At 71.9% G+C, this 57,671-nt stretch carries 39 protein-coding genes and 2 rRNA genes (2 of these 41 only partly in view); 25 read left to right on the top strand and 16 right to left on the bottom strand.

Going from position 1 to position 57,671, the window contains the following annotated elements; genetic code table 11:
- The 9 genes from ACSU6L_RS22690 to ACSU6L_RS22650 all read left to right on the top strand — a co-directional run.
- On the top strand, window positions 1–2,385 hold the 3' portion of the coding sequence (locus ACSU6L_RS22690; protein ID WP_437059501.1) for an FHA domain-containing protein. Its footprint begins 1,629 nt before the window's first position; 2,385 of the gene's 4,014 nt are visible here — the last part of the coding sequence; its start codon lies off the left edge, out of view; it ends in the stop codon at window positions 2,383–2,385.
- A gap of 141 nt (window positions 2,386–2,526) precedes the next feature.
- Window positions 2,527–3,915: an ABC transporter substrate-binding protein gene (locus ACSU6L_RS22685; protein ID WP_437065013.1), complete on the top strand. Its 1,389-nt coding sequence runs from the start codon at window positions 2,527–2,529 to the stop codon at window positions 3,913–3,915.
- A 73-nt stretch (window positions 3,916–3,988) separates the two neighbouring features.
- Window positions 3,989–5,272 carry a carbohydrate ABC transporter permease gene (locus tag ACSU6L_RS22680; RefSeq protein WP_437059499.1) on the top strand — a complete coding sequence of 428 codons (1,284 nt, stop codon included), beginning with the start codon at window positions 3,989–3,991 and terminating at the stop codon, window positions 5,270–5,272.
- Window positions 5,269–6,126 (top strand): carbohydrate ABC transporter permease, encoded by an 858-nt coding sequence (locus ACSU6L_RS22675; protein ID WP_437059497.1) that lies wholly within the window; start codon window positions 5,269–5,271, stop codon window positions 6,124–6,126. Before ACSU6L_RS22680 ends, ACSU6L_RS22675 begins: the two co-directional genes overlap by 4 nt.
- Before the next feature lie 164 nt (window positions 6,127–6,290).
- The gene (locus ACSU6L_RS22670; RefSeq protein WP_437059495.1) at window positions 6,291–8,561 is read left to right on the top strand and encodes a bifunctional glycosyltransferase/CDP-glycerol:glycerophosphate glycerophosphotransferase; all 2,271 of its coding nucleotides are present in this window, start codon (window positions 6,291–6,293) and stop codon (window positions 8,559–8,561) included.
- Window positions 8,562–8,721: 160 nt separating this feature from the next.
- Entirely contained in the window at window positions 8,722–10,920 is a 2,199-nt protein-coding gene (locus ACSU6L_RS22665; RefSeq protein ID WP_437059493.1) for a CDP-glycerol glycerophosphotransferase family protein, read from the top strand.
- A gap of 1 nt (window position 10,921) precedes the next feature.
- Window positions 10,922–13,147, top strand: a complete 2,226-nt coding sequence (locus tag ACSU6L_RS22660) for a bifunctional glycosyltransferase/CDP-glycerol:glycerophosphate glycerophosphotransferase (protein WP_437059491.1) — start codon at window positions 10,922–10,924, stop codon at window positions 13,145–13,147.
- 2 nt (window positions 13,148–13,149) lie between these two features.
- A complete protein-coding gene (locus ACSU6L_RS22655) occupies window positions 13,150–14,430 on the top strand; it encodes a hypothetical protein (protein ID WP_437059489.1) in 1,281 nt (426 codons plus the stop codon).
- Between the two features lie 73 nt (window positions 14,431–14,503).
- Window positions 14,504–16,060, top strand: coding sequence for a hypothetical protein (locus ACSU6L_RS22650; protein WP_437059487.1), 1,557 nt, complete (start codon window positions 14,504–14,506; stop codon window positions 16,058–16,060).
- A 31-nt stretch (window positions 16,061–16,091) separates the two neighbouring features.
- Here the strand turns inward: ACSU6L_RS22650 and ACSU6L_RS22645 are convergent, their stop codons facing one another.
- The gene (locus ACSU6L_RS22645) at window positions 16,092–16,505 is read right to left on the bottom strand and encodes an organic hydroperoxide resistance protein (RefSeq protein ID WP_437059485.1); all 414 of its coding nucleotides are present in this window, start codon (window positions 16,503–16,505) and stop codon (window positions 16,092–16,094) included.
- A gap of 121 nt (window positions 16,506–16,626) precedes the next feature.
- Here ACSU6L_RS22645 and ACSU6L_RS22640 point away from each other — a divergent pair, with 121 nt between their 5' ends.
- Entirely contained in the window at window positions 16,627–17,106 is a 480-nt protein-coding gene (locus ACSU6L_RS22640; RefSeq protein ID WP_437059483.1) for a MarR family winged helix-turn-helix transcriptional regulator, read from the top strand.
- Here ACSU6L_RS22640 and ACSU6L_RS22635 read toward each other — a convergent pair.
- A complete protein-coding gene (locus ACSU6L_RS22635) occupies window positions 17,048–18,577 on the bottom strand; it encodes a glycosyltransferase family 39 protein (RefSeq protein ID WP_437059481.1) in 1,530 nt (509 codons plus the stop codon). The genes ACSU6L_RS22640 and ACSU6L_RS22635 overlap by 59 nt on opposite strands.
- A gap of 267 nt (window positions 18,578–18,844) precedes the next feature.
- Between ACSU6L_RS22635 and galE the strand changes: the two genes are divergently transcribed.
- Window positions 18,845–19,825 (top strand): UDP-glucose 4-epimerase GalE, encoded by a 981-nt coding sequence (gene galE / locus ACSU6L_RS22630; protein ID WP_437059479.1) that lies wholly within the window; start codon window positions 18,845–18,847, stop codon window positions 19,823–19,825.
- A gap of 10 nt (window positions 19,826–19,835) precedes the next feature.
- The gene (locus ACSU6L_RS22625; protein WP_437059477.1) at window positions 19,836–20,780 is read left to right on the top strand and encodes an ADP-ribosylglycohydrolase family protein; all 945 of its coding nucleotides are present in this window, start codon (window positions 19,836–19,838) and stop codon (window positions 20,778–20,780) included.
- Window positions 20,781–20,790: 10 nt separating this feature from the next.
- Here ACSU6L_RS22625 and ACSU6L_RS22620 read toward each other — a convergent pair whose 3' ends face one another.
- A complete protein-coding gene (locus tag ACSU6L_RS22620) occupies window positions 20,791–21,417 on the bottom strand; it encodes a TetR/AcrR family transcriptional regulator (RefSeq protein WP_073938195.1) in 627 nt (208 codons plus the stop codon).
- Window positions 21,418–21,584: 167 nt separating this feature from the next.
- Here ACSU6L_RS22620 and ACSU6L_RS22615 point away from each other — a divergent pair, with 167 nt between their 5' ends.
- From ACSU6L_RS22615 to ACSU6L_RS22600, 4 genes are all read left to right on the top strand, one after another.
- Window positions 21,585–22,520, top strand: coding sequence for an ABC transporter permease (locus ACSU6L_RS22615; protein ID WP_437059474.1), 936 nt, complete (start codon window positions 21,585–21,587; stop codon window positions 22,518–22,520).
- Complete coding sequence (locus ACSU6L_RS22610; RefSeq protein ID WP_437059472.1) at window positions 22,513–23,427, top strand: ABC transporter ATP-binding protein; 915 nt, start codon at window positions 22,513–22,515, stop codon at window positions 23,425–23,427. Before ACSU6L_RS22615 ends, ACSU6L_RS22610 begins: the two co-directional genes overlap by 8 nt.
- A gap of 124 nt (window positions 23,428–23,551) precedes the next feature.
- The gene (locus ACSU6L_RS22605) at window positions 23,552–25,753 is read left to right on the top strand and encodes a CDP-glycerol glycerophosphotransferase family protein (protein ID WP_437059470.1); all 2,202 of its coding nucleotides are present in this window, start codon (window positions 23,552–23,554) and stop codon (window positions 25,751–25,753) included.
- Window positions 25,750–27,429, top strand: a complete 1,680-nt coding sequence (locus ACSU6L_RS22600) for a glycosyltransferase family 2 protein (RefSeq protein ID WP_437059469.1) — start codon at window positions 25,750–25,752, stop codon at window positions 27,427–27,429. The genes ACSU6L_RS22605 and ACSU6L_RS22600 overlap by 4 nt, the downstream gene beginning before the upstream one ends.
- 91 nt (window positions 27,430–27,520) lie before the next feature.
- Here ACSU6L_RS22600 and ACSU6L_RS22595 read toward each other — a convergent pair whose 3' ends face one another.
- Complete coding sequence (locus ACSU6L_RS22595; RefSeq protein ID WP_437059467.1) at window positions 27,521–32,458, bottom strand: NAD-glutamate dehydrogenase; 4,938 nt, start codon at window positions 32,456–32,458, stop codon at window positions 27,521–27,523.
- Between the two features lie 541 nt (window positions 32,459–32,999).
- Between ACSU6L_RS22595 and ACSU6L_RS22590 the strand changes: the two genes are divergently transcribed.
- Window positions 33,000–33,566, top strand: a complete 567-nt coding sequence (locus tag ACSU6L_RS22590) for a DJ-1/PfpI family protein (RefSeq protein WP_437059465.1) — start codon at window positions 33,000–33,002, stop codon at window positions 33,564–33,566.
- A gap of 88 nt (window positions 33,567–33,654) precedes the next feature.
- Here the strand turns inward: ACSU6L_RS22590 and ACSU6L_RS22585 are convergent, their stop codons facing one another.
- Both ACSU6L_RS22585 and ACSU6L_RS22580 read right to left on the bottom strand, forming a co-directional pair.
- Window positions 33,655–34,323 carry an HAD family hydrolase gene (locus tag ACSU6L_RS22585; RefSeq protein ID WP_437059463.1) on the bottom strand — a complete coding sequence of 223 codons (669 nt, stop codon included), beginning with the start codon at window positions 34,321–34,323 and terminating at the stop codon, window positions 33,655–33,657.
- 58 nt (window positions 34,324–34,381) lie between these two features.
- Entirely contained in the window at window positions 34,382–34,897 is a 516-nt protein-coding gene (locus ACSU6L_RS22580) for a DUF6912 family protein (protein ID WP_437059461.1), read from the bottom strand.
- A 304-nt stretch (window positions 34,898–35,201) separates the two neighbouring features.
- Here ACSU6L_RS22580 and ACSU6L_RS22575 point away from each other — a divergent pair, with 304 nt between their 5' ends.
- Window positions 35,202–35,882 carry an Rv3235 family protein gene (locus ACSU6L_RS22575; protein ID WP_437059459.1) on the top strand — a complete coding sequence of 227 codons (681 nt, stop codon included), beginning with the start codon at window positions 35,202–35,204 and terminating at the stop codon, window positions 35,880–35,882.
- 71 nt (window positions 35,883–35,953) lie between these two features.
- Here ACSU6L_RS22575 and secA read toward each other — a convergent pair whose 3' ends face one another.
- Window positions 35,954–38,797: a preprotein translocase subunit SecA gene (gene secA / locus ACSU6L_RS22570; RefSeq protein ID WP_437059457.1), complete on the bottom strand. Its 2,844-nt coding sequence runs from the start codon at window positions 38,795–38,797 to the stop codon at window positions 35,954–35,956.
- Window positions 38,798–39,065: 268 nt separating this feature from the next.
- Here secA and ACSU6L_RS22565 point away from each other — a divergent pair, with 268 nt between their 5' ends.
- Both ACSU6L_RS22565 and ACSU6L_RS22560 read left to right on the top strand, forming a co-directional pair.
- Entirely contained in the window at window positions 39,066–39,644 is a 579-nt protein-coding gene (locus ACSU6L_RS22565) for a GNAT family N-acetyltransferase (RefSeq protein ID WP_437059455.1), read from the top strand.
- Window positions 39,645–39,697: 53 nt separating this feature from the next.
- Window positions 39,698–40,885, top strand: a complete 1,188-nt coding sequence (locus ACSU6L_RS22560; RefSeq protein ID WP_437059453.1) for a winged helix-turn-helix domain-containing protein — start codon at window positions 39,698–39,700, stop codon at window positions 40,883–40,885.
- 6 nt (window positions 40,886–40,891) lie between these two features.
- On the opposite strand, the gene ACSU6L_RS22555 is transcribed toward ACSU6L_RS22560, so the two are convergent.
- The 7 genes from ACSU6L_RS22555 to mtnA form a co-directional block, all read right to left on the bottom strand.
- Window positions 40,892–41,662: a response regulator gene (locus ACSU6L_RS22555; RefSeq protein WP_437059451.1), complete on the bottom strand. Its 771-nt coding sequence runs from the start codon at window positions 41,660–41,662 to the stop codon at window positions 40,892–40,894.
- A 205-nt stretch (window positions 41,663–41,867) separates the two neighbouring features.
- Window positions 41,868–42,560: a ribosome hibernation-promoting factor, HPF/YfiA family gene (gene hpf / locus ACSU6L_RS22550; protein ID WP_385310421.1), complete on the bottom strand. Its 693-nt coding sequence runs from the start codon at window positions 42,558–42,560 to the stop codon at window positions 41,868–41,870.
- Between the two features lie 313 nt (window positions 42,561–42,873).
- Window positions 42,874–43,797 (bottom strand): ComF family protein, encoded by a 924-nt coding sequence (locus ACSU6L_RS22545; protein WP_437059449.1) that lies wholly within the window; start codon window positions 43,795–43,797, stop codon window positions 42,874–42,876.
- Between the two features lie 154 nt (window positions 43,798–43,951).
- A complete protein-coding gene (locus ACSU6L_RS22540; RefSeq protein WP_437059447.1) occupies window positions 43,952–45,784 on the bottom strand; it encodes an LpqB family beta-propeller domain-containing protein in 1,833 nt (610 codons plus the stop codon).
- On the bottom strand, window positions 45,774–47,831 hold the full coding sequence (gene mtrB, locus ACSU6L_RS22535; protein WP_437059445.1) for an MtrAB system histidine kinase MtrB: 2,058 nt from the start codon (window positions 47,829–47,831) through the stop codon (window positions 45,774–45,776). The genes ACSU6L_RS22540 and mtrB overlap by 11 nt, the downstream gene beginning before the upstream one ends.
- A 1-nt stretch (window position 47,832) precedes the next feature.
- Complete coding sequence (mtrA, locus tag ACSU6L_RS22530) at window positions 47,833–48,522, bottom strand: two-component system response regulator MtrA (RefSeq protein ID WP_198948386.1); 690 nt, start codon at window positions 48,520–48,522, stop codon at window positions 47,833–47,835.
- A gap of 305 nt (window positions 48,523–48,827) precedes the next feature.
- A complete protein-coding gene (mtnA, locus tag ACSU6L_RS22525) occupies window positions 48,828–49,958 on the bottom strand; it encodes an S-methyl-5-thioribose-1-phosphate isomerase (RefSeq protein WP_437059442.1) in 1,131 nt (376 codons plus the stop codon).
- 140 nt (window positions 49,959–50,098) lie between these two features.
- Here mtnA and ACSU6L_RS22520 point away from each other — a divergent pair, with 140 nt between their 5' ends.
- From ACSU6L_RS22520 to ACSU6L_RS22500, 5 genes are read left to right on the top strand one after another with little or no spacing between them, the layout of a single operon-like run.
- Complete coding sequence (locus tag ACSU6L_RS22520; RefSeq protein ID WP_437059440.1) at window positions 50,099–51,442, top strand: glycerophosphoryl diester phosphodiesterase membrane domain-containing protein; 1,344 nt, start codon at window positions 50,099–50,101, stop codon at window positions 51,440–51,442.
- Window positions 51,443–51,446: 4 nt separating this feature from the next.
- On the top strand, window positions 51,447–52,214 hold the full coding sequence (locus tag ACSU6L_RS22515) for a DUF4129 domain-containing protein (protein WP_437059438.1): 768 nt from the start codon (window positions 51,447–51,449) through the stop codon (window positions 52,212–52,214).
- Complete coding sequence (locus ACSU6L_RS22510; protein ID WP_437059436.1) at window positions 52,211–53,407, top strand: DUF4350 domain-containing protein; 1,197 nt, start codon at window positions 52,211–52,213, stop codon at window positions 53,405–53,407. The genes ACSU6L_RS22515 and ACSU6L_RS22510 overlap by 4 nt, the downstream gene beginning before the upstream one ends.
- Entirely contained in the window at window positions 53,407–54,396 is a 990-nt protein-coding gene (locus ACSU6L_RS22505; protein WP_437065012.1) for an AAA family ATPase, read from the top strand. The genes ACSU6L_RS22510 and ACSU6L_RS22505 overlap by 1 nt, the downstream gene beginning before the upstream one ends.
- The gene (locus ACSU6L_RS22500; RefSeq protein WP_437059434.1) at window positions 54,396–55,706 is read left to right on the top strand and encodes a DUF58 domain-containing protein; all 1,311 of its coding nucleotides are present in this window, start codon (window positions 54,396–54,398) and stop codon (window positions 55,704–55,706) included. The genes ACSU6L_RS22505 and ACSU6L_RS22500 overlap by 1 nt, the downstream gene beginning before the upstream one ends.
- Before the next feature lie 106 nt (window positions 55,707–55,812).
- Here the strand turns inward: ACSU6L_RS22500 and rrf are convergent.
- Together rrf and ACSU6L_RS22490 are read right to left on the bottom strand one after the other, a co-directional pair.
- Window positions 55,813–55,929, bottom strand: a 5S ribosomal RNA gene (gene rrf / locus ACSU6L_RS22495).
- A gap of 89 nt (window positions 55,930–56,018) precedes the next feature.
- A 23S ribosomal RNA gene (locus ACSU6L_RS22490) occupies window positions 56,019–57,671 on the bottom strand (it continues 1,468 nt past the right edge of the window).

Genomic DNA, 57,671 nt, shown 5'->3' with positions numbered 1-57,671 from the left:
GAACTGCTCCGCCGCCTGGACGACCACCTCACGGACCGCACGAGCGGCCCCCGAACGACGGCGCAGACAGCACCGGCCGCGCAGCCGAGCGAACCCACGACCGCGACCACGACGACCGCCGCCACGGCTCCGGCCGAGGCGGCCGGGCGGGATACGGCGGGCGGCGCGACGGCCCACGGCCAGGCGGGCGGCGCGGGTTCCGGCTCGGGGGCGCATGCCCGCCCGGGTGGCGCGGGTTACAGCGCGGCGGCGCAGGGCCGACCTGGCGACTCGGGCTCCGCCCCGGCGGCTCAGGGACGGCCCGGCGACTCAGGTTCCGGTCCGGCGGCTCAGGGACGGCCCAGCGATTCAGGTTCCGGTCCGGCAGCACAGGGTCGACCGGGCTACACCGGCGCCGGCGCGGCGGCGCAGGGCCGACCGGGCGGCACGGCGTCCGACCCGGCAGCACAGGGCCGGCCGAGCGCCCCCGGCACAGGCTCCGGCGCCGACTTCCGGTCCCCGGCGCCCGCCCACGGGACCGCGCCCCAGCCCACGACGGGCCCCACCGGCATCACGACCGGCACCGGCGGGCCCGGCGCGGGTTACGGCGCCCAGCCCACACCCGCCGCCAGCGGCTCGCACCCGGGTTCCGGTACCGCCGCGGGCAACGCCACCGAGCCTGCCGCAGCACACGGCAACACCCCAGCCTCGCCCGCACCCGGCACCGGCACCCCTGCCTCCCCCGCCCCCGGCGCCGACCGCCGGCCCCCAGCGGTGCCCGGCAGCACCCCGCCCCACCGCCCCTCCTGGGCCCTGCAGGACGACCCCGAGCCTGGTTTTACCGGCCCGTACACGGTGGTCGTCGTCGACGGTGACCCCGGTGGTGCCGGGCTGCGGGACGCGATCGCGCGGCTGGCCGGGGAGGGGGCGCGGGCCGGGATCCACGTGGTGTGCCTCGCCGAGACGGACCCGGCCTCCCCCGCCTCGCCGGTGACGGACACGTACGAGGCGGCCTGCGCGGTGGCGCCGACGTTCCGGGAGTGCGGGGCGGTGGCGCTGCTCAGCGGCGATGTGGCGACGGCACTGCGGTTGCTGCGGGTGGCCCCCGCGGAGCGGACGGCCGCGCGCGGGCCCGTGGGCCACGGCACGATAGCCACCGTCGACGCGGTGTCCCCCGCGTGGGCGGAGCGCTTCGCGCGGGCGCTCGCCCCGCTCCGGCCGGACGGCTCCGGCGTCGGCGCCGAGCGGCAGGCGCGGGTGTCCGCGCCGCTGCCGCAGTCGGCCCGGCTGCTGGACGAGCTGGGGCTGGCCCGGGCCACCCCCGCGTCGCTGATGGCCCGCTGGGCGGACGCGGCCGACGACACCCGCTCGCTGGGCGGCCGGGCGTGGGCGGTGCTCGGCGCGGGACCGCGCGGGCCGGTCGTCGCGGACCTCGTGGCCGACGGCCCGCATCTGCTGGTGGAGGGCCCGGCGGGCAGCGGGCGTACGGAGCTGCTGCGCGCGGTCGTCGCCTCGCTGGCGTCCGCCGAGCGTCCGGACCGGCTCGGCATCGTGCTGATGGACGGCCGGGACAGCGTGGGCGCGGGCGCCGGACACGGCGACGGACTGCGGGTCTGCACGGACGTTCCCCACGTGACCACCCACCTGACCGCCAACGACCCGGTGCGGATGCGGGAGTTCGCGCAGTCGCTGAGTGCCGAGCTGAAGCGGCGGGCGGAGCTGCTGGGCCGTTCGGACTTCGCGGAATGGCACACGGGGCGGGAGCTGAGCGACCGGATGGTCACGCAGCGCTCCGCGCCGGGGCAGGGCGCCGCGGGCGATCTGGAGGCTCCGCCGAGTTCGACGCTGCGGCTGCGGCCGGGCGGGGCGCGCCGCCCGGCGGAGGCGGCGCCGCCGCTGCCGCGGCTGGTGGTGGTCGTGGACGATCTGGACGCGCTGTTCCAGCCCGCCCTGGGCTCGCCCGGCCGGCCCGCGGCCGGGTCGGTCGTGCGGGCGCTGGAGGCGGTGGCGCGGGAGGGCGAGCGGCTGGGGGTTCATCTGGTCGCGGCGGCCTGGCCGGGCGGTCGTACGGCCGAGTCGGAGGCGGCGCGGCGGGCCCGGCTGCGGATCGTGCTGGACGCCCCGGCGGCCGGCCCGGACGAGCCGGCGCCCGGGCGGGGCGGTCTGACGGGGCCGAACGGGCGGGTCACGCCGTTCCAGGGCGGGCGGGTCACGGGACGTATCCCGCGCACCGCGACGCTGCGGCCGACGGTCGTGCCGCTGGAGTGGCACCGCATGGGTGATCCGCCGGCCCGGCGTCCGGTGCGGGAGCTGGGCAACGGGCCGACGGATCTCGCCCTGCTGGCGAGCGCGTTGGAGCGGGCGGCGCGGGAGGTGTCGGCGTCCCGGGTGCCGTCGCTGCTGTAGTGGCGGGCCGCGCGAGTCACAGCGCGGTCACGATCACCCCCTTGACACGGTTCGCGCCCTTGCCGACCCTCGTCACCCGGCGTAGACCAGTGCTCACGGAGCAGCGCTGGACGTTCGACGAGGACGAAGAACGGGGCCGTGATGCACAGCAGGAGCAGCACCAGCCGGACGACGACAAGCAGGGCCGCGAGGGCCGCCGCGGCTCTCCTCGCGGGGGCGTTGACGCTCTCGCTCACCGCCTGCGGAGGCGACGACGACAAGGACAGCGAGACCGAGGGCGGCGGTGGCGGTACCGAGACCACCGCCACCGTGCGACTCCCCGAGCTGGACGGCGAGTCCCTGGAGGTGGCCGCCGTCTGGACCGGCCCGGAGCAGGCCAACTTCAAGAAGGTGCTCGCGGAGTTCGAGAAGCGGACGGGCGCGAAGGTCACGTTCGTGCCCGCGCAGGATCCGATCATCAACTTCCTCGGCTCGAAGATCGCCGGTGGCCAGCCGCCGGACGTCGCGATGCTGCCGCAGCCCGGCGCCATCAAGCAGGCCGTCGACAAGGGCTGGGCGAAGCCGCTGGGCGCTCAGGCGCAGGCGGAGCTGGCCAAGAACTTCTCGCAGGGCTGGCAGGACATCGGCAAGGTCGGCGGCAAGCAGTACGGCGTCTACTACAAGGCCGCCAACAAGTCGCTGATCTGGTACAACACGCAGGTCTTCGAGAACGCGGGCGCCGAGGAGCCCAAGACCTGGGAGGACCTGCTCACCACCGCGCAGACGGTCTACGACTCGGGGGTCACGCCCTTCTCGGTCGGCGGCGCGGACGGCTGGACCCTCACCGACTGGTTCGAGAACGTCTATCTCTCCCAGGCGGGCCCGGAGAAGTACGACCAGCTGGCCAAGCACGAGATCAAGTGGACGGACCCCTCCGTGAAGGAGGCGCTGACCACGCTCGCGCAGATCTGGGGCAAGCAGGACTACCTCGCGGGCGGCGCGAGCGGCGCGCTGCAGACCGAGTTCCCGGCGTCCGTCACCCAGACCTTCACGGGCGGCGACCAGCCGAAGGCGGGCATGGTCTACGAGGGCGACTTCGTGCAGGTCAACATCGCCGAGACGGACGCGAAGGTGGGCACGGACGCGAAGGTGTTCGCGTTCCCGGCGGTCGGTGACACCGCGCCGGTGGTCTCGGGCGGTGACGCGGCGGTGATCCTGGAGGACTCGAAGGCGGCGCAGGCCCTGGCGACGTTCCTGGCGTCCCCGGACGCGGCGGCGATCCAGGCGAAGCTCGGCGGCTATCTCTCGCCGAACAAGAACGTGGACCCGAAGGCGTATCCGAACGCGGTGCAGCAGGAGATGGCGAAGTCGCTGATCGCGGCCGGTGACGACTTCCGCTTCGACATGTCCGACCAGGCCCCGCAGGCGTTCGGCGGCACGCCCGGCAAGGGCGAGTGGAAGGCGTTGCAGGACTTCCTGAAGAACCCGAAGGACATCGCGGGCACCCAGCGCAAGCTGGAGGCCGACGCGGCCGCGGCCTACGGGGACTGAGCCGGCGATGAAGTCGTCGGCACCCTCGGCGGGGGTCCCCGGGGCCCCCGCCGGGCCATCCAGGCGCAAGAGCGTGACCGGCACCCGCACCACCATGGCGGCGCTGTTCCTGCTGCCCGCGCTGGTGCTGCTCGGCGCGCTCGTGGTCTACCCGATCGGGTACTCGGTCGTCCGCAGTCTCTACGACCAGTCCGGCGACGGCTTGGCCGGATTCGACAACTACCAGGCCCTGTTCACCGACGACGGCATCCGCACCGCGCTGAAGAACAACATCGTCTGGGTGGTGTTCGCGCCGACGGTCGCGACCGCGCTCGGGCTGATCTTCGCGGTGCTGACCGAACGGGTGCGCTGGGGCACCGCGTTCAAGCTGGTCGTCTTCATGCCGATGGCGATCTCGATGCTCGCCGCGGGCATCATCTTCCGGCTGGTGTACGACCAGGACCCGGACAAGGGTGTCGCGAACGCGGTCTGGGTGGGTGTGCACGACACGTTCGCCCAGTCGTCGGCGTTCCCGAAGGCGCATCCGGGCCGTCAGTCGCCGCTGGAGGCGGCCGGCGGGGGCGCGTTCGTCACGAAGGAGCCGGTCCGTCCGGGCGATCCGGTGACACTGCCGCTGGTGGGGGTGGCGCCGGACCTGATGCCGGACGACGCCGAGCCCGCCGGGCAGCCGCCCTCCGACCCGGAGAAGATCACCGGCACCACCTGGCAGGACTTCACCCGGGGCAAGGGCGTGGGCACGCTCGGCGAGCCCGATCCGGCCGAGCTGGGTTATGCCGGGATGAAGATCGAGGCGGTGAAGGACGGCGATGTGGTCGCCTCCACGACGGCCGCCGGCGACGGCACCTTCACGCTGCCCGCCTCCGCCGAGGGGGCGCTGCTGCGGCTGCCCGCGGACAACTTCCAGGAGCCGTACAACGGGCTGGACTGGCTGGGCCCGTCGCTGGTCACGCCGGCCATCATCGGGTCGTACATCTGGATGTGGGCGGGTTTCGCGATGGTGCTGATCGCGGCCGGTCTGGCCGGGGTGCCGCGGGAGCTGCTGGAGGCGGCGCGGGTGGACGGCGCGAACGAGTGGCAGGTGTTCCGCAGGGTCACCGTGCCGCTGCTGGCGCCGGTCCTCGCGGTCGTCACGGTCACCTTGATGATCAACGTCCTGAAGGTGTTCGACCTGGTGTTCATCATCGCGCCGGGCTCCTCGCAGGACGACGCGAACGTGCTCGCCCTGGAGCTGTACCGCAAGGGCTTCGCCGAGGACCAGCCGGGCGTGGCCAGCGCCATCGCGGTGTTCCTGCTGCTGCTGGTGATCCCGGTGATGTGGTTCAACGTCCGGCGGCTCAGGCGGGAGGTGCGGCGATGAACCGGCGGTCTCTCGGGGCGCGGCTGGTCGAGAGGCTGAGCGGCGGCGCGGTGCGGGTCTTCCTGGTCGTCGTGGGCCTGTTCTGGCTGGTGCCGACCATAGGTCTGCTGCTGTCGTCGCTGCGCAGCACGGAGGACATGAACGAGAGCGGCTGGTGGACGGTGTTCACCGAGCCCGCACAGCTCACCGTGGACAGCTACGAGAAGCTGCTGGAGAACGGCGACATCACCGACTCCCTGGTCAACACGGTGCTGATCACGGTCCCGGCGACGGTGCTGGTGGTGGTGATCGGCGCGCTGGCCGGCTACGCGTTCGCGTGGATGGAGTTCCCGGGCCGGGACTGGTGGTTCCTGGCGGTGGTCGGGCTGCTGGTGGTGCCGGTGCAGGTGGCGCTGATCCCGATCGCCGAACTGTTCGGCAACATCGGTCTGTTCGGTTCCATCCTGGGTGTGATCCTGTTCCACGTCGGGTTCGGGCTGCCGTTCGCGGTGTTCCTGCTGCGGAACTTCTTCGCGGAGATCCCCCGCGAGCTGCTGGAGGCGGCCCGCCTGGACGGGGCCGGTGAACTGCGGCTGTTCGCACGGGTCGTGATGCCGCTGGGCGGGCCCGCGATCGCCAGCCTCGGCATCTTCCAGTTCCTGTGGGTGTGGAACGACATGCTGGTGGCGCTGGTGTTCACGGACGCCGGCAGCCAGCCGATCACGGTGGCGCTGCAGACGCAGGTACGGCAGTTCGGCAACAACATCGACGTGCTGGCGCCGGGCGCGTTCATCTCGATGGTGGTTCCGCTGGCGGTGTTCTTCGCCTTCCAGCGGCAGTTCGTGTCGGGGGTGATGGCGGGCGCGGTGAAGTAGCGCGTCTAGCAAGTCAGTTCGTCGGGGCGGGCCGGGACACACCGGTCCGCCCCTCGGCGTTCACCCTGATTCCCCCACATGCCGTACGGACCGTAACCCATCCGCCTCATCGGCCGTTCCCGGGCAGAACGCCCGAGCAGACCCGCCGACCCTTGGATGTCCCCTTGCCCAGGTTCAGTGTCATCGTCCCCGTGTACCAGGTTCAGGCGTACCTGCACGAGTGCCTGGAATCGGTGCTCACGCAGTCGTATCCCGATCTCGAACTGATCGCGGTGGACGACTGCTCGCCGGACGCCTGTGGCGAGATCATCGACGAGTTCGCGGCCCGCGACCCGCGCGTGAAGGCCGTCCACCTGCCGGGCAACACCGGCCTGGGCCCCGCCCGCAACGCGGGGATGGCGCAGGCGACCGGCGACTACCTGGTCTTCCTCGACTCCGACGACACCCTCACCCCGGACGCCCTGCTCGCCGTCGCCGACCGGCTGAAGGAGACCGGCGAACCGGACGTCCTGGTCTACGACTACGCCCGCACGTACTGGACCGGCGAGACGGTCCGCAACAAGCTCGCCGGGCAGCTCGCCGAGGAGGGCCCGGCGCCGTTCCGGCTGGAGGACCGGCCGGGTGTGCTGCGGCTGCTGATGGTGGCGTGGAACAAGGCGTACCGGCGGGAGTTCGTCGAGCGGGAGGGCTTCGCGTTCCCGCCCGGCTACTACGAGGACACGCCCTGGACGTATCCGGTGATGCTGAGCGCGGAGACGATCGCCACCCTGGACCGGGTCTGTGTGCACTACCGGCAGCGCCGGCAGGGCAACATCCTGTCCACCACCAGCGACAGGCACTTCGACGTCTTCGAGCAGTACGACCGGGTGTTCGCGTATCTCGACGCGCGTCCCGGACTCGCCCGCTGGCGCCCGCTGTTGTTCCGCCGCATGGTCGACCACCTGACGACCGTGTACCGCAAGCCCGACCGGCTGCCGCCGCGCAGCCGCGCCGCGTTCCTGCGCCGCGCCCGCGCCCACTACCGCCGCTACCGGGTCCCGGGCGCTCCGGTCCCGGCCCGCACCCGCCTGCGGCACGCGCTGGTGCGCGTCGGCGCACACCGCGTCTTCCGCGCCCTGCACCTCGCCCTGGCCGCCCGCCGCCGTGCCGCGGGGGCCGCCCGGGGCCTGGCCCGGGCCGTCCGCGCCGCCGGGCTCCGGCTGCACTACCGGATCCAGCTGCGGCTGCCCGTGCGCGCCGACCGGGCCGTGTTCGCCGCCTCCTGGGGCCGTGGCCACGGCTGCAACCCGGGCGCGCTGGAGGCCGCGTTCCGCGCGCACGCCCCGCACATCCGCACGGCGTGGATCGCCCGGCCCGAGCACCACGACACGGTCCCGGCCGGCACCCGGCGCCTGACCCCGGGAACGGCCGCGTACTGGACGGCGCTGGCCCGTTCCAAGTACCTGGTCAACAACGTCAACTTCGACCACCGGCTGGTCAAGCGCCCCGGCCAGGTCTTCGTGCAGACCCAGCACGGCACCCCGCTCAAGCACATGGGCCTGGACCTGCGGGAGCACCCGGCGGCGGCCGGGGACATGGACTTCGGGCGGCTCCTGGACGGCGTCGACAAGTGGGACTACGTGCTGTCCGCGAACCGCCACACCACCCTGACCTGGGAGCGCGTCTACCCGGGCCGCTACACCACGCTCGAGTACGGCTACCCGCGCAACGACGTCTTCCAGCGGACGACCTCGGCGGAGGTGGCCCGGCTGCGCGAGTCGCTGGGCATCCCCGAGGGCAGCGTGGCGATCCTGTACGCGCCGACGCACCGCGACTACCGCCGCACCCAGCGCACCACCCTCGGCCTGGAGCGCGTGGTGCGCCGCCTGGGCCCGCGCTTCGTCGTCCTGGCCCGCGCGCACGCCTGGCACGGCGGTCCGCTCGCCACGACGAACGGCCGGGTCGTCGACGTCACCGGCCACCCGAGCGTGGAGGCGCTCTGCCTGGCCTCGGACGCGCTGGTCACGGACTACTCGTCGATCATGTTCGACTACGCCAACCTGGACCGGCCGATCGTCGTCCACACCGACGACTGGGAGGCGTACGAGGCGGCCCGCGGCACCTACTTCGACGTGCGGTCCTTCCCGCCGGGCGCGGTCGCCCGCAGCGAGGACGAGCTGATCGACATCTTCGCCACCGGCCACTGGCGCGGCTCCCGCTCCACCCAGTTGCGCACCGCGTTCCGGGAGCGTTTCTGCGCGTACGACGACGGCCGCGCCGCCGAGCGGGTCGTGCGGCACGTGGTGCTCGGGGAGCCGCCGGAGGCGATCCCGCCGGTCGTCCCGCTCGCCGAGCGCCACCCGGTGCCGTCGGTCGCGGCGGCGTCGCCGCGCAGCCCGCTGGCCACCGTGCCGCAACCTTCCGGTCCCCTCACCGTCACCGACGGCCGCCGGTGACCGTTTCACCTTCCGGGAGTCCGTATGCCCCGCAGTTCGTCGCGGCCGACTCCGTCGCGGCCGTCCACATGGCGGCCGTCGGGGCGGCCCGGCCGTACCTCGCACGGTCCGAGGCGCGCACCTCCCGCCCGATCCGGACCAGAACGACAGAAAGAGCAGAATGCCCCGCTTCAGCATCATCGTCCCGTCCCATGGGGTCGCGGGCCGGCTGGCCCAGGCGCTTGACTCGGTCCTCACACAGTCCTTCGGCGACTTCGAGCTGATCCCGGTGTGCGACGGGCCCGACTCCGCCGCGGCCGGCGTCGCCGCCGCACACGCCGAGCGGGACTCGCGGGTGGCCCCCGTCCACTCGCCGCCGTCGGCAGGTCTCGCCGGGGCGCGCGACACCGGGACGCGGGCGGCGACCGGTGCGTATCTGCTGTTCCTCGACGGCGACGACCTCCTGCTGCCGGGCGCGCTGACCGCGCTGGACGCGCGGCTGGGCGAGACCGGCGACGTCGACGTGCTGCTCTTCGGGTACGAGAAGACGCCCTGGTGGGAGGGCGAGCCGACGCAGCCCGCGAAGCCGCTGCTGGACCGGACCCCGGCGGGTGCCTTCCACCCCGACCGGGCCCCGCAGCTGACCGGCGTCCTGCTGCCCGCGTGGGCGGCGGCCTACCGGCGGACCTTCCTCGCCGAGCACGGCATCGCCTTCCCCGCGGGCCACTTCACGGACCTCGCCTTCGGCGCGGAGGTCATGGCGCGGGCCGAGCGGGTCGCCGTACGGCCCGATCCGGTCGTACGGCATCACGTGCGGCGGCAGGGCAACCGGCTCTCCCTGCCCGGTGAGCACCACGCGGAGCTGCTGGACCAGGCCGAGCGCGCCCTGGCGCTGGCGCCGGAGCTGTCCGCTCAGCGGGCGCACGCGCTGTTCGACCAGCTCTTCGCGACCGTCCTGAAGACGGCGGGCCATCCGCGCCGGGTGCCCGCCCACGGCCGGCGGGCCTTCTTCCGCCGGGCGGGCAGGCTGTACCGCCGGCACCGTCCGGCCGGTCACCGCACCCCGGGCGGCAGCCTGGGCGTGCAGCACCGGCTGCTGGCGACCGGCACGTACACGGCGTTCCGGGTGCTGCGCGGCGCCAACCAGACGGCGGCGAAGGCGCTGGAGCGGCTGCCGCGCCCGCGCGGGCTGCGCACCCGGATCATGTACTGGCGCCGGCTGCGCCGCCCGCTCGACCCCAACCTTGCGGTGTACTGCGCGTACTGGGGCCGCGGCTACGCGTGCAGCCCGGCGGCGATCCACGCCAAGGCCCGTGAACTCGCCCCGCACATCCGGTCGGTGTTCCTGGTGGAACCCGACCAGGCGCACACCGTGCCGAAGGGCGTCGACCACGCGGTGATCGGCAGCCGCCGCTACTGGGACGTGCTGGCCCGCGCCAAGTACCTGGTGAACAACGCCAACTTCGCCGAGGGCGTGGTGAAGCGGCCCGGCAGCGTGCACGTCCAGACCCAGCACGGCACGCCGCTGAAGAAGATGGGCGTCGACCAGTCGACGTACCCGGTGGTGGCCGCGCAGTCCGGCAGCTTCGCCAAGCTGCTGGGCCGGGTCGACCGCTGGGACTACAACCTGTCCTCCAACCGCCACTCCACCCAGATGTGGGAGCGCGCCTTCCCGGGGTCGTACGAGCAGCTGGAGTACGGCTATCCGCGCAACGACGTGTACTACACGGCGACCGCCGCCGACGTGGCCCGGATCCGCGCGGAGCTGGGCGTGCCCGAGGGCAGGACGGCCGTGCTGTACGCGCCCACACACCGCGACTGGCACACCGGCTTCGAGACCGGTCTGGACCTGGAGGCGTTCTGCGAGGCGGCCGGGGAGGACGTCGTCGTACTGCTGCGCGCCCACTACTTCTACGACCGGGGGCACTCGCAGGCCTCGGGCCGGATCATCGACGTCACCTCGCACCGCTCCTCCGAGGACGTCTGCCTGGCCGCCGACGCGCTGGTCACCGACTACTCGTCGATCATGTTCGACTACGCCAACCTGGACCGGCCGATCGTCGTGTACGCCGACGACTGGGACGTCTACCGGGAGACCCGGGGCGTCTACTTCGACCTGATGGCGGCGCCGCCCGGCCCGGTCGCGCACAGCCCGCAGGAGCTGGCGCGGGTGTTCCGGGACGGGTCCTGGGCGGGCGAGGAGTCCCGGGCGCTGCGGGCCGCCTTCCGCGAGCGGTTCTGCGAGTTCGACGACGGACGGGCCGCCGAGCGGGTCGTCCGCCGGGTGTTCCTCGGTGAACCGCCGGAGGCGATCCCGCCGGTGATCCCCCTCGCCGAGCGCATCCCCGCACCCGCCGCGACGACCCTCGTAAGGAACTGACGTGCCCCGCTTCAGCCTCATCATCCCCTGCTTCAAGGTGCAGGGTTACCTGCGCGAATGCCTCGACTCGGTCCTGGAGCAGTCGTACGGCGACATCGAGGTGATCGCCGTCGACGACTGCTCGCCGGACGGCTGCGGGGCGATCCTCGACGAGTACGCGGCCCGCGACACGCGCGTGACGGCGCTGCACCTGCCGGAGAACGTGGGCCTCGGCCGGGCCCGCAACGCCGGGATGCCGCACGCCACCGGCGACTACCTGTTCTTCCTCGACAGCGACGACACCCTCACGCCGGGCGCGCTGCGCGCGATGGCCGACCGGCTGGCGGAGACCGGCGACCCGGACGTGCTGGTCTTCGACTACGTGCGCACCTACTGGTGGGGCGGCACCCGGCGCAACGTGCTGGCGCACGTGCTGGGCGAGGCGGCGGACGCGGGCACGTTCAGCGCCGCCGAGCGACCGGAGATCCTCGACCTGCTGATGGTCGTGTGGAACAAGGTCTACCGCCGGGACTTCGTCGAGCGGCACGGCTTCGCGTTCCCGCCCGGCTACTACGAGGACACGCCGTGGACGTTCCCGGTCATGCTCAGCGCCGGGCGGATGGCCGCGCTGGACCGGGTCTGCCTGGAGTACCGGCAGCGCCGCCAGGGCAACATCCTGTCCACCACCAGCCGCAAGCACTTCGACATCCACGACCAGTACGAGCGGGTCTTCGCGTTCGTCGACGCCCACCCGGAGCTGCACGGCTGGCGGGGCTATCTGCACGCCAAGATGGGCGAGCACTGCCTGGACATCCTCGCCAAGCCGGACCGGCTGCCGCCCGCCGACAAGCGCGAGTTCTTCCGCCGTACGGCCGAGATGTTCCGCGCGCACAAGCCGGAGGGCACCACGGTCGCCGAGGAGCACCGGGTGCTGGAGGGCGGCTACGCCGCCTACGTGGCGCGGCGGCAGGCGGGGCGGGCCGGGCGGGCGCTGGAGCGGCGGGCGCTGCGGGTGCGGACGGCGGCGGCCGTGCGGGCACGCCGGGCCCGCACCACCCCGCTGGTGAGGCGTTCCCCGGACCCGGACCTCGCCGTCTACTCGGCGTTCTCGCACCGGGGCGTGCTCGGCGATCCGGGGGCGATCCACCGCGCGGCCCGCGAGATCGCCCCGCACCTGCGGGGCGTGTGGGTGGTCAAGGACGAGGAGGCGGCCGCGCTGCTGCCGCCGGACGTGGAGCACGTGCTGCTCGGCTCGGCCGCCTACGAGCGGGTCACCGCGCGGGCCAAGTACTTCGTCAACAACGTCAACTGGCCCGGCGCGCTCGTCAAACGCCCCGGCACCGTCCACATCCACACCCACCAGGGCACCCCGCTGAAGTACATGGCGGCCGACCTGCTGGCCAAGCCCGGCGCCCGGCACGGCCTGGACGTGCCGCAGATGCTGCGCCGCGCCGACCGCTGGGACTACAGCCTGGTCGCCAACCGGCACTCGGAGCTGGTGTGGGAGCGGGCGTTCCCCTGCCACTTCACGTCGGCGCGCACCGGCAGCCCGCGCAACGACGTGCTGGTGAACGCCGGCCCGCGGGCGGGCGCGCGGGTGCGGGAGCGGCTGGGCGTCCCGGCGGGGGACACGGTCGTGCTGTACGCGCCGACCCGCCGCGAGTACCGGCGGGGCGGACACGTCGACCGGATCGACCTGGCCCGGTTCGCGGAGGACCTGGGCGAGGGCCACACCCTCGTGGTCCGGCTGCACCCGTCCCTCGCGACCGGCCACGCGCGCGGGATGGGCCTGTCGGATCTGCACCGGCGGGGCGTGCTGATCGACGCCACCGACGAACCGCACGTCGAGGACCTGATGCTCGCCTCGGACGTCCTGGTCACCGACTACTCGGCCCTGATGTTCGACTACGCCAACCTGGACCGGCCGATCGTGGTCCACGCCGACGACTGGCCGGCGTACGCGGCGAGCCGGGGCGCCTACTTCGACATCACCGCCGATCCGCCGGGCCACGTCTCGCGCTCCTACCGGGAACTGACCTGGCTGTTCGCCTCGGGGACCTGGCGGGACGCGGAGGCGAAGCGGCTGCGGGCCGGGTTCCGGGAGCGGTTCTGCGAGTACGACGACGGGCACGCCGCCGAGCGGGTCGTACGGACGCTGATGCTGGGCGAGGAGGCGTGGACGCCGCGGCGGGTCACGCTGCCGTCGCCGGCCTCCGCCTCCGGCCGTGACGTGCTCACCGCTTCGTGACCATGCGCCCGCGACCGCGCACCTGCGTGCTGCTCCTGGCCGCGCTGTTCGCCCTCCTGCAGTTGGCGAACGTCAGCGGCCGGGACACACCCGACACGAAGAACTACCTGTCGTACGCGCTCAGTCTGCGCGGTGACTCCAAGCGGGAGGCGGCCGCCGCCACCATCGACTACGTGTGCGGCGGTCGGGCGTCGCTCGCCCACCGCGCGCAGAACGTGCACGTGGTGCACTTCCACGGCCCCGACCCGGCCCCGCGGGTGACGCGGGACTGCCGGGCGGCCGAGTGGCGGGTCGTGGAGCGGCGGCTGAGGGCCGGGCAGACCGGCGGGCACACCCTGCCGTACATGCCGGAGCGGTTCATGCGGATCTTCGAGGTCCGGCCGGGCTACCCGGTGTTCCTGCTGCCGTTCGTGACCGTGTTCGGGGTGCTGTGGGGGGTGTGGGCGGCGAGTGTGGTGATCGCGGCCGCGGGCGGTGTGCTGGTCTTCCTGATCCTGCGGACGCTGCGCGTGCCGTTCCCGCTGTGTCTGACCGGGCAGGGCCTGTACTACGTCCTGCCGGTCGGGACGACCGCCATGCGGCCCATGACGGAGGGGCTGCTGCTGGCGCTGACCCTGGCGGCGGTGTGGGGGTGCGCGCTGGTCCTGGAGGGGCGGCGGGAGCGGGCCGGGCTGGCGCTGGCCGGCGGCTCGCTGGTGGCCCTGTTCACCGTCAAGCACTCGCAGGCCCTGTTCCTCGGGGTGTGCCTGGCGACGGCGGGCGCGGTGATCGCCGTACGGCGGTGGCGGAGCGGCCGGCCGCCGGGGCGCGGGGTGCTCGCACTGGCCGGGACGGGTCTGGGCGCGGCCCTGCTGACCCTGCTCATGGCGCGTCTGCTGGGCTATCCGTCCACCACGGACAGCGTGCAGGACCTGCTCACCGGCCATTTCGCGCGGCCCGACCGCGACGCTCCCTGGCCGGAGTTCCTGCAGCTCCAGGGGAACTTCTGGACGGAGTGGGCGCGCCGGCAGCTGTGGGAGCCGCTGTTCCTGGCGGCGCTCGCCGCCGGCGCGTGGGGTGCGGCGAAGCGGCGGGCGTTCGGGGTGTTCCTGGCCGCGGCGGCGTTCACCGGGATCCTCACCCAGGCCGGGCATCCGGACATCAACATCTGGGGTGAGCGGCTGATCGTGCTGGCGTGGCTGCTGCCGGTGGTGGGGCTGCCGCTGCTGCTGGAGTCGGTGGTGCGGCGGCCGGTGTCGCTGCCGGCGCAGGGGCACGCCGATCGGGCTCACTCGATGCGGTGAGCCGAGGTCATGCGGTTGACCTTCACGGGAACATACGACAAATGTCCCGAATGCTTACTCCTCACCCGGCTCGATGAGCGCCGGAGTCCTCCTCCGGCGGCGCCCGCGCGGTGCGACGGCGCTGCGCGGCCGGCTCTGGCGGCCCACCCCGTACCAGGTCTTCGGCTTTCTGTTCTGGCTGGTGATGTCGCTGGCGTACTGGCGGGTGCCGCTGTGCTGTGACGCCGGACAGCACGCGGCCGTCGTCGAACGCCTCAAGGCGGACCTGCTCGACCCGCGCCACCCCACGGCGGACCTGCCGGGCGCGGGCAGCCCGTACTACTCCCCCTACGCCGTCCTCCAGGGCGCCTTCGCCCGCCTGACCGGGATGAGCGGCTGGGAGGTGGTGAAGCTCTCCGGCCCGCTGAACCTGCTGGTGGTGCTGACCGGCCTGAACCGCTTCGTGCGGGTGCTGACGCCCCGGCCGTGGGCGCCGGTGCTGGCGCTGGCCGCGATGGCACTGCTGTGGGGCGTCGAGCGGGCCTGGTGGAGCGGCTATCTGGCTCTGATGTCGATGACCGGCACGCTCGGCTACCCCTCGGCGTTCGCGATCGGGCTCGCCTTCTGGGCCTGGGCCTGGACCGGCGCGCGGGCCCGGGACGGGCGGCCGGTGCGGTTCGTCGGGCCCGGCGGCCTGCCGAGCCTGACCGGGTACGCGGGGCTGGGCGCGCTGTACGGGCTGATCCTGCTGGTGCACCCGATCACGTCGGTGGCGGCGGTGCTGGGCGGGCTCGCGCTCGTGGCGGGGTGGCAGCGGGGATGGCGGCGCGCGGTGGCGGGGCGCTGGGCCCTGACCTGCGTCACGGCCCTGCTGGTCGGCGTGGCCTGGCCGTACTTCGACGTGCTCGCGCTGACCGGCGACACCAGCGTCGACGCCATGCACCGGCGGCTGTACCTGGACCTCGGCGGCCAGTTCGGCCTGGCCCTGGTCGGACTGCCCGCGCTGCTGCTGCGGGCGCGCCGCGAGTCCTGGCGGGACCCGCTGGTGCTGATGTTCGCGCTGGAGGTGGCGGTGGTGGCGTACGGCTGGATCAGCGGCCACTACACCTACGGGCGGATCCTCGGCCTCACCCTGGTGCCGCTGCAGTTCGCGCTCGCCGTCGAGCTCGCGGCGCCCCGGCCCTGGCCGGTGTGGCGGCGGTTCCTCGCGGCGGTCACGGCGGCCGCCGCCTGCGTCGGGTTCCTCACCGTGCACGCGGGGGCGGTCGTGCCGCGCTCGCTCGACCCGGTCGGCTTCCGGCAGCCGCCGCGCTGGCCGTCGTACGACTGGGCCGCGCGGCACATCCGGCCGGGCGAGGTGGTGATCACCGACGGGTACTGGGCCGTGCACGCGATCGCCGGGTACGGCCCGAACCTCGCCGCGCCGGCGTGGCCCGACGCGGCGCTGGACGAGTCCGAGCGCCGGCGACGGGTCGCCGACGTGGCGGCCTACCTCGCCCCGGACTCGACCCGCGCCGAGCGCACCGCCGTCGCCCGCCGCTACCACGTGCGCTGGCTGCTGCTGACGCGCTGGCGCGAGGTGCCCGAGGAGGCGGTCGTGGTGGCGTGGAGCCGGCGGACGGGGGAGGTGCTGGCGCGGATCACGGGGTGAGGCGGCGGCTTCCCTGGGGGCTGCTCCGCGACTACTCGACGACGATGTCGACCGGGATGTTGCCGCGGGTCGCGTTGGAGTACGGGCAGACCTGGTGGGCCTGCTCGACCAGCTTGCGGCCGGTCGCCTCGTCGACGGTGTCGGGCAGCTCGACACGCAGGGTGACGGCGAGCGCGAAGCCCTCGCCCTGCTTGCCGATGCCGACCTCGGCGGTCACCGCGGCGTCACTGACGTCGACCTTGGCCGCTCGGCCGACGAGGCCGAGGGCGCTGCCGAAACAGGCGGCGTACCCGGCGGCGAAGAGCTGCTCGGGGTTCGTGCCCTTGCCGTTGCCGCCGAGCTGCACCGGCATGGCCAGCGGCAGGTCCAGCGTGCCGTCGGAGGAGACGGCGCGGCCCTCGCGGCCGTGGGTGGCGGTGGCGACGGCGGTGTAGAGCGCGTCCATGGATGAACCATCCCTCTCGGATCGGGTGGCGGCGGTTCGGTCCGGCCGCCGCACGACCACGAGTAGAGCACACAATTAAGTTGTACACAACCAAATGGCTCACCAGAGCTACCCTGGGAGCATGACCAGCACGCCCGCGGACGACTGGCTCCGCCTGGACCGCCAGATCTGCTTCTCCCTGAACGCCGCCTCGCGCGCCTTCAACGGCGTCTACCGGGTGATCCTCAAGGACCTCGGGCTGACCTACCCGCAGTACCTGGTGATGCTGGTGCTCTGGGAACACGGCCACCTGCCCGTCAAGCGCCTCGGCGAGCATCTGCGGCTCGACTCCGGCACGCTGTCCCCGCTGCTCAAGCGCCTGGAGGCGGCCGGGCTCGTGCACCGCGAGCGCAGCACCCGCGACGAGCGCTCCGTCGAGGTCCGGCTCACCGCGGAAGGCGCCGCCCTGCGCGAGCGGGCGGCGGAGGTACCGCGGCGGATCGCCACCGCGACCGGCTTCGACATCGAGGAGATCGGCGCCCTGCGGGCCCGCCTCGACCAGCTCACCGAGGCGCTGGACGCGGCGGCGGAGACGGAGGCCAGGGCGGCGGCGGCACGGTAGGGGGTGTAGGGGGTGTCTCGGCGCCGGCGTTCCGCCTGACGTACAGACGGAACGTCACCCCGCCGCACACCTCGCGCGTGCGCGGCACGAACTGCTCGCCGACGACCGCCAGCTTCGCGCGCTCGACCGGGTCGCGCGGACGCCAGCGCGCGCCGAGGGCGTACGACTCCGCCACCACCCAGACCCGGTCCACCCCCGCCAGCCTGCGCCGCAGCTCCGGCGCGGTCAGCTCACGGCCGTACAGCGTCCCCGACTGCGGCCCGGGCACCGCGAGCGCCACGTCCCACGCCCGCCGGAACCCCTTCGGATAGGCCAGCGCCGCCCGCCGCCCGATCGACGGCAGGAACAGCACCGGATCGCCGGGGCGCAGGGAACGGGAGGCGAGCGCGGAGACCGCCGCCAGGTCGTCGGCGCGCTGGGCGAGCGTGCGGTGCTGACGGTGCAGGGGGAGCTGGTGGGCGAAGACGAGGGTGACGGCGAGGACTCCGGCGAGCGCCACGGCCGGGCCGGGGTCACGCGAAGGGCGGCACAGGGCCCGCACGACGCGGTCCGCGCCCGCCGCCGCCAGCAGCGGCGCCCCCGCGAGGGCGTACAGCACGTACCGGTCGTCGTACATCGGCCGCACCTGCGACACGCCCATCAGCACGGCCGGCGCCACCACCGCCAGCGGCAGCGCCACCCGTACCAGCGGCGACCGGCGGATCCCCGTCAGCGCGACGGTGACGAGCGCCAGGTACGTCCACAGGACGGGGCCCGACGACCCGGCGAACTCCCGCAGCAGCCGCTCGGCGCTCCCCCACCGGGGCGCCGTCAGCCACCCCACCTGCGCCGCCTGCCCCTGCGCGAGCAGCGCCAGCGGGGCGAGCACGAGCAGCGCGCCGCCCGCCGCCGCGCCCCATCCGCGCCACACCCGGCCCGGCACCCGCGCGAGCGCCAGCGTCACCGCGTGGGCGATGAGCAGCAGCGCGGCGAGCATGTGCAGCAGACAGGTGACGGCGACGACGGCCCCGTACGCCGCCCAGGCCCGTCGCCACGGCCCGGCGGCACCCCGCTCCATGCCCCGCGCCAGCAGCAGCGTCGCCCCGGCGGCCCCGGCCGCGACCAGGGCGTAGGAGCGGCCCTCCTGCGCGTAGTGGCCGGCCAGGGGGGTGGCCGCGTACAGCAGTCCCGCCCACAGTCCGACCCGGGGCCGGGCCAGCCGCACCCCGAGGGCGGCGACCAGGCCGGCGGTCGCGGCGGCCGCGCAGACGGACGGCAGACGCAGGACGACCTCGCCGGGGTGGAGGGCGAGGACGGGGCGCACGAGCAGGTAGTACAGGCCGTGCACCGCGTCCACGCTCTGCACCAGCCGCCAGATCTGCGGCACCGACCGCCGCGCGACCTGAAAGGTGACGGCCTCGTCCCGCCACATCCCGCCGCGGTCGAGCCCCCACAGGCCGACGGCGAGCATGGCGGCGACGGGGAGGGCCACCGCCAGGAGGCGAGTGGAAAGGCGGGTCGAAAGTCGGATGGGCACTTGGGTGGAAAAGGATGGTTTGCTGCTTTTCTCCACGCGCAACACAGAACCGATTTTGTAATATTAACCACCTTTTCAAGGTGATTGACGGCTGATTGGCGACGACCCGCCGCTACGGGGCGTCACATCCACGTCACACCACGGCCATTCGCCTGCTTCACTGTGTCCGGAGCACACCCACCGGGCACCAGCAGGGGCCAACTGACGAGGGGACAGCCGCATATGACCTGGCTGATCACCGGCGGCGCCGGATACATCGGGGCGCACGTCGTACGGGCGATGACCGAGGCGGGCGAGCGGACCGTGGTCTACGACGACCTGTCCACCGGCATCGCCGAACGGGTCCCGGACGGCGTACCGCTGGAGGTCGGCTCCACGCTGGACCGGGAGCGGCTGAGCCGGGTGCTCGCCGGGCACGGCATCACCGGCGTGGTGCACCTCGCGGCGAAGAAGCAGGTCGGGGAGTCGGTGGACCTGCCGCTGCACTACTACCGGGAGAACGTGGAGGGCCTGCGCGTCCTGCTGGAGGCGGTCACCGCGGCCGGGGTGCCGTCCTTCGTGTTCTCCTCCTCGGCGGCCGTGTACGGCATGCCGGACGTGGAGCTGGTCACCGAGGAGACGCCGTGCGCGCCGATGTCACCGTACGGCGAGACGAAGCTGGCCGGCGAGTGGCTGGTCCGGGCGACGGGCCGGGCGACCGGCCTCTCCACCGCCTCCCTGCGCTACTTCAACGTGGCGGGCGCGGCGGCCCCCGAACTGGCCGACACGGGCGTCTTCAACCTCATCCCCATGGTCTTCGAGAAGCTGACCGAGGGCGCGCCCCCGCGCGTCTTCGGCGACGACTACCCGACGCCGGACGGCACCTGCGTACGGGACTACATCCACGTCGTCGACCTGGCGGAGGCCCACGTGGCGGCGGCCCGCGCGCTGGAGGAGTCCCCCGGCCGCGACCTCACCCTCAACATCGGGCGGGGCGAGGGCGTCTCCGTCCGCGAGATGATCGACCGCATCAACGCGATCACCGGCTACGGCCGTCCTCCGACCGTCACCCCCCGCCGCCCCGGCGACCCGGCCCGCGTCGTCGCCTCCGCCGAGCGCGTCGCCACCGAGCTGGGCTGGAAGGCCAAGCACGACGTCCAGGACATGATCACGTCCGCGTGGGAGGGCTGGGTGCGGCTGCACCCGGAGGCCGCGCGGGACTGACGTGCGCGAGATGACCGGTCTCCTGCCCGAGCGTGCCGTGGGTGCCGTCGTCGGCTCCGCCGTCGGTGACGCCCTCGGCGCCCCCTTCGAGTTCGGCCCCGAGGGGGCCTTCACCGCCCGCTTCCCGCACCCGGGAGGGGGCGGTGAGATGTGCGGAGGCGGCGGCTGGGACCCGGGTGAGGCGACCGACGACACCCAGATGGCCGTGCTCGTCGGGGAGTCCCTGGTGGAGTGCGGCGGGCTCGACCTGCCGGACGTGTTCCGGCGGTTCCAGCGCTGGGCGGCGGCCGAGCCGAAGGACATCGGGCTCCAGACGGAGGCGGTGCTCGGCAGCGGCGACCCCTGGGACACGGCCGCCGCACTCCACTTCCAGACGAATCGGCGCGCGGCGGGGAACGGTGCGCTGATGCGGGCCGCCACCTCCGGCGTGCACTTCGCCGGCCGGGGCCGCGACGCCACCATGGACGCCGCCCGCCGGCTGGCCGCCCTCACCCACGGCGACCGGGCCGCCTGGGAGGGCACGGCGATCTTCCACGAGCTGCTGCGGGTCGCGCTGACCGGGGGCGACCCGCTGGCCGCCCTGCCCGGCACCCTGGCGGCCGTGCACCCCGGGCACCGCGAGCGCTACGCCGTCGTCCTCGACCCCGACTGGCACCCCGACCTGGCGACCGAGTTCAACGGCGCCGTCTGGCCCTGCCTGGGCTCCGCCGTGTGGGCCGTGCGCACCACGTCCTCCTACGAGGACGCCGTCCGCGCGGCCGTCGACCTCGGCGGCGACACGGACACCGTCGCCGCGGTCACCGGCGGGCTCGCCGGAGCGGTGTACGGGGCCGGCGCGATACCCGAGCGGTGGACCGAGCCCCTGCATGTGCCGCTGCCCGGCTTCGGGGAACGGGTGCTGCGGGCGGCCGGGCTGAGCGAGCTGGCGCTCCGGCTGGCCGGCCGACCGGCCTGACCGGGCGGCGTCAGAGCGCCTTCAGGGCCTCGGCGGTCGCGTGCGACAGCGCCGCCAGGTAGCCCCTCGGCAGCTTCGGACTGCGGATCACCACCGAACGCCAGTACAGCGGGCCCGAGATCAGGTCCAGCGCCAGCTCCCCGTCGACGCCCTTGCGGACCTCGCCGCGCTCCTCCGCCGCCGCGACGATCCGCAGCGCGACGCCTTCCTGACCGTCCCGCAGCGCCTTCTGCATCGCCTCGGCGATCTCCGGGTTGCGGGCCGCCTCCGCCTGGAGGTCGGGGATGATCTGCGAGGCGACGGGGTGGCGCAGGGCCCGGGACGTCACCTCGTACAGCAGCCGCAGGTCCGACTCCAGGGAGCCGGTGTCCGGCGCGGGCAGGCCCTGCACGGCGATCGCCGAGACGATGTCGAGCACCAGGTGCAGCTTGGAGCGCCAGCGGCGGTACACGGCGGTCTTGCCGACGCCCGCGCGGCGCGCGATCCCCTCGATCGACATCCGCGCGTAGCCGACGGACGCCAGTTCCTCGAAGACGGCCGCGCGGATGGCTTCCGTCACGTCCTCGCGGAGCACCGCCGCGCCTGCGGGGGCCCGGCGGCGCGGACGCGGCTGGGGGGCGTCGGCGTTCGTCGTCATGCGGACAGCATAGGGCGTCACGACGAAACGGTTGCGTTCCGACGCTCCGACGACTTACGCTCCCGTTGCGACGATACGGTCCCGTCCCGACGTAGAGACGCACCGAGCACCGAAGCCTGTAGCGGGAAACCCCTCCGCGCCCTTCCCCCCGACCGAAAGCAGCGGATGTGAGCCAGGTCCTCGACACACCGCCCCCCACACCGGCCCGGACCACCACCCCGGCTCCGGCCGGCGACGACCTCGCGGCCCTCGCCGCGCGCCACGGCCTGACGGTCAGCGGCGCCCGCCCCGCCCTGCCCCAGTACGTCCGCCGGCTGTGGGCACGCCGCCACTTCATCGCCGCGTTCTCCACGGCGAAGCTCACCGCGCAGTACAGCCAGGCGAAGCTCGGCCAGGTCTGGCAGGTCATGACCCCGCTGCTGAACGCGGCGGTCTACTACCTGATCTTCGGTGTGCTGCTGCAGACCAAGAAGGGCGTGCCGGACTACGTGCCGTTCCTGGTCACCGGCGTGTTCATCTGGACGTTCACCCAGAGCTCGATCCTGGCCGGCACCCGCGCCATCTCCGGCAACCTCGGCCTGGTCCGCGCCCTGCACTTCCCGCGGGCCGCGCTGCCGATCTCCTTCTGCCTCCAGCAGCTCCAGCAGCTCATGTTCTCGATGGCGGCACTGATCGCCATCCTGCTGATCTTCGGCGTGCCGCCCACCGCGTCCTGGCTGCTGGCCTTCCCGGTGCTGGTCCTGCAGTTCACCTTCAACGCGGGCGTCTCGATGATCCTGGCCCGGGTCGGCGCCAAGACCCCGGACATCGCGCAGCTGATGCCGTTCGTGCTGCGGACGTGGATGTACGTGTCGGGCGTGATGTGGAGCATCGACCACGTCCTGAGCGCGCACACCGACCTGCCGTCGTGGGTGACCCCCGTCCTCCAGGCGAACCCGGCCGCCGTCTACATCGACCTGATGCGCTTCGCGCTCATCGACAGCTTCCAGGCGGGCCAGCTGCCGCCCCACGTGTGGCTGCTCGCGACGAGCTGGGCCCTGCTCGCCGGGCTCGGCGGTTTCATCTACTTCTGGAAGGCTGAGGAGACGTACGGCCGTGGCTGACAACGTGAGCGAGAAGATCCCCACCGTCATCGCCGACCACGTGGACATCGTGTACCGCGTCAACGGCACCGGAGCCGGCCGCGGCACCGCGACCGCCGCCCTCAACCGCATCCTGCGCCGCAAGCAGAGCGAGAAGGCGGCCGGCGTGCGCCGGGTGCACGCGGTGCGGAACGTGTCGTTCGTGGCGTACAAGGGCGAGGCGATCGGCCTGATCGGCACCAACGGCTCCGGCAAGTCGACCCTGCTGAAGGCGGTCGCCGGACTGCTCCCGGTGGAGAACGGCCGTATCTACACCAATGGCCAGCCCTCCCTCCTCGGTGTCAACGCGGCCCTGATGAACGACCTGACCGGCGAGCGCAACGTCCACCTCGGCGGACTGGCGATGGGCATGTCGCGGGAGCAGGTCAGGGAGCGCTACCAGGAGATCGTCGACTTCTCCGGGATCAACGAGAAGGGCGACTTCATCACCCTGCCGATGCGCACGTACTCCTCCGGCATGGCCGCCCGGCTGCGGTTCTCCATCGCCGCCGCGAAGGACCACGACGTGCTGCTCATCGACGAGGCGCTGGCCACCGGCGACCGCTCCTTCCAGAAGCGCTCCGAGGCCCGTATCCGCGAGCTGCGCAAGCACGCCGGAACGGTCTTCCTCGTCAGCCACAACAACAAGTCGATCCGCGACACCTGCGAGCGGGTGCTGTGGCTGGAGCGCGGCGAGCTGCGGATGGACGGGCCGACGGAGGAGGTCATGAAGGAGTACGAGGCCTTCACCGGGGACAAGACCGCCAAGCCGAAGCCCAAGCCGAAGCCGAAGCCGGTCGCGGCTCCCGCGGGGGCGAAGGCCGCCGAGGAAGCGAAAGCCCCCGCGGGGGCGAAGGCCGCCGAGGGAGCGAAGGCCGTCGCCTCCTGAGCCCGTTCCGGCCCTCCCCGCACCGACCGGATCAACCCCGTTTAACCCTTTCATCGTTTTAGTGCCACGATGACCGATAAGGTCATCACCGTGTGAGGCCCCGAACGCGTGAAGGGAGTCCGCCGTGCCACCCGAGCTCAGCGTCGTCGTACACGGCCCGAACACTCAAGGCCATCTGACCGGCCTTCTCGACTCCCTGACCGCCGACCCGGCTCCCGGGGCCGAGGTGATCGTGGTCGCGGTCGGCGACTGGGCCCGGGAGACGGCCCGGGAACACGCCCCCGGCGCGGTGGTCGTCCCGCTGCCCGACGGCACCGGCGACGCCGCGGCCAGAGCGGCGGGCGCCGCGCGGGCGGCCGGACGGTGGCTGCACTTCGTCCCCGCGAGGGACGGCCTCCCCGCGGGCGCCGCCGCCCTGCTCGCCGCCCGCGCCGCCGAACTCCCCGACACGGTGGACGTGCTGCTCTTCGACCACGTCCGCACCACCTGGCGGACCTCCGGCAGGCCGTCCGCCGACAGCCGCCTGCTGGCCCGCGCGGGCCGCGCCGAGACCGCCCTCGACGACCTGCCCGACCTGCTGCGGCTGGCCCCGCTCCTCGGCAACCGCCTCGTACGCGCGGACCACTGGCGCGCCCACGCCGACGACCTCGCCGCCGACGACGAGGCGTACGCCGCCCACACCGCCCTCCTCACGGCCACGCGGATCGCCTGCCTCAACCAGCCCGCGCTCGAACACCGCGAGCTGCGCCCGGAGAGCCTCCCGCCACGCACCCTCGACGACCACCTGGCCGCCCTGGAGCGCTACGAGGCCCTGCTGGACCGCGCCCGCTCCCGTACGGCGCCCCACGGGGTGCTGTACCACCTGATGGTCCGCGACAGCCTGCGCACCTTCGTCCGCGCGGGCATGCCGGAGCAGGACGCCCGCGCCTACTTCCACCGCGCCTCCCAGGCGGCCGTCCGCCACCGCCCCGAGGGCCTGCGCCACCCGGCCGGCCCCGAGGGCCTGCGCCGCAGCCTCCTGGAGACGGACGGCTACGCCCGCTACCGAGCCCTCCAGACCGCCAACCACGCCCGCCGCGCCGGCCGCAACGCCCTCCGCGCGGGCAAACGGCAGCTCGGCACGCGGGTCCGCGCCCACCAGTACCGCAGGGCGCTCGCCCGCCCGGTCGACCCCGGCCTGGCGGTGTTCGCCGCGTACTGGCACCGCGGTGTCGCCTGCAATCCCGCCGCCATCGCCGCCAAGCTCGCCGAGCTGGCCCCGCAGATCCACCCGGTGTGGGTGGTCGCCGCCGACCGCGTGGGCCTGCTGCCGCCCGGCACCGACCACGTCGTCGTCGGCAGCAGCCGCTACTGGGAGGTGCTGGCACGCGCGAAGTTCCTGGTCAACAACGTCAACTTCGCCAACGCGGTGGTGAAGCGACCGGACGCCGTCCACCTCCAGACCCATCACGGCACCCCGCTGAAACGTATGGGCATCGACCAGATGAGCTACCCGGCCACCGCCCACGGCATGGACTTCAACGCCCTGCTGGCCCGGATCGACAAGTGGGACTACAGCCTCTCCGCCAACAGCCACACCACCCGCATGTGGGAGCGCGCCTACCCGTCCCGATTCGTCTCCCTCGACCACGGCTACCCGCGCAACGACGTCTACTACGGCGCGACCGCCGCCGACATCGCCGCGATCCGCGCCCGCCTGGGCATCGCCCCCGGCCGCCGGGCGATCCTCTACGCCCCCACCCACCGCGACTACGAGGCCGGCTGGACCCCGCGTCTGGACCTCGCCAGGCTCGCCGAGCAGCTCGGCGAGGACACGGTGCTGCTGGTGCGCGCCCACTACTTCCACGACGGCGCGGTGTCCCCGCTCACCGGCCTGCGCCGCGCGGGCCGCGTCCTCGACGTCTCCGCCTACGACCCGGTCGAGGACCTGTGCCTGGCCGCCGACGCGCTCGTCACGGACTACTCGTCGATCATGTTCGACTACGCCAACCTGGACCGCCCGATCGTCATCCACGCCGACGACTGGGAGACGTACGTGGCGACCCGCGGCGTCTACTTCGACCTGATGGCCGAGGCCCCCGGCCCGGTGACCCGCACCCAGGCCGAGCTGACCGCCGTCCTCACCTCGGACGCCTGGCGCGACCAGGACGCGGCCAAGGCCCGGTCGGTGTTCCGGCGCCGGTTCTGCGAATTCGACGACGGACACGCCGCCGAGCGGGTCGTACGCCGGGTCTTCCTCGGTGAGCCCGAGGAGGCGCTGCCGCCGGTCGCCCCCGTCGACGAGCGCACCCCCGCCCCGAATCCGCAGGAGGCGACCGCGTCATGAGCCAGGCAGTCCCGAAGGCCCCCGACGTCACGGTGACCGTCATCGTCTACAACGACGCCGCACGCCTCCCCCGCGCGGTGGCCTCCGTGCGCCGCCAGACCCACGCCAACATCGAGATCGTCATCAGCGACGACCACTCCACGGACGCCACCCCGGAGGTGGCGCGGCGGCTGGCCGCGGAGGACCCGCGCGTCCTGCATCTGCGCCTCGACCAGAACAGCGGCGGATGCGGTGTGCCGCGCAACCGGGCCCTGGAGATCGCCCGCGCGCCGTACGTGATGTTCCTCGACAGCGACGACGAGCTGCCGCCGGACGCGGTGGAGCTGCTGCTCGCCGCCCACCGGGAACGGGACGTCGACTTCGTGATGGGCGCGGTGGAACGGGTCCGCGCGGACACCGGGAACCGCTCTCGGTGGATGCCGCACCTGGTGGCCGAGCGCCGCACCGTGCCCGGCATCGCCGCCGAACCCCGGCTGTTCTTCGAGCACCTGGCGACCAGCAAGATGTACGCCCGCTCCTTCCTCGACCGCCACGAGCTGCGCTTCCCCGAGGGCGTCCACTACGAGGACCAGCTGTTCTCCGCGCAGGCCTACTGCCTGGCCCGCGCCTTCACCGTCATCCCGCAGCCGGTCTACCGCTGGTACATCGCCCCGCTCGCGTCCGCCGACACCGCCTCCATCTCCAACCAGCGGCACAAACTCGACAACGTCCGCGACCGCGTCCACGTCCAGCGGCTCGTCGACGACTTCCTGGCCCGCAGCGGGCATGCCTCGCTGTACGAGGAGAAGGACTACAAGTTCCTCAAGCACGACTTCCGGATGTACGCCGGTGACCTGCCCTACCGCGACGAGGAGTGGCTGGCGGGGTTCGCGGAGATCGTCAACCCGTATCTCGCGACGCTCACGCCGGGCGCGTACGCCCGTCTCCCGCGCCCCGAGCGTGTCGTGCTCCAGCTGGTGCGCGACCTGCGCCTGCCGGAGGCCCGGCTGGCGGCACGCGGCCTGGGACACGCGGTCGGCCCGCGCGACCTGGTCACGGACGAGGAGGGCCGTACGTACTGGGGCGACCGCCTCCCGGAGAACGCCTGGGGCCGCCGCGAACTCGACCTGACCGACCTGGCCCCGGACACCTGCCCCTTCCCCTTCGCGCTGCTCCGGCACGAGGTCGTCGAGGTCGCGCCCGGCCCCGGCGCCTCCGTGGACCTCACGGTCCGCACCTACGACCCCGCCCTGCGCCTCCCCATGGGCCCGCAGGCCGCCACCCTGTTCCTGTCCCCGGGCCGGCGGCGCATGAGCGTGCCGTTCCGCCTGTCCCCGGTCGGCCCGGGCGTCTACGAGGGTCATGTCCACCTGGACCTGGCGGCCGCCCCGATCCCGCTGCACGGCTTCGACGGCGCCCGCCACCCCGTGCTCCGCCTGACGCACCAAGGGCTCCAGCACAAGGGCGTCCTGCTGGCCCCCGAGACCTTCACCCCGATCACCGCCCGCGTCGAATACCACTCCGGTGCCGCCCCGCACCGGATCAGGGTCGAACCGGAGGAACGCGGCACGGGCCGCCTCCAGGTCCGCTGGCGCCCGGTGGGCATGACTGCGCGGGTGGTGCGCCCGGTGGTGCGGCGCATGGCCCGGCCGCGGGTGCGGCGGGCGGCCCGCCTGCTGGCGAGCGCGCTGCGCTGAGCGCTGGGCAACGAGAGGGCGCCCCGGACCTGTGAGGCCCGGGGCGCCCTCTCCCGTCGTACGCCTACGACGTCGTAGACACCTCGTACGCCTACGCGTGCGACCGCAGCAGCGTGCGCATCGTCCGCATCGCCACCGACAGGTTGGCGAGGTCGAAGGCGTCCGAGCCCTGGATCTCCTCCAGGGTGGTGCGGGCGCGGCCGAGGATCGCCGCGTTCCGCTCCTGCCAGCCCTCGAACCGCTGCTCCGGCGTGGACGTGCCGTTGCCCACCGTCAGCACGTCGGCCGTGAGGGCGGCGTGCGCGGCGAACAGGTCCTCGCGGATGGCCGCGCGGGCCATGGACTGCCAGCGGTCCGCGCGGGGCAGCTCGATGATGCGGTCCATGAGCTGGGTGATGCCGAGGCGGTCGGCGAGGTCGTAGTAGACCTCGGCGACGTCCAGCGGCTCCTTGCCCATGCGGTCGGCCACCGAGACGATGTCCAGCGTCGGGAACGCGGAGGAGAACCCGGCCACCCGCGTGGCCAGCTCGTCCGGCACCCCGGCGTCGGTCAGCTCGTCGTGGATCTTCTGCCACCACTCCAGGTCCGCGCCGCGCAGCAGCTTCGGCAGCTCGTTCCAGACCTGCTCGACCCGCTCCGCGAAGAACGAGACGGTCTCGGCGAGCTGGAGCGGCTGCGGCCGGTTGTTGAGCAGCCAGCGCGTGCCGCGCTCCACCAGCCGGCGGGAGTGCAGCCGGATCCGGGTCTGGACCTCGGCCTCGACCTTGTTGTCCAGCGCCTCGACCGCGTCCCACACCGGCGCCGAGCGGAAGATCGCGCGGGCCGCGGTCTGCGCCCGGACGATCTCCTCCAGCGACGCGCCGGTCTCCTCGCGCATCCGGTGCAGATACGTCGTACCGCCGGTGTTGACCGTGTCGTTGACCAGCACCGTCGTGGTGATCTCTCGGCGCAGCGGGTGGCTGTCGATGTACTGCGGGAACTGCTCACGCAGCGCCGTCGGGAAGTACGCGTACAGCAGGCTGCGCAGGTACGGGTCGTCCGGCAGCGAGGTGTGCAGCAGCTCCTCGGCGACCGTGATCTTCGTGTACGCCAGCAGGACGGCCGTCTCCGGGCCGGTCAGGCCGTGGCCGCTGCTGAGGCGCTCGCGGATCTGGCGGTCGGTCGGCAGGAACTCCAGGGCCCGGTCCAGGTGGCCCTCGCGCACCAGGTGGCGCAGGAAGCGCTGCTGGGCGTGGAGCATGTCCTTGGACTGGGCGAGCGCGTTGGCGATCGCCGTGTTCTGCGCGTAGTTGTTGCGCAGCACCAGCCGGCCGACCTCGTCGGTCATCTCGGCGAGCAGGCGGTTGCGCTGCTTGACGGTCATGTCGCCGTCCGTGACCAGGCCGTTCAGCAGGATCTTGATGTTCACCTCGTGGTCGGAGGTGTCCACGCCCGCGCTGTTGTCGATGGCGTCGGTGTTGATCCGGCCGCCGTGCCGCGCGAACTCGATCCGGCCGAGCTGGGTCAGCCCCAGGTTGCCGCCCTCGCCGACCACCTTGACGCGCAGGTCCTGGCCGTCGACGCGGATGGCGTCGTTGGCCTTGTCGCCGACGTCCGCGTGGGACTCGGTGCTGGACTTCACGTAGGTGCCGATGCCGCCGTTCCACAGCAGGTCCACCGGCGCCTGGAGGACCGCCTTCATCAGGTCGGCCGGGGTCATCTTCGTGACCTTGCCCTCGATGCCCAGCGCCTCGCGGATGTGCGCGTTGACCGGGATCGCCTTGGCGGTGCGGGGGAAGACGCCACCGCCCGCGGAGATCAGGTCGGTGTTGTAGTCGGCCCAGCTGGAGCGGGGCAGCTCGAAGACGCGGCGGCGCTCGGCGTAGGAGACGGCCGCGTCCGGGTCGGGGTCGATGAAGATGTGCCGGTGGTCGAAGGCGGCGACCAGGCGGATGTGCTCGCTGAGCAGCATGCCGTTGCCGAACACGTCACCGGACATGTCGCCGATGCCGACGACCGTGAAGTCCTCGGTCTGCGTGTCCACGCCCAGCTCGCGGAAGTGCCGCTTGACGGACTCCCAGGCGCCGCGCGCGGTGATGCCCATGCCCTTGTGGTCGTAGCCCGCGCTGCCGCCGGAGGCGAAGGCGTCGCCGAGCCAGAAGCTGTACTTCTCGGCGACCTCGTTGGCGATGTCGGAGAAGGTCGCGGTGCCCTTGTCGGCGGCGACGACGAGGTAGGTGTCGTCCTCGTCGTGCCGGACGACGTCGGCGGGCGGCACGACCTCTCCGGCCACCATGTTGTCGGTGATGTCGAGCAGCGCCGAGATGAACGTCTTGTAGCTGGCGATGCCCTCGGCCAGCCACGCGTCGCGGTCGACGGCCGGGTCCGGCAGCTGCTTGGCGACGAAGCCGCCCTTGGCGCCGACCGGCACGATCACCGTGTTCTTCACCATCTGCGCCTTGACCAGGCCCAGGATCTCGGTGCGGAAGTCCTCGCGCCGGTCCGACCAGCGCAGACCGCCGCGCGCGACCTTGCCGAAGCGCAGGTGCACGCCCTCGACGCGCGGCGAGTACACCCAGATCTCGAACGCCGGGCGGGGCGCCGGCAGGTCCGGGATGGCCTGCGGGTCGAACTTCATCGACACGTAGTCGTGCGGCGTGCCGTCCTCGGTCCTCTGGAAGAAGTTGGTCCGCAGGGTCGCCTTGATGACGGTCAGGAACGACCGCAGGATGCGGTCCTCGTCGAGGCTCGCCACCTGGTCGAGCGCCGCGTCCAGCTCCTCCAGCAGGGCGTCGACGATCTCGCGCCCGGCGCGCTGCCGCTCCGGCGACATCCGCGCCTCGAACAGGGAGACCAGCAGCCGCGTGGTGTGGACGTTGTCTCGGAGGGTGTCCTCCATGTAGTCCTGGCTGAACGTGGACCCCGCCTGCCGCAGGTACTTCGCGTACGCCCGCAGCACCATGGCCTGCCGCCAGTTCAGCCCGGCACTCAGCACCAGCGCGTTGAAGCCGTCGTTCTCCGCCTGGCCGTTCCAGGTGGCGGCGAACGCGTCCTGGAACCGCTCACGGGCGTCGTCACCGGCGTAGGCGCCGTCCGCGCCGCCGCTCTGCGGCTTCGGCATGCGCAGGCCGAAGTCGTAGATCCAGGCGACCCGGCGGTCCGCGCCGCGCAGCTCGTAGGGCCGCTCGTCCATCACCTCGACGCCGAGCCGGTTGAGGACCGGCAGCACCGCGGACAGGGAGACGGCGTCGCCCTTGCGGTAGATCTTGAAACGGCGCTCGTCCGGGCCGGCGCCGACCGGCTCGTACAGGCTGAGCGCGAAGTTCTGGTCCTCGCCGAGACGTTCCAGCTGGGCGAGGTCGGCGACCGCGCTGCGCGGGCTGTGGTCGGCCTTGTAGCCCTCGGTGAAGGCGTTGCCGTAGCGGCGCAGCAGCTCCGCCGCGCGCTCCTCGCCGAACTCGGCGTTCAGCGCCTCCGCGAAGCCGTCGGCCCAGGAGCGGGTGGCCTCGACCAGGCGGGCCTCGATGCGCTCCTTGTCGGCGTCGGACAGCTGCGGCAACTCGGTGCCCTGCGGCACGCGGACCACGAAGTGCAGCCGGGACAGGATCGACTCGGTGTTCCAGGCGGTGAAGTCGACGCTGGTGCCGCCCAGTTCCTCCTTGAGGATGTCGATGATCCGCAGCCGCACGCCGGTGGTGTAGCGGTCGCGCGGAAGGTAGACGAGGGCGGAGTAGTAGCGGCCGTACTCGTCCTGGCGCAGGTAGAGCCGCAGACGCCGGCGCTCCTGGAGGTACAGCACGGAGGTGACGATGGCCTGGAGCTCGTCGACCGGCGTCTGGAACAGCTCGTCGCGCGGGTACGTCTCCAGGATCTGCAGCAGGTCACGCCCGTCGTGGCTGTGGGGCGAGAAACCGGCGCCCTTCAGCACCGCGTCGACCTTGCGGCGGATCACCGGCACCCGGCGCACGGACTCCGTGTAGGCGGCGGAGGAGAACAGTCCGAGGAAGCGCCGCTCGCCGACGACGTTCCCGTCCGCGTCGAACTTCTTGACGCCGATGTAGTCCAGGTACGACGGCCGGTGCACGGTGGCCCGGCTGTTCGCCTTGGTCAGGACCAGCAGCTTGTGCTCGCGCGCCTTGGCGCGGGCGTCGGCGGGCAGCCGTTCGAACGACGGGCTGACCGGGTGCTGGTCGTCTCCGGCGTGGTGCGGGTCGGAGCGCAGAATACCGAGGCCGGTTCCGGGGACGGCGGCGAGGGAATCGTCGTCGCGCAGCTGATACTCGCGGTAGCCGAGGAACGTGAAGTGGTCGTCGGCCAGCCAGCGCAGCAGCTCGCGGGCCTCCTCGATCTCCTGCCCGGGCAGGTCGCCGGCGATCGGCTCGTCCGGCAGGCCCTCGGCGATGCGCACGGCGGCGTCGCGCATCTTGCCCCAGTCCTCGACGGCCTCACGCACGTCGGACAGCACCCGCAGCAGATCGACGGTGATCTGCTTCAGGTCCGCGCGGTCGGTCTCGCGGTCGATCTCGACGTGGATCCAGGACTCGATGTGCGCGTCGTGCGGCAGGTCACCGGTGGGACGGGTGGGCAGCACCTCGATCAGCCGGCCGGTGAGGTCGCGGCGCACGACGATCTGGGGGTGGATGACGACATGGATGCCGCGCCCCTGCCGGGTCAGCTCGTTGGTGACGGAGTCGACCAGGAAAGGCATGTCGTCGGTGACGACCTCGACCACGGAGTGGCTGCAGGTCCAGCCGTTCTCCTCGACGGTCGGGGTGTGGACGCGCACGTTGGCCGTGCCCTGGGGGCGGTTCTCGGCCAGTCGGTAGTGGGAGTAGGCGGCTCCGAAGACGTCGACCGGGTCACGGTCGGCGAGGTCCTCCGGGGCGGTGTGCAGGTAGTAGCGCTGGAGGAACGCGAGCACGGCCTCCCGGTCGGGGGTGCCGTGTTCCGTCGTCCCAGTCGGTAGGTGCCCCCCGACCGGGCTGTTCTCAGCTACCCGGGCGGCCCTGTCGAGCAGCTCGGCCTTGGCTTCGTCCAGCTTGGTCTGCATTGTCCTCTGGCTCCTGTCGCGCGCCGTTGCGTGACGTAGAAGGAAGTACGGTCTCTGCCCTTCCGGCGTGGCGCCGAGACGCGGGGTGTCCGGTCTGGTTCGACGCTATGCCGCGAGGTGAGATGAGCGGGGGGTAATCGGCCATTTCCGACGCGTACGACGCCTTGGCGGGGGCCTCGAACGCCCCGTCCCGCCCGTGAAGACCAGCGACCACCGCCCGGTCACGGATGTCGTCCGTGCGTCCCGGGCGCAGGGCAGGGGCGACGATGCCCCCGCGAACTATCGCGCTGATCACGCCACCAAGGCTATCGCTCCTCACCGGGGGCCCGTCATGAGCCGTATGTGTACAAAACCAGGCCGGGAACTTTGACAGTCTGCACAGTCCCGGGCGCGCGACCGCGGGCAGCCGTGCCGTGCCGCGCGGCGCCGGGACCCCGGTCCCGGCGCTTGGGGTGCCTCAAAACCGGCGCGTCCTCTTGGCAAGACCGCACCCGCGAGTGCACGTTGCCCCTGACGCCAACCCGGACGGGAGCCGCCCGACATGCCCGCCAAAGTCCTCATCCTCACCGGCGACGCCGCAGAGTCCCTCGAAGTCCTGTACCCGTACCAACGCCTCCTCGAAGAGGGCTACGAGGTCCACATCGCCGCCCCCACCCGCAAGAAGCTCCGGTTCGTGGTCCACGACTTCGAACCCGGCTTCGACACGTACACCGAGAAACCCGGCTACACCTGGCCCGCCGATCTCGCCTTCTCGGAGGTCGACCCGGGCCAGTACGCCGCCGTGGTCATCCCCGGCGGCCGAGCCCCCGAATACCTCCGCAACGACCCTGAACTCCGCAAGATCCTCAAGTCCTTCTTCGATTCCGACAAGCCCGTGGCCCAGATCTGCCACGGTCCCCTGATCACCGCAGCGGTGGACGGCCTCCGCGGCCGCCGCGTCACCGCGTACCCCGCGCTGGAGCTGGACATGCAGTCCGCCGGCGCCACCTTCCAGGACGCCGAGGCCGTGGTCGACGGCACCCTCGTCTCGTCCCGCGCCTGGCCGGACCACCCCACCTGGATGCGCGAGTTCCTGACGGTCCTGCGCGCGAAGGCGCCGGTGACCTGACCGCGGCGGTCACCAGACCGGGGGCTCGGCCGCACCCCGGTCACCGATCCGGGGCGCGGCCGCACCCCGGCCGCACCCCGGCCGCGCCTCAGGCCGCCGCCAGCCGCTCCGCCTCCGCGACCGCCTCCTGAAGGGAGTCCACCACCGGCACGCCCGCCGACTCAAGGCTGCCCCGGCCGTGCGACCCCCCGGTGTACAGCACGGCCCGCGCTCCGACATGCAGCGCGGCCACAGCGTCGTCCGCGGCGTCGCCGATGACCACCGTCCGCTCGGGGTTCACCCCGGCCAGCGCCGCGAGATGCCGCACCATGTGCTCGGCCTTGCTGCCCCCGGAGGGCCCGGTGCGCCCGTCGACGCGTATGAAGTGGCTCTCGATCCCGAAGCCGCGCACCAGCGGCACGAGGTCGTCGTGCCCGTACATGCTGAGGATCGACTGGCTCCGCCCCGCCGACCGCCACCCCGCCAGCAGCTCCACCGCGCCCTCGGTGAGCCCGCACCGCACCCGGTGCTCGGCGTAGTACCGGTGGAAGGTCCCGTCCATGACCTCCCACTCCGCGTCCGTCGGCAGCCGCCCCATCAGCCGCTCGTAGAACTTCGGCACCGGCACGCAGTACAGCGCCCGGTACTGCTCCAGCGTGATCGGCTTCAGTCCCAGCTCGGCGAACGCCGCGTTCGTCGCCCCGATGATCGCGTCATTGTCGTGGAACAGCGTGCCGTTCCAGTCCCACACGATGTGCGCGGCTTCCAGCTTCCCCATGCCGAAAACCGTACCCGCCGGCACTGACAATCAAGAGAAGCCCAGGTGGATACGGGTCTCAGTCGCCCTGCGCGACCAGGTTCGGGATCTCCTGCGTCGCGAACCACAGCAGCTCGTGGTCATCGGCCCCGTCCACCACGAACTGCGCGTCGTCGTCCCCGCCGTCCGCCGCCCCTAGCGCCTGCACGGCCGCGGCCACGTCCGCCTCCGCGTCCTCCGCGTCGACGTGCACGGAGGCCGCCTTGGCCAGCGGCACCGCGCCGGCCACCCGCACCTCGCCGAGTGCCGCCGGGTCGAGGCCCCGGTCGGGGTCGGCTGCGGCCGCGCCGTCCGGTACGTCGACGGCGACGACCACCCGTCGGCGCGGCGCCGCGGCATCCTCCGCGAGCCGCCGCAGCGAGGCGAGCGCGGCCCGGCCGAGCGCCGCGTACTCCAGTTCCTCGATGTCGTCGGACAGGTACCACTCGCGCAGCGCGGGCGTGACGGCGTAGGCGAGGAGCGGTCCCGCCCCGAGCTCTCCCGTCTTGTACGCCTCGGCGAGACCAGGGAGGGTCAGGGGGACGTAGACGCGCATGGCTGGCCGCCTCTTTCGTGGTCGGAGGGCCCCGCAAGGCTTCGAAGGGCCTTCAGGATACGTGCGGGCGTCCCCTTTCGGGTCTCTGCCCGGGCCTTGGAAGCCGTCCACCCGAGGCCCGCGAATTCACCCGCCGCACCTCGCCCACCAGGCCTTTCCCCCTTGAGATCACCCAGATAAGTGAACGTTCCCGGACCCCGACCCCGACTTGCGGAGTCCTTGCCGCCGGGTCCGCCGCCCCGTACAAGATCACCACCAGCAAGTTACCGCCCGGTATCTCCGGGCCCAGCGAAACGGGGATCCCATGAACAAGGTCATGACCAGGGCCCAGCACACCCCCGCCGACCGCCCCGGCACCCGTCCTCCGAACCGCCGCGACTCCCGCCGGGACACCCGCCGCCCCGGCGCCACCCCACCCCGCGCCTGGCGCCCGGACCCTGCCGACGCCGGCGCACCGGCACGTACGGCGGCGCCCCTTACGGTGGCGCCCGGCATCCGCCCCCAGACGCCCCGCACTGCGCCGCCCGGCACCCTTCCGCCAGTGCCTCACGCGCACCCCGCGGACGGCCTCCGCACAGCCGCACCGCACACGCCGCACGCGCCCCTCAGGGTCCCCCCGCAGACCCCGCGCCGCCCGGTCCCGCAGCCCCGCCCCACCGACCTCTTCGCCGAACGTCTACTGCTCGTCCTCAGCGGCCGGCGCCCCGTCCACTCGATGCTCGGGTACACGCTCGGACACGCCTACGACGACCTCACCCGGCTCGCCGAGACCGGCCCCCTGCGCTCCCCCGGCCCCCGCCCCGTGCTCCGCGACATCGGCTACTACGAGCCCCGTCCAGGCGCCTTCGAGGCCTTCGCCCGCATCCGCACCGGCGACCGCCTGCGTGCCATGGCCTTCCGCCTGGAACTGGGCCGGGACCGCCGCTGGCGCTGCACGGCCGTGGAACTGGACGGCCCCCGCCGCCCCCGCGCGGACGACGACTGACCGGCATGCCGAAGGGCCGGGCACCCGTGGGTGACCCGGCCCTTCGGCCCTACGACGACGCTACGGCGCCGTCACTTCTTGCGGCGCCGCCCGCCCTTGGCCTGCTTGCGCCGCTCCGCGCGGGTGAGGCCGTCGGCGGAGGAGCGCACCGGCTCGTCCTCGGCGAAGTCGCCCTCGATGGTGCCGCCCTCGCCGTCCACGGTCGGCGCGGTGAAGTGCAGGTTCCGCCGCTGCGGGGCCTCCAGGCCCTTGGCGCGGATCTCGGGGCGCGCACCCGTCTGCGCAGGCACCACGTCCTGCTTCTCCAGGTCGGCCACCGGCTTGGCGTCCTCGACCGGGACCTCCTCGACCTGCTGCTCGACCTGGACCTCCAGGTTGAACAGGTAGCCGACGGACTCCTCCTTGATGCCCTCCATCATCGCGGTGAACATGTCGAAGCCCTCGCGCTGGTACTCGACCAACGGGTCCTTCTGCGCCATCGCGCGCAGGCCGATGCCCTCCTGGAGGTAGTCCATCTCGTAGAGGTGCTCGCGCCACTTGCGGTCGAGGACCGACAGCACGACCCGGCGCTCCAGCTCACGCATGATCTCGGAGCCGAGCTGCGCCTCACGCGCCTCGTACTGCTCGAGGATGTCGTCCTTGATGGACTCGGCGATGAACTCGGCGGTCAGGCCCGCGCGGTCACCGGCCGCCTCCTCCAGCTCCTCGATGGTGACCTTGACCGGGTAGAGCTGCTTGAAAGCGCCCCACAGCCGGTCCAGGTCCCACTCCTCGGCGAAGCCCTCGGCGGTCTCCGCGGCGACGTACGCGTCGATCGTGTCGTTCATGAAGTGCTGGATCTGCTCGTGCAGGTCCTCGCCCTCCAGGACACGGCGGCGCTCGCCGTAGATGACCTCGCGCTGCCGGTTCAGGACCTCGTCGTACTTCAGGACGTTCTTACGGGTCTCGAAGTTCTGCTGCTCGACCTGCGACTGGGCGGACGCGATCGCGCGGGTGACCATCTTGTTCTCGATCGGCACGTCGTCCGGCACGTTCGCCATGGACATCACGCGCTCGACCATCTGGGCCTTGAACAGCCGCATCAGGTCGTCGCCGAGCGACAGGTAGAAGCGGGACTCGCCCGGGTCGCCCTGACGGCCGGAACGACCGCGCAGCTGGTTGTCGATACGGCGCGACTCGTGCCGCTCGGTGCCCAGGACGTAGAGGCCGCCGAGCGCCTCGACCTCTTCCTTCTCGGCCTTGACCGCGTGCTCGGCGCGCTCCAGGGCGGCGGGCAGGGCCGCGGCCCACTCCTCGATGTGCTCCTCGGGGTCGAGGCCGCGCTGGCGCAGCTCCGCCTCGGCGAGGTCCTCGGGGTTGCCGCCGAGCTTGATGTCCGTACCACGGCCGGCCATGTTGGTCGCCACGGTCACGGCGCCCTTGCGGCCGGCCTGGGCGACGATGATCGCCTCGCGGTCGTGCTGCTTGGCGTTGAGCACCTCGTGCTGGACCCCGCGCTTGGACAGCTGCTGCGACAGGTACTCGGACTTCTCGACCGACGTCGTACCGACGAGGATCGGCTGGCCCTTCTCGTGCTTCTCGACGATGTCGTCGACGACCGCCTCGAACTTCGCGACCTCGGTGCGGTAGATCAGGTCCGACTGGTCCTTGCGGATCATCGGCTTGTTCGTCGGGATCGGGACGACGCCGAGCTTGTAGATCTGGTGGAACTCCGCGGCCTCGGTCATGGCCGTACCGGTCATGCCGGAGAGGCCGGGGATCTCCTTGCCGTTGTGGTCGCGGCGCTTGTAGAGGCGGAAGAAGTTCTGGAGGGTGATCGTGGCGAGCGTCTGGTTCTCGTCCTTGATCGGCACCCCTTCCTTCGCCTCGATCGCCTGGTGCATGCCCTCGTTGTAACGGCGGCCGGCGAGGATACGGCCGGTGTGCTCGTCGACAATCATGACTTCGCCGTCGATGACGACGTAGTCCTTGTCCTTCTTGAACAGTTCCTTGGCCTTGATGGCGTTGTTCAGGTAACCGACGAGCGGCGTGTTCACCGACTCGTACAGGTTGTCGATGCCCAGCCAGTCCTCGACCTTGCTGACGCCGGACTCGTGGATGGCGACCGTGCGCTTCTTCTCGTCGACGTCGTAGTCGCCGGTCTCCTCGATGCCCTTGAGGGGCTGGCCGGCCTCGCCGCGCTTGAGGCGGGTGACCAGCTTGGCGAAGTCGCCGTACCACTTGGTGGCCTGGTCCGCCGGGCCGGAGATGATCAGCGGCGTACGGGCCTCGTCGACCAGGATGGAGTCGACCTCGTCGACGATGGCGAAGTTGTGGCCTCGCTGGACGAGCTCGTCCTTCGACCAAGCCATGTTGTCGCGGAGGTAGTCGAAGCCGAACTCGTTGTTCGTGCCGTAGGTGATGTCGCAGGCGTACTGCTCGCGACGCTGAGCCGGCGTCATGTTGGCGAGGATGCAGCCGACGCTCAGGCCCAGGAACTTGTGGACGCGGCCCATCAACTCCGAGTCGCGCTCGGCCAGGTAGTCGTTCACCGTGATCAGGTGGACGCCCTTCCCGGAGAGGGCGTTCAGGTAGGCCGGGAGCGTGCCGACGAGGGTCTTGCCCTCACCGGTCTTCATCTCGGCGACGTAGCCGAGGTGCAGGGCGGCACCGCCCATGATCTGCACGTCGTAGTGCCGCTGGCCGAGGACGCGCTTGGCGGCCTCCCGGACGGTGGCGAAGGCCTCGGGGAGCAGGTCGTCCAGGCTCTCGCCGTCGGCGTACCGCTGCTTGTACTCGTCAGTGAGGGCGCGCAGCTCGGCGTCGGAGAGGTCGACGAAGTCCTCTTCGATGGAGTTGACCTGGTCCGCGATGCGGTGCAGCTTGCGCAGGATCTTGCCTTCGCCTGCACGCATGATCTTCGAGAGGACGGACACGGGGGTTGGTCTCCTTGCCGGTCGGGCCTGGGACGGTCGGTTTTCCTTCTGACTACTGAGCAACGGCCATCGTATGCGAGGACCCGGCCGCGCCGGGAGGCCTGCCGCGACGACGGCCTTCACAAGGGACAACGTCCGCGCGTCGCGGATGGTGCCGCGCCCCGCAGACGAATTGCACGATTCGTGATCGCCCGCTCACCCATAGGGCGGCCTTCTCCATAGGGCGGCCCCCTCCTGCCGGGAAGCACGGATGGAGCAGAATCGGCCGATGGACCCCGTCACGATCCCCACCGCCCGCCTGCTGCTGCGCACGGTCGGCCCGGACGACACGGACGCGGTGTACGCGGCCTGTCAGGACCCCGACATCCAGCGCTGGACCACGATCCCCTCCCCCTACCTCCCCGAGCACGCCCAGGCCTTCGTCGAGCAGCAGGTCCCCGACGGCTGGGCGACCTCCTCGATGTTCACCTTCGGCGCCTTCCTCCCCGACGGGGACCTCGTCGGCATGCTCGGTGTCACCATGCGCTCCTTGGGCACGGCCGAACTGGGGTTCTGGGCGGTCGACCGCCACCGCGGCAACGGCTACATCACCGAGGCCACCGTGGCCGTCTCCCACTGGGCCTTCACCCGCATCCCCGTCGACCGCCTCGAATGGCGCGCGGAGGTCGGCAACTCGGCCTCCCGCGCGGTGGCCCGACGAGCCGGATTCACCCTCGAAGGCACCCTCCGCGCGGCCCTCAACAACAACGGCGTCCGCCGCGACTGCTGGGTGGGCTCCCTGCTCCCCTCCGACCTCTCGCTGCCCTCGACGGCCCCCTATCTCCCGGCCCCTCCGCGCAGTTCCTGAGGAATCCGCAGCTCAGCCCCCGCTGTCAGTGCCACCGCCTATCGTTCGAGGGCATGACGACCCCGCGCCCCTCCACCACCCTCTCCGCCGACGAGGCCCGCCGTATCGCCCTGCGGGCCCAGGGCCTCCTCGGCTCCCCCGACCGCCGCGCCGGTGTCCGCGGCGTCCTCCGTCACCTCGGCGCGGTGCAGCTCGACACGATCTCGGTCCTCGCCCGCTCCCACGAGCTGGTCCCCTACGCCCGCCTCGGCGCCGTGGGCCGCAAGACGGTGGAGAGCGCCTACTGGCACCCCGGGGGCACGGCACAGCCGCACGCCTTCGAGTACTGGTCCCACGCCGCCTGCATCCTCCCCATCGAGGAGTGGCCCCACTTCGCCTTCCGCCGCCGCGCCTACCGCGACCGCCCGCACTGGAACCACACGCTCCCGGACGGCACCTACGACCAGGTGATCAAGCAGCTCCGCGCGGACGGCCCGCTCACCGCCACGGAGTTGGGCGGCGCGAAGAAGACCAGCGAGTGGTGGGACTGGTCCGGCACGAAGGTGGCCGTGGAGCGCGCGCTGATGTACGGCGAGGTGGTCTGTGTGGAGCGCCGCGGCTGGAAGCGGGTCTACGACCTCGCCGAACGAGCGATCCCGCCGGCCCTCCTGCACGACGACCTGGACGACCGGGAGTGCCTGCGCCGCCTCGTCCGACTCGCCGGCGAGGCCCTGGGCGTCGGCACCCGCGCGGACATCGCCGATTACCACCGGCTCAGGGGCGACCAGGTCGACGCGGTGCTCGCCGACTCCGGCCTGGTCCCGGTCACGGTCGAGGGCTGGGCCAAGCCGGCCTGGGCGGATCCGGCGGCGCTGGAGACGCCCCCGCGCGGCCGCCACCGCACGACCCTGCTGTCCCCGTTCGACTCCCTGATCTGGGAGCGCGCCCGGACGGAGCGGATCTTCGGCTTCTCTCACCGCCTGGAGGCCTATGTCCCGAAGCCGAAGCGGGTGCACGGCTATTTCGCGATGCCGGTGCTGGCCGGCGGCCGGCTGGTCGGCCGTGTCGACCCGGCCCGCGAGGGCCGCACCCTGGTAGCCAAGCAGGTCACCCTCGACGGCCCGAAGGCGGTCCCGGCCGTGGCGCGGGCCCTGCTGGAAGCGGCGACATGGGTGGACTGCACGAACGTACGGGTGGAACGGGTGGACGCCCCGGACGTGCGCGACCCTCTCACCAGGGAACTCGCCCGGGCCCTGGACTGACCGCGCTCACCGGATCTCGAGGATCTTCTCCCGCATCGCGTAGACGACGGCCTCCATCCTGGAGTGCAGCTGAAGCTTCTCCAGGATGTTGCGCACGTGGTTCTTCACGGTGTTCTCGGAGATGAACAGCTCCTTGGCGATGTCCCGGTTGTTCATGCCGGTGGCCACGAGCTTGAGCACTTCCAGTTCCCGGTCGGTGAGCCTCGGCGCGGGCACCAGCCGGCGCTCGTCCGTCCGCTGGATCATCGACTTGAACTCGGTGAGCAGCTTCGACGCCATGGACGGGCTGATCTGCGACTGCCCGTCGGCCACCGCGCGAATGGCGGTGGCCACCTCGTCGGTCGAGATCTCCTTGAGGAGGTATCCGGTGGCGCCCGCCTTGATGGCGTCGTAGAGGTCGGCTTCCTCGTCGCTGATCGTCAACATGATGATCTTGGCGCTGGGGGCCACCTCCTTGATGGAGGTGCACGCCTCGATGCCGCCCCGCTTGGGCATCCGTACGTCCATCAGGATGATGTCGGGCAGCAGGTCGGCGGCCTTCTCGACCGCCTCGGCCCCGTCTCCCGCCTCGCCGACGACCTGGATGTCCTCCTCGGCCGCGAGCACGATCTCCAGGCCCCGACGGAAGAGGGCGTGGTCGTCCACGACCAGGACACGGATCGGCTCCTGACGTGAAGAGCCCACGTCCGGCCCCGCTCCCGGCCGCGCTCCCGGCCCCATGCCGTCCGCGCCGTCGCCGGCGTTCTCGGCCTGCATCGGTCCGAAGCTGTCCGCCATCGTTCCTCCCCCTGAAGGCTTAGGCCCGTGGTCCTGTGCCATCGCCAACCCAAGGCAACGGCCCACCCGTTGGGCCGTACGGCCATGATTTCATGCCCGGACGACACCGCGGTGACGAAGCGGTGGGCGAAGTGGGCGCACACCGGTGCCCCTGGGGGCGCACGCGCGCTCCAGGGGCACCGGGATCAGCTGTCGTCCGGAATGGTCAGCCGCCCAGTGAACCGCCCGCCTCGGGTGAGGGCGGCTCGGTGATCATCGTGTCCGTCCGGAGATGGATCACGCCGTAGTCGTATGCGTGCCGCCGGTAGACGACACTCGGTTCCTTGGTCTCGGAGTCGACGAAGAGGTAGAAGTCGTGCCCGACCAGCTCCATCTCGTTGAGAGCCTGGTCGAGGGTCATCGGGGCGGCTACGTGCGTCTTCTCTCGGACGACGAGAGGGCCCTCGCCCTGCACCTCGAGCGAGCCGATCTTCTTGGTCGGCACCCCTTCCGGCTCGTCCGCCGCAAGGCCGCCGCCATTGCCGTTGAGCGTCGCCGCGCCCGGTACGTGGTTGGGTACCTCGGCTGCGGTGAGCCGACGGACCCCGCGGCGTGTGTGCCGCTTGTCGTGCTGCCTGCGGAGCCGGGCTTCCAGCTTCTCCGCTGCCAGGTCGAGTGCCGCGTACGGATCGTTGGCCGCCGCCTCCGCCCTGATCACCGGACCGCGGGAGCGGAGCGTGATCTCCACTCGGTCGCAACGGTCGGCCTGTCGGGGGTTGGGCTCCTTGGACACCTCGACGTCGAGGCTGATCACCTTGGCATCGAGCTTCTGGATCTTCTCCAGCTTCAGCTTCTCGGCCACGTGCTTGCGGAACCGCTCGGGCACCTCGGTCTTGCGGCCCTTGACGACGATGTCCACGCAGAACTCCGTTCCCGGATCGCTCCGCATCAATGGCGGAGCATCTCCCTTGTGCACCAGGTCCCGGTGAGCCCCGGAACCTCGGACTCGGTGACGTCCACCTCCTCCTCCCCCATGGGCGAGATCTGCACCCCGGCCGGCCTGGTGATTCAAAATCACGCGGCACGGCATTCGGATATGAGAGGTGTGGCCTGCGGCTTTCCCTCACAACCGAACATATCTCGCCTGGACGGATGTCGTCACCCTCTACCGCGGCGTACCTCCGTTCAGGTGAATTGAGCCTCTCACTAGCTGCAACGATGCAAGTTCGCAGTCAGTTCCGGTTTATTTCGAAAGAATCCGGCGTTGCCGCGATCACCGCCGCGCAGGTCACTTCCCCGGCTCTGTTCAGCCCCGTCATTCCGGGGCCGACCCGCTTCCGGCCCGCACTCCCTTCCTTTGCTCCAGCCGTCCGTGCCCCAGTCCTTTCCCGAGTTCCTCTCCCGTACACAACCGATGCCTCTTCTTCGTGTGCCACATCCAGCGGCCCCCCATGTCCGCCGGATCCGGCCACCGAGGCCGCCCGCACCGCGCGCGCCGCCTCCGTCAGGGACGCGCCCGTCGTCATCAGGTCGTCGACGAGGACCACCGGCCCCTCCCGCAGCAGCCCGGCCCCGCCCGGCACCAGGCCCAGTGCGCCCGCCAGGTTGTCCAGCCGCTCCCGGGAGTTGAGCCCCGACTGGTCGGCGACCGCCCGCCGCTGCCGCAGCACCGCCAGCACCCGGGCCTGCGTCCCGGTCCGCCGCAGCTCCCCCGCCGCCGCGAGCGCGATCCGCCGCGCCGGATCATGCCCGCGCGCCCGCACCGCCCGGCGCCCCGACGGCACTGGGACGAGCAGCACCGGGCCGCACGGCTCCCCCCTTCTCACCCCATCGGCCGACACACCCCCGTCACTCCCCCACGCCTCCCTCAGTCCCGCCCGCACGGCTCCCGCCAGAGCCGCGCCGAGCGGACCGGCGAGAGCGAGGGCACCTCTCTCCTTGTGGGCCAGCAGCACGGCCCGCACCTCGTCCCCGTACCGGGCCGCCGCGTGCACGGCCGGCAGACCCGGCGGCTCCGGCACCGGCCGCACCCGGCACGGCGCGGCCCCGCTCAGAGCCGCTCGGCACTCCGGGCAGAGCACCGTACGAGGCCTGCCGCAGCCTCCGCACTCGGCCGGCAGCACCAGCTCGGTGAGGTCCTGCCACCACCCCCGCATGCGCACCACTCTGCCAACGCCCGCAGAAGCCGGCCACCCCTGTGGAAAACCCCCCTGGGGAAAACTCCGGGCCCGCCCAGCGGAACGGCCGCCCCCGCCGGGTCACCCCGCACGAGAACGGCCGTCTGAGATCGAACCCGGGACGGACCCCGTCTCACCCCGGATAGACCGGCGCCGATCCTTCCTTGACGACGGTCTGCCACTGCTCGCCCGACGGCAGCCGCACGATCCCGTCGTCCGAGTACGCCACCAGCGGCAGCCGCTCGTCCTCGGACGCGGCGATCTCCTTCACCCCGGTCAGCGCGTCCGGCGCGGGCCCCTTCGGCGTGGAGCCGTCGACCTGGGCGTACCGCATCTGCAGCACGCCTCCCTTCGCGCGCCCGACCACCACGAGCCGGCCGTCACCACTCCACGACATGGTGGTGACCTCCTCCAACTCCGGCGCGGCATTGCGCAGCTCACGCACCGTCACCCCCGAGCGCTCGCCGACCTTCTCGTCCAGGTCGATCCGGCCCACGAGCAGGGACTGCGCGCCGTCCTTCTCCACGACCAGCGCGATCCGCACCCCGTCGGCGGCCACCCGCACCGACTTCACGCGCCCTTCCAGCCCGGGCGTCCCGACCTCCAGCGGCTCCCCCTTGCCCTCCTGGAGCAGCAGCAGCCGCGGCGCGGCGGGGTCACGGTCGGCGATCCACAGGTCGCCCCGGCCGTCCCAGCTGGGCGTGGTCAGCCGGTCGTCCTCGGTCTTGCCCGCGCTCCTCAGTACCGGCTCGCCGAGCGGCGCGCCCGGCTCCATCCGCGCGACGTACAACTCCGTGCCGTCCAGGCCGACTCCGGCCGCGCTGCGCTCGTCCCGCGACACCGCCACCGAGCGGAACGCCTTCGCGCCCTCGCCCAGCGGACCCGGAACGGGCTCGGCCCCGGCGGTCTTGCTGCCGCTGCGGATCCGCACCGCGCGGTGGTCGCCGTCGAGGAAGTACAGGAACTCGGGACTGCGCTCCGGGCCCCGGGTGGCCACCGCGGTTGCCCCGTCGGCGTCGAGCGTGCACAGCTCCGCACCGCCCGCCCGCAACTCGATCTCGTCCACCGTGGGCGTGAGGTCCTGCAGGGTGTACAGCAGTTGGGCCGCCATCTCGTTGCACTTGGCCAGCCCCACCCGGGCGGCCTTCTCGTTCAACGGCACGGTCAGTTTGTTGCTCTCATCGGGCGTCAGGTCGGTCGCGCCCTTCTTCAGCCGCGTACCGGAGGGAAAACTCGACCGGACTCCCAGATCGAGCCACCGCGTGGGCCCGTTGAGCAGCGAACGCACCACCTGCGTCGTCGGATCCACCCGCTGGCGCACATAGACGGGGTCGGCGACCGCCGCCAGCTGCGCGGACGTGTCGGTCTGGGCATTGTTCGCGAGGTAGTACTTGTTGACGGACATGTAGTTCCGCTGGAAGTCCGACTGGCCGAGCACGACTCCCTGCGGCAGCCGGTCGATACGCCACTGCCCGTTCTTCTTCTCCCTCTTGAGGAGGATCTGCTGGCTGTACTCCCCGCTCGCGGGCGAGTACGACTGCTGCGCGTCCACAGTGGCGACCTTCTTGCCGGTCAGCAGGAACGAGAAGGTGTCGCTGTTCTCCTTGTTGGTCGCCCAATCGACCTCGATGTTCGGCGCGTTGGCGAGCACCGTGATGGACCGCTGCGCGTGCCACGCGTCGTCGGCCGCCTCCGTCAGATACTGCTGCGCCGTCTCGTAGTTGGGGTCGTCGCTGGTCAGCGCCTCGAGAAAGCCCTGGACGATCTGCGGCGGCAAGGCGTCGTCCGACGGCGGCACGGCGAACACCCGCACCTGCGCGTCCTGCCGCGGCGTGGACTCCACCCCCCGCAGATCCCCGTGGTCGGGCATCGACGCACACCCCGCCAGCAGTACGACCCCACAGGCGAGGTACGCCACCGCGCGCGCCGGTCTGCGCCGAGCGCCCCCCTCGCGGTCAGCGCCCACGAAATGCCTCCCCTTGCTCGTTCGACTCATCGGGCTCCGCGTCCGACGGCTGCCCCGAGACCGGACCCGACGCCGGCTCCTCCGGCCGGCGCGCCCCTCCCGCGGGCCGGGGCACCACGCGCGCGCCGTTGCCCGGCAGTGCCGTCGGATCGGCGGTCGGAGCCACGGAGGCCATCCGCGGGGCCATCGAGTCGAGCGGCCGCACCGGCCCGCCGACCGAGGTCTGCGCGGGCACGGTGGCGCTCTTCTCGCCGCCGCGCGGCACACCGGCGTCGTTGAGCTCACGGCTGCGCCGCGAGTCCTTCGGCTCCAGCGGTATCGGCGAGCCCCGCAGCGGCTCGTCCGCGGTCCGCGGCAGCGTCAGCCGGAACTGCGAGCCGCCGCCCGGCTCACCCCAGGCCTGCAGCCAGCCGCCGTGCAGCCGGGCGTCCTCCAGGGCGATGGACAGCCCCAGACCCGTACCGCCCGTCGTCCGCGCCCGTGCCGGGTCGGCGCGCCAGAACCGGCTGAAGACCCGGGTCGCCTCGCCGGGCTTGAGCCCGACGCCGTAGTCCCGCACCGCCACCGCGACCGCCCCGCCGGCCGCGGCCAGCTTGACCACGACGTCCTTGCCCTCGCCGTGCTCCACGGCGTTGACGACGAGATTGCGCAGCACCCGCTCCACCCGCCGGGCGTCCGCCTCGGCGACGACGGGCTGCTGATCGCCCACGATCCGGATCCGGGTGCCCTTGCGCTCGGCCAGCGGCTCGGCGCCGTCGACGACCCGCCGGACGACCTCCCTGAGGTCTATCGGCTCGGCCTCCAGCGCCGCCGCGCCCGCGTCGAAACGGCTGATCTCCAGCAGGTCCGCCAGCAGCGACTCGAACCGGTCCAGCTGGTCGGCGAGCAGTTCCGCCGACCGCGCGGTGACCGGGTCGAAGTCCTCCCGCGCCTCGTGGATGACGTCGGCGGCCATCCGCACGGTCGTCAGCGGCGTACGCAGCTCGTGCGACACGTCGGACACGAACCGCCGCTGCATCCGCGACAGGTCCTCGAGCTGCTGGATCTTCAGCTGAAGGTTCTGCGCCATCTTGTTGAAGGCCTCGCCGAGCCGCGCGATGTCGTCCTCGCCGGTGACCTTCATCCTCTCCTGGAGCCGCCCCGCCGACAGCCGCTCGGCGATCCCGGCGGCCATCCGCACGGGCGTGACGACCTGGCGCACCACGAGCCAGGCGATCGCCCCGAGCAGCACGACGACGAACAGCCCCGCCGTCGCGAGCGTCCCCTTGACCAGCCTCAGCGACTCCTCCTCCTGCGTCAGCGGGAAGAGGTAGTACAGCTGGTACGGGTCGCCGTTCGGGTCGTTGACCCGCTTGCCGATGATCAGCGCGGGCTGCGAGTCCTTGCCCGGCCCGTAGACGACGCGGGTGTAGCTCTGAAAGGCCCCGGCACCACTGGCGACCTGCTCACGCAGGTCCTCCGGCACGCTCTCGGTGGCCTTGACCCCACCGGAGGCACGCGAGGCGCGCCCGCCCTCGGTGCCGTCCCCGGCGGGCAGCGTCACCACGTCGAAGGCGCCCTGACCGCCGCTGGAGAGGGACGAGACGAGATCACTCATCCACTGGATGACGTTCTGCGAGGACCGTCCGTCCACCACGGCCACCTCGCCGGTGGCGCCGCTCGCCGCCTCCTCGGCGCGCTGCTTGGCCGCGGCGAACCCGCCGGTGGCCTGGCTCTGCGACGCGTTCACCTTGGCGTCCAGCAGCCCGTTGCGCACCTGCCCGATGACGACGAAGCCCAGCAGCAACACCACGCCCAGCGACATCAGCAGCGTCGTGACGACGACCTTCAGCTGGATGTTGCGCCGCCACAGCCGCATCACCGGCAGCAGCGGACGGCGTATCCAGCGCATGAACAGCCGGAGGATCGGGCTGCCCTGGACTCCGCCCTGCAGCAGTCCGCCCTCCAGAAACCTTGCCCAGCGGGAGCCCGCCGCCTTCCGGCCGACAGGCCGCCCCGCGCGGGCCCCGGACCGGCCGGGCGCCGAAGCGGCACTGTCTCCGGTCACGTCAGCTCGGCCCCGCCTTGTAACCGACACCACGGACGGTCACCACGATCTCCGGCCGCTCCGGGTCCTTCTCGACCTTGGAGCGCAGCCGCTGCACATGGACGTTGACCAGCCGGGTGTCCGCCGCGTGCCGGTAACCCCACACCTGCTCCAGCAGGACCTCACGGGTGAACACCTGCCACGGCTTGCGCGCGAGCGCCACCAGCAGGTCGAACTCCAGCGGCGTCAGCGCGATCGACTGCCCGTCCCGCTTCACGGAGTGACCGGCCACGTCGATCACGAGGTCACCGATGGCGAGCTGCTCCGGCGCCGGCTCCTCCGACCTCCTGAGCCGCGCCCGGATACGAGCCACCAGTTCCTTGGGCTTGAACGGCTTCACGATGTAGTCGTCGGCACCCGACTCGAGGCCCACGACGACATCGACGGTGTCGCTCTTCGCCGTGAGCATCACGATCGGCACCCCGGACTCCGCCCTGATCAGCCGGCACACCTCGATGCCGTCCCGTCCGGGCAGCATCAGGTCCAGCAGCACCAGATCGGGCTTGGTCTCCCGGAAAGCGGCCAGCGCCTTGTCGCCGTCAGCTACGAAAGACGGCTCAAAACCTTCACCACGCAGCACGATGCCGAGCATCTCGGCCAGTGCGCTGTCGTCGTCGACGACAAGGACTCGTCCCTTCATAAACGACATCATCCCATTCTCATAACGGTGGCGAAGATCCAGGTGAGCAGCGTCACTGGCCAGTGACGATAGTCGTACGAGGCCATCACTGTCTGCCCGCGTCCATCAGCGTTCGATGTCAGCCAAGGATGTCGCGCATCCGGCGGGCGGACACGCCTACGAGACTTGTCCACCCGGCGCGAGGTCTCCGTCCGGGCCGTTGGTCCAAGCCGTCCCGCGGCTTCGAAGCGAAGGCCGGGCTCGGACGACCTCCCGGTCACGGCCCCTCCCCCGCACGTCGCCGCGGTCGAGGGTGCCGCTCACGTCGGTCACGTCGATCAGGCCCGGCCCTTCCCGCACAGCTCGGCCAGCCCCTCGGCCGTCACCGGGGACACGGCTCCCGCCTCGGTGACGATCGCCGTCACCAACTCGGGCGGAGTCACGTCGAACGCCGGGTTGTACGCCTGCGTCCCCAAGGGAGCGACCGGCATCCCACCGCCCGGCCCCGCCACCTGCGCCTGCGGCGCCATCACCTCCGTCACCTCGTACCCGGGGCGCTGCTCGACCTCGATGGCCGCCCCGTCCGCGGTGCCCAGATCCACCGTCGTCACCGGCGCCACCACTATGAACGGCACATGGTGGTACCGCGCGAGCACCGCCAGCGGATAGCTCCCCACCTTGTTCGCCACCGACCCGTCCGCCGCGATCCGGTCGGCGCCGATCAGCACCGCGTCCACGTCCCCCGACGCGAACAGCGACCCCGCCGCGTTGTCGGTGAGCAGCGTGTACGCCATCCCGCTGCGCGCCGCCTCGTACGCCGTCAGCCGCGCCCCCTGCAGCAACGGCCGGGTCTCGTCCACCCACAGGCGCCGCAGCCGCCCCTGCCGATGCGCCGCGAGGGCCACCGCGAACGCCGTCCCCTCCCCGCCCGACACCAGCGACCCGGTGTTGCAGTGGGTGAGGATCCGGTGCCCCCCGCCGGGCAGCAGCTCGTCCAGCAGCGCCAGACCGTGCTCGGCCATCCGGACACTGGCCTCGGCGTCCTCCCGGTGCAGCCGCCGCGCCGCCGCCAGCGCCGCCGCGGCGGCCTCCCCGGCATCCCCGCCCCGGGCCAGCGCCGCGTGGTACGCCTCCTGTGCCCGGCGCACCCCCACGGAGAGATTCACCGCGGTCGGCCGGGCACCGGCCAGCGCGACCGCCGCCTCGTCCACGTCGAACCCTCGCGCGGCGGCGAGCGCGACCCCGTACGCCCCCGCGATCCCCAGCACGGGCGCCCCGCGCACGGCGAGCGAACGGATCGCCTCCACCAGCGCGGATGCGTCCGTGCAGACCAGTTCGACTTCCTCGCTCGGCAGCCGGGTCTGGTCCAGAAGCACCAGCACCGGACCTTCCGGTGGCTCTTCCCACCGGAGCACCGGTAGCCCGGTCGGCCGCTTGTCCTCGACGGATTGCGCCTGCTGATCAGCCATGCAGTCAGTCTGCCCGCATTCCGTCGGACAATTGAAGGTGCACAGCCCCCACCGCGGCCGGTCCCCCGTCCACCGCCCCGTGGCACGATGTCTGCCAACCTGCCACCGCGACCGCGGACGGGCACCGTGAAGGAGCGACGATGAACGACACTCCGGGCTGGGCCTCGCCCGGATCCTCCCCGTCCGACGGGCACGAGCCCGGCAAGCCCGGCCCCGACGAGCCGGCCGACCGGCCCGCCCCCGAGCAGCCCGCCCAGCCGGGCACGCACCCACAGAGCCCCGGCGCGCAGTGGTCCAAGGAGCAGCCGCCACCCGCCCAGTGGTCCGCGCCCACGGGCGCCCAGGCCCCCGGCCAGACCCCACCGCCTCCGCCGCCCGGCCCGGGCTGGGGCACCCCGCCTCCCGGAGGCCCCTCCGGCCCCCACGGCAACTGGCAGGGCGGGCCCGGCCCCGGCGGCTACGGCGGCTGGGGAACCCCCTGGGGCGGCCCCCCGCCCGCCGCCAAGCCCGGCGTGATCCCGCTCCGCCCGCTCGGCGTGGGCGAGATCCTCGACGGTGCCGTCTCCACCATGCGTACCTACTGGCGCACGGTCCTCGGCATCTCGCTGACCGTCGCGGTCGTCATCGAGATCGTCGTCATCCTGCTCCAGGGCCTGTTCCTGCAGGACTACGCCGACACCGACGCGCTCGGCGACCCGAGCGCCACCCTCGACGAACTGACCGAGGCCATGGGCGACGCCATGCTCAGCTCCGGTGTCCTCTTCGTCATCTCCCTGATCGGCACCGTCGCCGCGACCGCCCTGCTGACGACCGTCACCAGCCGCGCCGTGCTCGGCAAGCCGGTGACCACCGGTGAGGCCTGGCGCGACGCCCGCCCGCAGGTCGCCAAGCTGTTCGGCCTGATCTTCCTGCTGCTCGTCATCGCCGTCGGCGTCGCCCTCGCCGGAGCGCTCCCCGGCATCCTCGTGACCCTCGCGGGCGGTGGCGGAGGCGGCGCCGCACTCGCCGTCTTCGGCAGCCTCGCCGGCGCGGTCGTCGCCGTGTGGCTGATGATCCGCTTCTCCCTCGCCTCCCCGGCCCTGATGCTGGAGAAGCAGAGCATCACCAAGGCCCTGAGCCGGTCCGCGAAGCTCGTGCGCGGCTCCTGGTGGCGGGTCTTCGGCATCCAGCTGCTGGCCACGATCATCGCGAACATCGTCGCCGCGATCGTCGTCATCCCGTTCACGTTCCTCGCCGCCGGTCTCAGCGGCGACGGCATCAGCGGGTTCCTCGACGGCACCGGCGACTACGGCTGGACGTTCCTCGTCGTCAGCGGGATCGGCTCGGTGATCGGCTCCATGATCACGTTCCCGATCTCGGCCGGCGTCACCGTGCTCCTCTACATCGACCAGCGCATCCGCCGTGAGGCCCTCGACCTCGAACTGGCCCGCGCCGCCGGCGTCCAGGGCTACGGTCCCACCTCCCCCGGCACCCCCGGGAGCTGATGCGGTGAACCTGACGGGGGAACTCCTCACCGCTGCGTCGGCGCTGCCCCGCGCCGCCGCAGCGGCCGGCGGCGACCTGTCCGCGCTGTCGCTCGCGCACTCCGACGACGAGCCGCCGGTCACGATCCCACGCGACCCCGCCCGCGAGGCGGCCCGACGCGAGCTGTCCAAGCGCATGTACCACGAGGATGACCCCAACCCCCTCGAACGCGCCCTCAACGCCTTCTGGGACTGGATGGACGGCCTGTTCGACGCCGCCTCCTCCGCCACCCCCGGCGGAACGGTCGGCCTGGTCATGGTCGTCCTCGTCGTCCTGGCCGTCCTCGGCGCCCTGTGGTGGCGCCTCGGCACCCCGCGCCGCCGGCCGACCTCCTCCGCAGCCCTGTTCGACGACCGCCCCCGCAGCGCCGCCGACCACCGCGCCAACGCCGACGCCCACGCCGCCCAGGGCCACTGGAACCAGGCCGTCCAGGAACGCATGCGGGCCATCGTCCGCTCCCTCGAGGAACGCGCCCTCCTCGACGCCCGCCCCGGCCGCACCGCCGACGAGGCCGCAGCCGAGGCCGGACACGCCTTGCCCTCCCACACCGACCGCCTGCGCACCGCCGCCCGCGACTTCGACGACGTGACATACGGCGGCCGAACAGCCACCCAGCAGTCGTACCAGCGCATCGCCGACCTCGACCGGGACCTGGAGCGCACCAAACCCCACCTGCCGAGCAGCAGCGCCCACAACGAGCCCCACCACACCAGCCAGGGGGCCGCCGAATGACCACCGAGGCCCCGCCCGCGACCACCTCCGTCTCGACCACCGCCCGACAGCTGTGGACCCGGACACGAGGCGTCGCGCTCGCCGTCGCACTGCTCCTCGCGGCCGCCGTGACGATCGCCGTCATCCGCTCCGACACCCGGCACGGCAACCTCGACCCGCGCTCCGCCGACCCCCAGGGCAGCCGCGCCGTCGCCGAACTCCTCGCCGACCGAGGCGTCTCCACACGCGTCGTCACCACCCTGGACGAGGCCCGCGCCGCCGTCGCCCCCGACACCACCCTCCTGGTCGCCGTCCCCGACCTCCTGACCGCCGACCAGCAGAACCGGCTGCACGCCACCACCGCCGAATCCGGCGGACGCACCGTCCTCATCGCCGCCGGCAGCGCATCCGTCGAACGACTCGCCCCCGGCGTCACCGCGGACCCCGTCACCAGCCCGGACTCGACACTCATCCCCGACTGCGACCTGCCCGCCGCCCGCCGCGCCGGCACCGCGGACACCGGCGGCATCCGCTACACCACCACCCACCTCGAAGCCGACCAGTGCTACCGCAGCGAACGCCTGGCCACCCTGATCCGCGTTCCGCAGCCCTCCGGGAGCGGCGACACCATCGTCCTCGGCGCGCCCGACATCCTCCACAACGAACACCTCGACGAGCAGGGCAACGCCTCGCTCGCCCTCCAACTCCTCGGCTCCCGCCCCCATCTGGTCTGGTACCTCCCCTCGCTCTCCGACGCCTCCGCCACCGACACCGGCGACGACAAGACCCTCGTGGACCTGCTCCCCTCCGGCTGGCTCTGGGGCACACTGCAGCTCTTCATCGCCGCGGCCGTCGCCGCCCTGTGGCGGGCACGCCGACTCGGCCCGCTCGTCCCCGAAAAACTCCCCGTGGCGATCCGCGCCTCCGAAACCGTCGAAGGCCGCGCCCGCCTCTACCGCAAGGCCAACGCACGCGACCGCGCGGCCGCCGTTCTCCGCTCCACCACACGCACGCGCCTCGCCCCCCTCGTAGGCGTCCCCGTCGCCCGGGCTCACACGCCCGAAGCCCTGCTCCCCGCGCTGTCCGCGCACCTCCACGGCGACGGACAGCCTCTGCAATCCCTGCTCTTCGGCCCGCCGCCCAGCGACGACAAGGCCCTCATCGCACTCGCCGACCAACTCGACGCCCTCGAAAGAGAGGTACGCCGTTCATGATGGACCCGACCACTGACAACGCCGGGCGGACCGGGGACCCGGGCGACGCCCGAGCCTCCCTGGAAGCCCTGCGCGCCGAGATCGCCAAGGCCGTGGTCGGCCAGGACCCCGCCGTGACCGGTCTCGTCGTCGCCCTTCTCTGCCGCGGACACGTCCTACTAGAAGGAGTCCCTGGGGTCGCCAAAACGTTGCTCGTCCGCGCCCTCGCATCCGCATTGGAACTCGACACCAAGCGCGTCCAGTTCACCCCGGACCTGATGCCGAGCGACATCACCGGCTCCCTCGTCTACGACACCCGCACCGCCCAGTTCTCCTTCCAAGCCGGACCGGTCTTCACCAACCTTCTCCTCGCCGACGAGATCAACCGCACGCCCCCGAAGACCCAGTCCTCGCTGCTCGAAGCCATGGAAGAACGCCAGGTCACCGTCGATGGCACACCCCGCCCGCTCCCCGAGCCGTTCCTGGTAGCCGCGACCCAGAACCCGGTCGAGTACGAAGGCACCTACCCCCTCCCTGAAGCCCAGCTGGACCGTTTCCTCCTCAAGCTGACGATCCCGCTCCCCTCCCGCCAGGACGAGATCGACGTCCTCACCCGCCACGCCCAGGGCTTCAACCCCCGCGACCTCGACGCCGCCGGCGTACGCCCGGTCGCCGGCCCCGCCGACCTCGAAGCCGCCCGCGCCGCGGTCGCCAAGACGACGGTCTCCCCCGAGATCACCGCCTACGTGGTCGACATCTGCCGAGCCACCCGTGAATCGCCGTCCCTCACCCTCGGTGTGTCCCCGCGCGGCGCCACCGCCCTCCTCGCGACCTCCCGCGCCTGGGCCTGGCTGACCGGCCGCGACTACGTCATCCCCGACGATGTGAAGGCCTTGGCCCTCCCCACCCTCCGCCACCGCGTCCAGCTGCGCCCAGAGGCAGAAATGGAAGGCGTGACGGCCGACTCGGTCATCAACGCGATCCTCGCCCACGTCCCCGTTCCCCGCTGATGGCCCTCACCGGACGTGCCGCCCTCCTGGCGGCCCTCGGCTCCCTCCTCGTCGGCATCCTGGAACCCAGCTGGGCGGGCATCCTCGCCGTCAACGGCCCCCTGGCCGTCGCCTGCGCCTGCGACTTCGCCCTCGCGGCACCCGTACGCAGCCTCGGCCTGACCCGCTCAGGCGACACCTCGGCACGCCTGGGCGACGAGGCGGACGTCACCCTCACGGTCACCAACCCGTCCCGCCGACCACTCCGCGCCCACCTCCGGGACGCGTGGCCACCTAGCAGTTGGCAGCGCGGCACCGAGGTGACGGCCTCCCGTCACCGCCTGACCGTCCCCCCGGGCGAACGCCGCCGCATCAGCACACGCCTACGCCCCACCCGCCGCGGCGACCGCCACGCGGACCGGGTGACCATCCGCTCGTACGGCCCCCTCGGCCTCTTCGCCCGCCAGGGCACCCACAAGGTGCCCTGGACGGTCCGCGTCCTGCCGCCCTTCACCAGCCGCAAGCACCTCCCCTCGAAGCTCGCGCGACTCCGCGAACTCGACGGGCGTACGAGCGTGCTCACGCGCGGCGAGGGCACGGAATTCGACAGTCTCCGCGAGTACGTCCCCGGAGACGACACCCGCTCCATCGACTGGCGCGCCACAGCCCGCCTGTCCACGGTCGCCGTTCGCACCTGGCGCCCTGAACGCGACCGGCACATCCTCCTGGTCCTGGACACCGGCCGCACATCCGCAGGCCGCGTGGGCGACGCCCCACGCCTCGACGCCTCCATGGATGCGGCACTCCTCCTGGCCGCTCTCGCCTCCCGCGCCGGCGACCGCGTCGACTTTCTCGCCTACGATCGCCGGATCCGCGCCCTCGTCCAGGGCCGCTCGGCCGGCGACGTCCTGCCGGCCCTGGTCAACGCCATGGCCACCCTCGAGCCCGAGCTGGTGGAAACGGACGCCCGAGGCCTCACCGCCACCGCGCTCCGCACGGCCCCGCGTCGTTCGCTCATCGTCCTGCTCACTACTCTCGACGCGGCCCCCATGGAAGAAGGTCTGCTCCCGGTCCTGGCTCAGCTCACCCAGCGCCACACGGTTCTTGTGGCGTCTGTAGCGGATCCGCACATCGCCGGCATGGCAAAGGCCCGCGGAAACACCGAGTCCGTCTACGAGGCCGCAGCAGCCGCCCAGTCCCAGTCGGAACGCAACCGCACCGCCGAACAGCTCCGCCGCCATGGTGTCACCGTCGTCGACGCAACGCCGGCCGACCTGGCCCCAGCACTGGCGGATGCATATCTGGCTCTCAAGACGGCAGGTCGCCTCTGATGTGAGAGGGGTCGGGGTCGACGAAAGGACCCCGACCACACCTGGGTAATGCCCTGAAACGCAGAAAACCCCCGTGCCGGATGGCACGGGGGTTTTCCCAAAAATTGTTCGGCGGCGTCCTACTCTCCCACAGGGTCCCCCCTGCAGTACCATCGGCGCTGTGAGGCTTAGCTTCCGGGTTCGGAATGTAACCGGGCGTTTCCCTCACGCTATGACCACCGAAACACTATGAAACTGACAACCGGAGCCGCAACACATCGGCTACGACGGCTGTTCGTGGTTTCAGAACCAACACAGTGGACGCGAGCAACTGAGGACAAGCCCTCGGCCTATTAGTACCGGTCAACTCCACCAGTTACCTGGCTTCCATATCCGGCCTATCAACCCAGTCGTCTACTGGGAGCCTTACCCCATCAAGTGGGTGGGAGTCCTCATCTCGAAGCAGGCTTCCCGCTTAGATGCTTTCAGCGGTTATCCCTCCCGAACGTAGCCAACCAGCCATGCCCTTGGCAGAACAACTGGCACACCAGAGGTTCGTCCGTCCCGGTCCTCTCGTACTAGGGACAGCCCTTCTCAAGACTCCTACGCGCACAGCGGATAGGGACCGAACTGTCTCACGACGTTCTAAACCCAGCTCGCGTACCGCTTTAATGGGCGAACAGCCCAACCCTTGGGACCGACTCCAGCCCCAGGATGCGACGAGCCGACATCGAGGTGCCAAACCATCCCGTCGATATGGACTCTTGGGGAAGATCAGCCTGTTATCCCCGGGGTACCTTTTATCCGTTGAGCGACGGCGCTTCCACAAGCCACCGCCGGATCACTAGTCCCGACTTTCGTCCCTGCTCGACCCGTCGGTCTCACAGTCAAGCTCCCTTGTGCACTTACACTCAACACCTGATTGCCAACCAGGCTGAGGGAACCTTTGGGCGCCTCCGTTACCCTTTAGGAGGCAACCGCCCCAGTTAAACTACCCATCAGACACTGTCCCTGATCCGGATCACGGACCCAGGTTAGACATCCAGCACGACCAGAGTGGTATTTCAACGACGACTCCACGAACACTGGCGTGCCCGCTTCAAAGTCTCCCACCTATCCTACACAAGCCGAACCGAACACCAATATCAAACTGTAGTAAAGGTCCCGGGGTCTTTCCGTCCTGCTGCGCGAAACGAGCATCTTTACTCGTAGTGCAATTTCACCGGGCCTATGGTTGAGACAGTCGAGAAGTCGTTACGCCATTCGTGCAGGTCGGAACTTACCCGACAAGGAATTTCGCTACCTTAGGATGGTTATAGTTACCACCGCCGTTTACTGGCGCTTAAGTTCTCAGCTTCGCCCACCCGAAGGTGAGCTAACCGGTCCCCTTAACGTTCCAGCACCGGGCAGGCGTCAGTCCGTATACATCGCCTTACGGCTTCGCACGGACCTGTGTTTTTAGTAAACAGTCGCTTCTCGCTGGTCTCTGCGGCCACCCCCAGCTCACCGAGTAAATCGGATCACCGGGTGTGGCCCCCCTTCTCCCGAAGTTACGGGGGCATTTTGCCGAGTTCCTTAACCATAGTTCACCCGAACGCCTCGGTATTCTCTACCTGACCACCTGAGTCGGTTTAGGGTACGGGCCGCCATGAAACTCGCTAGAGGCTTTTCTCGACAGCATAGGATCATCCACTTCACCACAATCGGCTCGGCATCAGGTCTCAGCCGTATGCAAGGCGGATTTGCCTACCTTGCGGCCTACACCCTTACCCCGGGACAACCACCGCCCGGGATGGACTACCTTCCTGCGTCACCCCATCACTCACCTACTACCAACTTGGGTCAGCGGCTCCACCACTCCCCCTCACTCCGAAGAGATCAGGGGCGGCTTCACGGCCTTAGCATCACTGGATTCGATGTTTGACGCTTCACAGCGGGTACCGGAATATCAACCGGTTATCCATCGACTACGCCTGTCGGCCTCGC

Origin of the sequence: Streptomyces sp. enrichment culture (genome assembly GCF_964272855.1) — a bacterium.
Classification (GTDB): domain Bacteria; phylum Actinomycetota; class Actinomycetes; order Streptomycetales; family Streptomycetaceae; genus Streptomyces.
This window is presented reverse-complemented; position numbering and strand designations above follow the sequence as displayed.

Bases quoted from the DNA above. Each gene is read 5' to 3' on its own strand.
- ACSU6L_RS22685 (WP_437065013.1), top strand. From the start codon at position 2,527: ATGCACAGCAGGAGCAGCACCAGCCGGACGACGACAAGCAGGGCCGCG.
- ACSU6L_RS22675 (WP_437059497.1), top strand. From the start codon at position 5,269: ATGAACCGGCGGTCTCTCGGGGCGCGGCTGGTCGAGAGGCTGAGCGGC.
- ACSU6L_RS22665 (WP_437059493.1), top strand. From the start codon at position 8,722: ATGCCCCGCTTCAGCATCATCGTCCCGTCCCATGGGGTCGCGGGCCGG.
- ACSU6L_RS22655 (WP_437059489.1), top strand. From the start codon at position 13,150: ATGCGCCCGCGACCGCGCACCTGCGTGCTGCTCCTGGCCGCGCTGTTC.
- ACSU6L_RS22650 (WP_437059487.1), top strand. From the start codon at position 14,504: ATGAGCGCCGGAGTCCTCCTCCGGCGGCGCCCGCGCGGTGCGACGGCG.
- ACSU6L_RS22645 (WP_437059485.1), bottom strand. From the start codon at position 16,505: ATGGACGCGCTCTACACCGCCGTCGCCACCGCCACCCACGGCCGCGAG.
- ACSU6L_RS22640 (WP_437059483.1), top strand. From the start codon at position 16,627: ATGACCAGCACGCCCGCGGACGACTGGCTCCGCCTGGACCGCCAGATC.
- galE (WP_437059479.1), top strand. From the start codon at position 18,845: ATGACCTGGCTGATCACCGGCGGCGCCGGATACATCGGGGCGCACGTC.
- ACSU6L_RS22625 (WP_437059477.1), top strand. From the start codon at position 19,836: ATGACCGGTCTCCTGCCCGAGCGTGCCGTGGGTGCCGTCGTCGGCTCC.
- ACSU6L_RS22620 (WP_073938195.1), bottom strand. From the start codon at position 21,417: ATGACGACGAACGCCGACGCCCCCCAGCCGCGTCCGCGCCGCCGGGCC.
- ACSU6L_RS22600 (WP_437059469.1), top strand. From the start codon at position 25,750: ATGAGCCAGGCAGTCCCGAAGGCCCCCGACGTCACGGTGACCGTCATC.
- ACSU6L_RS22595 (WP_437059467.1), bottom strand. From the start codon at position 32,458: ATGCAGACCAAGCTGGACGAAGCCAAGGCCGAGCTGCTCGACAGGGCC.
- ACSU6L_RS22590 (WP_437059465.1), top strand. From the start codon at position 33,000: ATGCCCGCCAAAGTCCTCATCCTCACCGGCGACGCCGCAGAGTCCCTC.
- ACSU6L_RS22585 (WP_437059463.1), bottom strand. From the start codon at position 34,323: ATGGGGAAGCTGGAAGCCGCGCACATCGTGTGGGACTGGAACGGCACG.
- ACSU6L_RS22580 (WP_437059461.1), bottom strand. From the start codon at position 34,897: ATGCGCGTCTACGTCCCCCTGACCCTCCCTGGTCTCGCCGAGGCGTAC.
- ACSU6L_RS22575 (WP_437059459.1), top strand. From the start codon at position 35,202: ATGAACAAGGTCATGACCAGGGCCCAGCACACCCCCGCCGACCGCCCC.
- ACSU6L_RS22565 (WP_437059455.1), top strand. From the start codon at position 39,066: ATGGACCCCGTCACGATCCCCACCGCCCGCCTGCTGCTGCGCACGGTC.
- ACSU6L_RS22560 (WP_437059453.1), top strand. From the start codon at position 39,698: ATGACGACCCCGCGCCCCTCCACCACCCTCTCCGCCGACGAGGCCCGC.
- ACSU6L_RS22555 (WP_437059451.1), bottom strand. From the start codon at position 41,662: ATGGCGGACAGCTTCGGACCGATGCAGGCCGAGAACGCCGGCGACGGC.
- ACSU6L_RS22545 (WP_437059449.1), bottom strand. From the start codon at position 43,797: ATGCGGGGGTGGTGGCAGGACCTCACCGAGCTGGTGCTGCCGGCCGAG.
- mtrA (WP_198948386.1), bottom strand. From the start codon at position 48,522: ATGATGTCGTTTATGAAGGGACGAGTCCTTGTCGTCGACGACGACAGC.
- mtnA (WP_437059442.1), bottom strand. From the start codon at position 49,958: ATGGCTGATCAGCAGGCGCAATCCGTCGAGGACAAGCGGCCGACCGGG.
- ACSU6L_RS22520 (WP_437059440.1), top strand. From the start codon at position 50,099: ATGAACGACACTCCGGGCTGGGCCTCGCCCGGATCCTCCCCGTCCGAC.
- ACSU6L_RS22510 (WP_437059436.1), top strand. From the start codon at position 52,211: ATGACCACCGAGGCCCCGCCCGCGACCACCTCCGTCTCGACCACCGCC.
- ACSU6L_RS22505 (WP_437065012.1), top strand. From the start codon at position 53,407: ATGGACCCGACCACTGACAACGCCGGGCGGACCGGGGACCCGGGCGAC.
- ACSU6L_RS22500 (WP_437059434.1), top strand. From the start codon at position 54,396: ATGGCCCTCACCGGACGTGCCGCCCTCCTGGCGGCCCTCGGCTCCCTC.